Source organism: Paraburkholderia sp. DHOC27, from assembly GCF_003429005.1.
Lineage (GTDB): Bacteria > Pseudomonadota > Gammaproteobacteria > Burkholderiales > Burkholderiaceae > Paraburkholderia.
On record NZ_QVQV01000009.1, the window covers coordinates 173014 to 229190 of the forward strand.

Consider the following 56177-nt stretch of genomic DNA (forward strand, 5'->3'; position numbering starts at 1 on the left):
GCTAAAATCCGGCTGACTGAACGCCTTCGCGTCTGACGAAGTGAGCGCGTTTGCCAGCCCGCGCGTCGCCTGACTGCCCTGCTTTCTGCCCTGACCCACCGGGCTTACCTACCTCCATGCCCCCAAAAAACGACAAAGGCACCATCTCCGTCAGCCTCGTTGAAGAGACCCTCGCGCTGGCGCGGGCGCGCGGCGTCGACGTGCGGCCGCTCGTCGACGCCGCCGGCATTGTGCCTGCCATGCTGGCCGCGCCGAAGAGCCGCGTCTCGTCGGCTCAGTATGGCGCGTTGTGGGCCGGCATCGCACGCGCGCTCGATGACGAATTCTTCGGCCAGGACTCGCATCCCATGCGCTGCGGCAGTTTTATCGCCATGACGCAGATGGCGCTGACGGCCCGCACCGGCGCCCAGGCGCTCAACCGCGCGCTCGGCTTCATGCGCCTCGTGCTCGATGACCTCAGCGTGGTGCATACCGTGGAGCCGCACGGCGTGCGCCTCACCTTCACGCATCGCGAGGGCACCCCGCAGCCGACGATGTTCGCCTACGCCACCTATTTCATCCTCGTGTACGGCCTGCTCTGCTGGCTGGTGGGCCGCCGGATTCCGTTGCTGGCGGCGAACTTCAGCTGCGCCGAACCGCCCGCTGCGCACGAATACCGGCTGATGTTCTGCGACGCGCTGCGCTTCGGCGAGCCGTCGTCCTATGTGGATCTCTCGCCTGGGTTTCTCACGCTGCCGGTGGTCCAGACCACCCAGTCCGTTAAGCCGTTCCTGCGCGATGCGCCCGGCAGTTTCGTCGTCAAGTACCGCGACGCCGGTTCGCTGGCCGCGCGCGTGCGCAGGATACTGCGCGCCATGCCAATGGCCGGATGGCCCGCCGCCGATCAGATGGCGCAACGTCTGCATGTCGCGGAGGCCACCATGCGGCGCCATCTCAAGCAGGAAGGCCACACCTACCAGTCGATCAAGGACGATCTGCGGCGCGACATTGCCATTGGAGAACTGCAGGACAGCGGCCGCAGCATCGCGGACATCGCCACGCGCGTCGGCTTTGCGGAACCGAGCGCGTTTCATCGGGCCTTTCGTAAATGGACCGGCATGCGGCCGACCGACTATCGCAGTGCACGAGCCGCGTACACGCGCGCGCCGGAATCGGACTAAGCTATCAGGGTCAGGCCAGTCTTTTCCGGCCCGCGCCTAGCGATACCCGTCGCTTTGGCGCGTCGGCCGTCAGCGATGAGAACGCAACCGCTTCTCCCGTTCCGGCAGTCTGGTCCGCGCCGCCGTTTCATGCAAGCCGGCGGCCTCGCGGTCCGGTTTCTGCGCGGCATTGCCGCGCTGGGACTACTGCTGTGCCTCGTTACCCCTTTCGGCTCCGTGCGGGCTGCACCATCCGCGGCGGTCGCAGTGGCGTCCTCAGCGGCGACATCAGCGGCGCCCTCGGACGCGCGTCCCGTGATCGTGATTCCGGTCAACGGTGCGATCGGTCCGGCCAGTGCTGACTTCATCGTGCGCAGCTTGCAGCGCGCCGCGCAGGAGCACGCGCAGTTGGCCGTCCTGCAGCTGGATACCCCCGGCGGCCTCGACACCGCCATGCGACAGATCATCAAGGCGATTCTGGCCTCGCCGGTGCCTGTGGCGGCCTACGTAGCGCCGAGCGGCGCGCGGGCCGCGAGCGCCGGCACCTATATCGTCTACGCCAGCCATCTGGCGGCGATGGCGCCCGGCACCAATCTCGGCGCGGCGACACCCATCCAGATGGGCATGGGCGGCGCACTGCCCGCGGGGCAGAACGGGCCGGGGTCGCCCGACACGGCGGGCGCTCGCAAAACCGCCGCGCTCCCGCTCGACACCTCCTCCACCGAAACCCGCAAGCAGGTGCACGACGCCGCCGCGTATATCCGCGGCCTCGCGCAACTGCGCGGCCGTAACGCCGACTGGGCCGAACGGGCGGTACGCGAAGCCGTGAGCCTTTCCGTGGATGAAGCGCTCGCCCTGCATGTGATCGACCTGAGCGCGCGCGACATCCCCGACCTGCTGCATCAGCTCGATGGCCGCACGGTCAATACCGCGGCGGGCGCGCAGCCGTTGCACACCGCGCATGCCCCGGTCGTCACGCTGGAGGCCGACTGGCGCAGCCGTTTCCTCGCCGTCATCACCGACCCCAACGTGGCCTTGATCCTGCTGATGATCGGCATGTACGGGCTGTTCTTCGAATTCGCCAACCCCGGTTTCATGCTGCCCGGCGTGGTGGGCGCGATCAGCCTGCTGCTGGGTCTGTTCGCCATGCAGATGCTGCCCATCAACTACGTGGGTCTCGCACTGATTTTTCTGGGGCTGGCATTCCTGATCGGCGAAGCGTTCTTGCCCACCTTTGGCACGCTGGGCTTCGGCGGCATCGTCGCGTTCGTGGTGGGCGCGCTGATGTTGATCGACACCGACGTGCCCGGCTATGGCATTCCCCTGCCGACCATCGCAGCAGTCGCGGCGTTTAGCGCGCTGTTCATTTTCACGGTATCGAGCGTGGCGTTACGCGCCCGCCGGCGGCCGGTCGTTACCGGGTCGGAGGCGCTGATCGGCAGCCTCGGCGTGGTGCTCGACGACGGCCTGTCCACGTCCAGCGGCACCTCGGGCAGCACGTCCGGCAGCACGGAGGCGGACCCAGGCGGCGCGGTCAGCGGGTCAGGCGTGGGGATGGGCTGGGCCCGCGTGCATGGCGAGCGCTGGCAGGTCACGAGCAGCGAGCCGCTCGCGCCTGGTCACACGGTGCGCGTCACGGCACGCCGGGGCCTCACGCTGACCGTGGTCCGCGCCGATCGCACTACACCGTAACCACCCACTCGGGGAGAAGCTTCATGATGGGTTTCACATTCGGTTTTGGCAGCATCCTGATCGTACTGATCGCCGTGCTGATCGTGTCGTCGATCCGCATCTTCCGCGAGTACGAACGCGGCGTCGTATTCATGCTCGGGCGCTTCTGGAAGGTCAAGGGACCAGGCCTCGTGTTCATCCTGCCGATCGTGCAGCAGGCCGTGCGCATGGATCTGCGCACCGTCGTGTTCGACGTGCCGCCGCAGGACGTGATTACGCGCGACAACGTCTCCGTCAAGGTCAACGCCGTGGTGTATTTCCGCATTGTCGAACCGGAGCGGGCCGTGATCCAGGTAGCGAAATATTTCGAAGCCACCAGCCAGCTCGCCCAGACCACCTTGCGCGCGGTGCTCGGCAAACACGAACTGGACGATCTGCTGTCCGCCCGCGAACAGCTCAACGCGGATATCCAGAAGGTGCTCGACGCGCAGACCGATGCCTGGGGTATCAAGGTAGCGATCGTCGAAATCAAGCACGTGGATATCAATGAAACGATGATCCGCGCCATTGCGCGGCAAGCCGAAGCGGAACGCGAGCGGCGCGCCAAGGTGATTCACGCGGAAGGCGAATTGCAGGCTTCGCAGCACTTGCTGGAGGCCGCGCAAACCCTCGCGCGGCAGCCGCAGGCCATGCAGTTGCGTTATCTGCAGACCCTCACGACGATCGCCGCGGATAAAAACTCGACCATCGTGTTTCCGTTGCCCATCGATCTGCTCAACGCCGTGCTGGACCGGCTGGGCAAGCCATCGGTGTCGTGAGGTGCGCGGCGGCGCATGCGGTAGACCTCGGGGTCATGCCCGGATTGAAGTTTGCGGCGGACGGGACGTCGTCGCGCGCAACGTTGCGTTAGCAGTGTCGTCCCATACTGAGTGTGACCGTGCGAACCTCGCTGAGCGATGCTTGCACGACTTGCTCCACGGGAGCCTGACATGAAGACCTTTTCTTGCGCGCTGGCGGGCGCAGTGGTGGGCGCGTTTCTCGGCGCGGGATGCGTGACGGCGGCGTTTGCCGACGCCTCGCCGGCTGGCTGCAACGCCAACACGCCGAAGACGCGCGCCGAGGTCATGACCGACCTCACGCAATGGCGCGCCGCCGGTTACGACCCGCTCGACTGGCTCAACTATCCGCAAAATGCGCTGGACGCGTCCCGCATCGTCTGGCAACAGCGGGTGGCCGCCGGCCAGACCGGCGACTGCGGGCGGTAGCCCGGCGGGTGACGCAGGTCGTACGGGGTGCGCGTCGCCGGGCCGGCCTGCGGCGTAGCGCAACGCTCGCGCAGCCGCGCCGCGTGATCGGGTGCGCGCGTCCGCTTTCCTGAGGACGCCAGGGTCCACGGCGTCCCTGCCGTCATGTCGGTGTGATTTAGTGCGCCGCGGCGCCGGCGCGGTATCATCACGCCCCTTCGACACCACATGCCGGGCGCGGTGCGGGATCGGCCCGTTCACATGCGCTCCCGACCCGGCGGCGCACGAAAAAACGCACCGACTGTTGCATCTGCTCCACGCCGGCACTGTAATCACGCGCCTTTCATGGCGATCGTTGACTACAATCCGCCCGTAGCGTTGCGCCAGGGCGTGCCGCGATACGAAATACGCGCGCCTTTCAATCACTCACAACAAACAACGTCACTACGACCGAGACTCGCTCCATGGACTTCGTAAAACGATACTTCGGCTTCGACGAAGCCGGCACCAACCTGCGCACTGAGCTGCTGGCCGGCCTGACCACCTTCCTGACGATGGCCTACATCATCTTCGTGAATCCGGCGATTCTCGGCGACGCAGGCATCCCCAAGGACGCCGTGTTCGTTGCAACCTGCATCGTGGCCGCGCTCGGTTCGCTCATCATGGGCCTGTACGCGAACTATCCGATTGCCTGCGCGCCGGGCATGGGCCTGAACGCCTATTTCGCCTACACGGTCGTCAAAGGCATGGGCTTTACGTGGCAGGCGGCGCTCGGCGCCGTGTTCATCTCCGGGTGTCTGTTCATGATCGTCACGCTGTTCCGGGTGCGCGAGGTGATCGTCAACGGCATACCGCATTCGATCCGGATTGCCATCACCGCCGGTATCGGCCTCTTTCTCGCCATCATTTCGCTCAAGACGGCGGGCGTCGTGACCGGCAATCCGGCCACCCTGGTGACGCTCGGCAATCTGCACGACCCGCACGTGATCCTCGCGACGATCGGCTTCTTCGCCATCGTCACGCTCGACGTGCTACGCGTGCGCGGCGCGATTCTGCTTGGGATCGTGGGCGTGACCATCCTGAGCTTTTTCTTCGGCGGCAACCAGTTTCACGGCATCGTCTCGGCGCCGCCGTCCATCGACGCCACGCTGTTCCATCTGGACATCCGCGCCGCGCTGTCGGCGGGTGTGCTCAACGTGATCCTGGTGTTCTTCCTCGTCGAACTGTTCGATGCGACCGGTACGCTGATGGGCGTCGCGAATCGCGCGGGTCTGCTGGTGGAAGGCAAGATGCACCGTCTGAACAAGGCGCTGCTCGCGGACAGCACCGCCATCCTGGCCGGCTCGCTGCTAGGCACCTCGTCGACCACGGCTTACATCGAAAGCGCGTCGGGCGTGCAGGCCGGGGGCCGCACGGGGGTGACGGCCATCACCGTGGCGATCCTGTTTCTGGCGTCGTTGTTCTTCGCGCCGCTGGCAGGCGTCGTGCCGGGCTACGCGACGGCTCCGGCGCTGCTCTACGTGTCGTGTCTGATGCTGCGTGAACTGGTGGACCTGCCGTGGGACGACGCCACGGAAGTCGTGCCCGCCGCCCTCACCGCGTTGTTGATGCCGTTCACCTATTCGATCGCCAACGGTGTGGCGTTCGGCTTCATTTCGTACGCTGGACTCAAGCTGCTGACCGGCCGCGCACGTCAGGTGAAACTGGTGGTGTGGATCATCGCCGCCGTGTTCCTGTTCCGCTACTTCTACCTCGGCGCGGAATAAGATCGAAGCCAGAACCGGATGATGTGCGAGCGCGCCGGAACGTGACGGAGGATCGTCATGGCGGCGCGCTCATCGAGAGCGCACGAATGTGCCACCGCGTGCGCCCTGATTCGCCACTCCAGGCCACACGCAGTTTTACTTAGTTACCCTGAATTATCTGCGTCGTTTTCAGTTGCGCCAGTTCGCTTCATAGAAGCGCACATAGCCGCTGCGCAACACCAGACATTGCGCGCTGGTTTCCGAAAGCAGACGCCGGGTGGCCGCCTCGATGCGCGCCCGATGCGCGGCAAACGCGCCGATCATGTCTTCCAGCCGGTACGACGCCGCGCCGTAGTGGTCTTCCAGAGCCTCGGCGGTGATCATGCATTCCACCCTTTCGCCATCGACCATTGCCGGAAATGCCAGGGTGAGTTCGCGCCCCGAATAGGCGGGGGTTTCGTTCGGGAAAATGATCTGCATGGAAATCACCTTGGTTTGACGGTGGATCGATCGGGCCCGCGCACGCCTGTTTTTCAACGGCCTCCTTCCTTGTCGAGGCGCGGACTATGCCAACCACGCGAATGTGACAAACACGCTGCGCGCGGCTGATTTGATTCACTTTAGACGAGTTCGGCCACTCCGCAAGTTTTCCTTGAGCGCGCGTGAATGGCGGCACGAATGACATCGCGAATTGCACCAATCGCGGTCCTGTGGCGCGATCCTGTAAGATAAAACCAGCGTGCACACTTATGTTGCACTGCAGAATGACAACGGGCGGGCCATGCACCCACTGTGTCGAGATCCTGACGGAGACGAGCAATGACCCATCATTCGGGGCAGCCCCTTGCGTCACCCGTGGTATCGCTGACTGGCCGGCCTCTCGCCGCGCAGCCGGAACTGATCGCACAGGCGCACGCGCGCTCGCAGCAGGTCGGCTTGCGCGCCTCGGAAACGCCTGACTTCAATCCGCTGCGCGAGGCGGCGCTGCGCGATCTCGTCGACCGTAATCATTCGCTCTATACGCACGCGTTGCCGGTGATGGAAACGCTGCACGCGCAGATCGTCGATACCCAGAGCATGGTGCTGCTCACCGACAATCGCGGCGTGATCCTGCACAGCCTCGGCGACAGCGATTTCGTCGCCAAGGCCAATCGCGTGGCACTGTGCCCCGGCGTCTCGTGGGCCGAGTCGGATCGCGGCACCAACGCGATCGGCACCGCACTCGTGGACGGTCAACCCACCGTCGTGCATGCCGGCGAGCACTTTCTGCACGCCAACCGCATTCTCACCTGCTCGTGCGCACCCATTGCCGATCCGCTTGGACGCACCATCGGCGCGCTCGACGTCAGCGGCGACACGCGCGGTTTCAACCGCCATACGCTGGCGCTGGTGCGCATGTCCGCGCTGATGATCGAGAATCATCTGTTCTCCAATCATTTCGCCGAGGCGGTGCGAATCCATTTTCATGCGCGTGCCGAATTCATCGGCACCCTGTTTGAAGGACTCGCTGCTTTCGCGCCCGACGGCTCGCTGCTGTCGGCCAATCGCAGCGGTCTGTTCCAGCTCGGCCAGCCGCTTGAGGCGTTGCAGCGGCAGTCGTTTGAAGCGCTGTTTGGCGGATCGTTTGCCGCCATCCTGCAGCAGACGCTGTGCACACCCGGCGAATCCACCACCCTGACGCTGCCGAGCGGCGTGCGCGTGATTGCGCGCGGCGAATTCGCCGCGCCGCGCGAGGTGCATGCGGCGCGTCAGGTGATGCGTTCGCCCGGCGCGGGCAGCCCGTCTGTCGTCCAAAGCGCGGACCGCGCTGCCGAACCGGTCACGCTCGCCTCGCTCGACACCGGCGACGCGCAAATGGCCGCCATCCTGCGGCGGGTCGAAAAAGTGCGCGGCCGCGACATCCCGATTCTGGTGCTCGGCAAAACCGGCACCGGCAAGGAATGGCTGGCCCGTGCGATCCATCACGCTTCACCGCGTGCCACGGCGCCGTTCGTTGCCGTTAATTGCGCGTCGTTGCCCGATACGCTGATCGAAGCCGAACTGTTCGGCTACGAGGATGGCGCGTTTACCGGCGCGAAGAAACGCGGCAACGTCGGCAAGATCGTCCAGGCCGATGGCGGCACGCTGTTCCTCGATGAAATCGGCGACATGCCGCTCGCCCAGCAGGTGCGGCTCATGCGCGTGCTGCAGGAGCGCACCGTTGCGCCGCTCGGCAGCACGCGAGCGATTCCGGTGGACGTGCGGGTGGTCTGCGCGACCCACCGCAACCTGCGCGAAATGATCGAAGCGGGTACCTTCCGCGAGGATCTCTACTACCGCATCAACGGGCTCGCCGTCACCCTGCCGCCACTGGCCGAGCGGACCGATTTGCCCGAACTGGTGGCGCGGATATTGAAGCTGCACGGCGAAACGGAACGCGTGCCCGCACGTGTCTCGGCTGCGGTGCTGGCCCACTTCAGGCATTCACGCTGGCCCGGCAACCTGCGGCAACTGGCCAACGTGCTGCGGACGGCCGGCATCATGGCCGAGGGCGAAGCGGAAATCGACGTCGAACATTTGCCGGACGATTTTCTCCACGACTGCACCGAAGCGGTTGCGGTAACGCGTACGGCGTTCAGCGAACGCAAGGCGGTGACGCCCGACGCGGAGGCCTTTGACGACGGCACCACTGCTGCCCATGCAGGCCGTGTGCAAAAAACCGAAGCGCCCGCCGCGCCGGCCCGTATGGAGGAATTGCAGACCACGTTGATTGCCGAGACGCTGGATCGCCACGGCGGCAATGTGTCCGCTGCGGCCCGTGAGCTGGGCGTCGCCCGCAATACGGTGTACCGCTATCTGCGGCTGAGCCGCGTGCATTGACACCGCAGCGAGCCTCGTGTGATTGGGCGCGGTTCGGGCGCACGCCGGATCGCGCGGGACATGATCCCTGCGATCTAGTTGCGCGGCGGCGCTGGGTCTGGGTTATCGTGGCGGCCTAACGATCCATTGCCGCATGTCCAATACCACCTCTCCCTTTATGGTGCGCGTCGAACCATTGGGCCGCGATTTCGAAGCCCCCGATTCGCTCACCGTGCTCGAAGCCGCCGGCTTTGCGAATCTGCGACTGCCGCGCTCGTGCCGCAATGGTACGTGCCGTACCTGCATGTGCCGGCTGGTGAAAGGCAGCGTCACTTATACGATCGACTGGCCGGGGCTCTCACGCGAGGAAAAAGCCGAAGGCTACATCCTGCCCTGTGTGGCGGTGGCGCAGTCGGATCTGGTGATCGAGGTGCCGGACGCGCTGGAGATCGAAGCGTCGGCGAAGACGTGAAGGTCTGCTGAAGAGCGGCGCGTAAACACCTCGTGTATCTGGCGCATTTTGGGTGCGTTCAATCCAGTCGGTTCACGGCATGCTCAACACCCTTCGCGAGCGCTGAAAACTATCGGAGCGCTGAACAAAAAAAGTCCCCGGTTGCCCGAGGGCCGCCGGGGTTCAACTCTCTCTGCGTACCGGGTTCCAGCACGCCTTTTCAATGTAGCGGTTTCTCCGCGCGAGATTAACCGTCATCGTTAAAAGACTCTGTTTCATGCTGCTCCACAAGCTTCTGTTCGTCAGTTTGAAAAACCAGCAGATGTAAGGCGGCGTTTTCCTGATCGAAAGCTCGTGTATGCGCCAATTGCTTCGCGCGCCGGTCTCGGCCACCATCGAAAGCTGATGTGCTGACGCGGTGCGCGTGCACCTGACGCATCGGCCGCCCAGCATCTGCCATCACGTCGGACGCAGCCGCACACGGCGGATGCCGCGCCACGGTCAATGGAGAGCGTCATGCAACGAGAACTGAAGACTGAGCGCGAACTGTTCGCGCTCATGGTGGCTGCGCTCGACGCCAACCCCGCCACCGCGGGATGGATTCCTACGGGACTGCGCGAAGAAGTGGAGGACGAAAGCGGCTGCAACTGGAACATCAGCCACCTGCATCGAGACCGCAAAGACGCTGACGTGCGCGACGCGGCGCTGGCGGCGGCCGCGCCCATCATCAATGATTTGCGGAGCCGCTATAACCTGCGCTAGTGCTTTCGTCAGACGTTGCGTGTGAATGGAGAGCAGGCAACCCGGAAAGCAGGCAAGCGGCGTTCATTCAGGCCACATGAACAGTGTGTTGCCGTTTCGGGGGATTTTCTCTTGCCAGCAGCAGGCTAAACTCAGCTCACTCCATCATGCCGCTGCGATTATGTTGCTCGCTTTCTTTATCCTCTCGCCGATCGGCGTGCTTGCCTTGATCGGCTTCGCACGACGCGTTCATCCTCTCACGGGCCATTTCACGGACACGAAGTGAGCGGCGCGTGCCAACGCGCTCGAACTCTCGCCTGCCGGGAAATTGTAAAAGCTGCTGAGGGTGGTGCGTTTTTGCAAAGCGGTTTTGCCGGGACCCTGGCTCAGGTGCCAGGGTCAGGTGCCAGGGTCAAATTCCACGGTCCATGCGCGACGGCAATTCGTCGGTCGCTCCGGCAGACAGAAATGCTTCGAGACCAAACAGCCACGCAAAACAGAACGTGATGCGCGCAAGCGGGCGCGCCGGCGTCTGGGCGTGGCCTCCATCCACGCTCGCGTCGATGTCGAGCGTCGGCGGCGCCAGGGGTAGCAATGACGGGGAGGCGGTGTAGTCGGCAGTGTGGTCAGGGCGCATGGTCATTCTCGTTATTAGCATCAGGTAGCCTGAATTAGCAAACGCCGTGCCGTCACCCTGGTTTAGCCCGGATCAGTCTGGTTCAACGTGATCCGGGGTCGACACGAACCACTCGAGCCGCTCATGTCACCCAACCGGGTGCTACCGCCGCGAACCGAAGGCCCGTTCGATTTTCTTGTCCGTGTTGTACTGGCTCAGCGCATAGACCGACCAGATGGCGGCCGGAATCCAGCCAATCAGCGTGATCTGCAGGATCAGACAGATAATGCCTGCGAACGGGCGTCCAATTGTGAAGAACTGGAGCCACGGCAGGATGATGGCAAGCAACAAACGCATGCAGATTTCCTCCGCAAGCACGGTTTGCCTTCAAGGGGCAACGAACCGTATCAGTTGATGGGGGCGAAGCGCGGCACCTTGCGGCCTTCTACTTCGATCAGCTCGAAAAACACCGACGCCGGACGGGTCCAGATCGTACCATTGGCGGCCCGGTAGACGATCATCGTCACGCTCGGGTCCGATTCGAGCGTGGCTTCGCAAACCAGTTCGTAGATGCCGCCTTTGTAATGCTGATAACGCACGGATAACTCCTCTCGGTCCGGTCTCATTTGCTGTTCTGTTTCAACTGCTTCAGATGCTTGTAAACGGTCGCGCGACCCATGCCGAGCACGGCGGCCACGTAATCCGCCGAACTCTTGCCGCGAAACGCGCCCTCCTCGTATAACGCCTCGACCAGTTCGCGCCGATGTTCGCGCGTGAGTCCATTCAGGCCCAGTTGCCGCTCGCGCAACCACGCATGCAGAAACGTGTGAATGCGGTCCTGCCAGTCATCGCGGAACAATTCTTCCGTCTGCGCAGCGACGCCCGCGCCCTTGATGAACAGATCGAGCGCCGCACGCGCGTCCTCGAACACCGCGATGTTGAAACTGATGCACATCATGCCCGCCGGCTCGCCTGCTTCGTCGAACAGGACGTTGCTCACGCAACGCATGCGCCGGCCGTCCCAATTGAGCTTTTCGTAGGTGCCCTTGCCATGCTCGTGCGCGGCGTGATCGAGTTCGTCGGCGGTGGAAGCATCGCCAATTTCACGCTTCGACAGATTATTGGCCAGATACAGCACCGCCTGCGCGTGCAGGTCGTGAATCACCACCTCGGCGTACGGGAAGAACAGCGCGGCAATGCTATCCGCGAGCGGCGCGTAGCGGGTCAGCAGCAGATCCTTGACGGGGGAGACTCGCGATTTGCGCATCGAAAATAGCAACCTTTGAGGAGGCGGGTTTTGCCGCGGCGTCAGGCGCGAAGCTGGGATGATGGACTCGCCCAGCCGCCGCTCGACGAGCGTGCGGGCCGTATTTTATCCTCATGCCCCGTGGAATTGGCCGCGTCCGTGGCACGCGCGAGTTTCAGCGCGCAGGTTGCCTTCGGACTCGCGCAGCCCTGACAATGCGGGGGCACGAGTGAGGGTATGAAGCGGGTTCATGGGTGGGCGCGTAATCGCTGCATGCTCGCGGGCCTCGCGCGGATTCACGCGAACTTGCAAGCGAACTTGCACGTGAACTTGCACACCCAGGCGCATGCGCCGCTGCGCGCCGTGCCGCCATAAGCACATTCGAACGCAGCGCAAACGGATCAGGGGACCATGAATTTCGACGTGATCGTTTTGGGAGCCGGCATCGTTGGCGTGTCCTGCGCGCTGCATCTACAGGATCGCGGCCGGCGGGTCGCGCTGGTCGACCGGCGCGGGCCCGGCGAGGAAACCAGTTTTGGCAACGCCGGGTTGATCGAACGCTCGTCGATCGTGCCGTACGCGTTTCCGCGCAATCTCGGCACCCTGCTCACCTATGCGCGCAACCAGTCGACCGCGCTCTACTGGGACTACAAGGCGTTGCCGTCGTTTGCCGGATGGCTCGCGCGCTACTGGTGGGAGTCGTCGCCGCAACGGCTCGCCGCGGCCTCGCGCGACATGCTGCCGTTGATCGGCCGCAGCGTGAGCGAGCACGACGCGCTCATCGCGCGTGCCGGGCTCGGCGATCTGGTGCACGACGGCGGCTGGATCGAGGGCTTCCACGATCCAGCCGCGTTTGCACGCGCCGCCGCCGCGGCGCAAGTCACCGCGCGTCAGCATGGTCTGCGCATGGACCCGCTGGATGGCGCCGCGCTGCGCGCGCAGCAACCAGGGTTGGCGGACGGCTTCTGCGGCGGTCTGCACTGGCGCGATCCCAAAGCCGTGTCGAATCCTGGCGCCTTGACACAAGGCTATGCGCGCCTCTTCGAAGCGGACGGCGGCACGCTGCTGCGCGGCGACGCCACCACCGTGCGGCACGAGCACGGCGTCTGGAGCGTCGATACCGCCGTGGGGCGGATCAGCGCAAAGGAGGTCGTGGTCGCAATGGGCGTGTGGTCCGACACGGTCTTCGGCCCGCTCGGCTACCGCATCCCGTTGCGCGGCAAACGCGGCTATCACATGCACTACCGGCCGGAGCGCACGCTGCTGAGCGTGCCGATCGTCGATATCGAACAGGGCTACGTGATCGCGCCGATGCAGGGCGGCCGGCTGCGCCTGACCACCGGCGTCGAGCTGGCCCGACGCGGCGCGCCGCCCACCGGCGTGCAGCTCGAACGGGCGGAGCGGCTGGCGCGGCCGCTCTTTGGCCTTGGCGAACGTCTCGATCCCGCGCCGTGGCTCGGCATGCGTCCGTGCACGCCGGATATGCGGCCGGTGATCGGGCCCGCGTCGCGCCACCCCGGTCTGTGGTTCGCGTTCGGCCACAATCATCACGGACTCACGCTCGGACCGGTGACGGGCCGTCTGCTCGCTGAACTGATGACGGGCGCGACGCCCTTCACGGACGCGCATCCCTACCGCCCGGGCCGTTTTGATTGACTGGAGCGGGCCGGGGCAGACGGGTGCGGACCAACGCGGGCCAGAGTGAGCCGCGGCGAACCTGGCGAACTAAGACGAACCAGCGCGCACCCGCGCAAGCTCAAACGCCATGCCCGCACACCGTTGCATTTTTGTTCGCGTGGCGAGCAGAATTTTTTCGTGCGATAACGGGAGCTTCTTTATCCCGGAGCAACAGATGGCCACGCTTGAAGCATTTCGCGCCGTGCTGGACGACAGCGGCACGCCCGAAATCATCCGCAACCACATCATCGATTCGTTGCAGTACACGTTGCGCAACTACGGCCAGGTCTTCACGGCGAAAGAAGTCGAATGGCTGACCAGGTGGGACGATGCACGGATTCCGCTCGCCGCCTCGCGCGAACTGCAAAAACGCACCGCGGAAGTCAGCCGTTCGTCGTAAGCAGGCTGCGCTGACCGGGCAGCGTCCCGACAATACCCACGCGGCATCCGCGCAAAATAAGAATTCCGCCACAAGCGCCGTATTGCGGGCCTCTCCGGCTCATGGGGCAGTTTTTGCTATCCAATCTGGCCCATTTAGTGCATCATATTGAAATAGCTGTGTTTTGCCGCATCTAGCATTTACGCAGCCAACCCCGGCATCACCCGCAGTATCTGGTATCTCCCGCACCGCCCCCGACTGTTCGACCGCCGCCCGTCGGCGATCCCGTCACTCCGGTAATGCGCAGCACGCATTCGCCGTCGCGAGTTGTGCAGCTTTTCAGCGCCCGATGTCCGCGCGACATTAGCGCGTTTCTTCTCCTTTGAATCCGCGATTCTGCGCGGCCGCGCTCAAGCCCCTGCCATCGGGCCTGTGCCACTCTTTTTTCATGGCGGCGCGCCCCAAGGTGCTGCGCTGCCGGGCCTGCCGTGCCGCGCGTAACACGCGTGACACGGCAGCCACGTATTACAGGACCAGTGCTTCATGAATTCAGTTGTCAAGACCTACAAGGGTTACGAAATCCATCCGCTCGTTTATCCGCGCCGCCCCGCTGACGGCACGACCAGCCGCAATCCGGACGCCGGTTACGAAGCGTCGGTGCGCATCTGCCGTGTCGGCGCCAACCCGTCGGCCGATGGCCGCGTGTTCCGTCTGCCGTATCTGTGGCCGTTCGAAGGCACGGGCAAGGCCCGTATCGCGTGCATGGCGCACGCCGAACAATTGATCGACGGCCGGGTTGACGGCCAGTCGGTCGCCGATCTTTGATCGGCAAGCCGATCTCCGCAAGGCGCGCCTCGCGCGCCGCATCGTCCCATTTTTCGTGGGTGCGCCGCGCGGCTAGCCGCGCTGACGCATTCCATGCTTTGCCGCTGGGCAAAGCCCCCTTATCCCATCGACCAGGAGTTATGCATGGCGAAAGAAGAACTGCTTGAACTTGACGGTATTGTCGACGAAGTCCTTCCGGATAGCCGTTACCGCGTGACGCTCGATAACGGCGTCGTGGTCGGCGCTTATGCGTCCGGACGCATGCGCAAGAACCATATCCGTATTCTCGCGGGTGACCGCGTGACGCTCGAACTGTCGGTCTACGATCTGACCAAAGGCCGGATCAACTTCCGTCACAAGGACGAGCGCGCCTCCGGTGGCGGCGGTGCCCGCAACACGCAATTCCGTCGCCGCTGATTCGAGCCCGACGTTCGCCGTCCAATGACGGCCGCTACCCGCTAGCGTAGATTTTCGCGCGCCTTCTCCGGCTGAAATATCGCCAGAGCGGCGCGCAGCGGGATTTCTTCACCCTGCTGTTTTGCCCTCTGCCCTCTGCGGGCTTGCGTAGCGGGTTTTTTCTTGCACGCTTTCTTTGCCACGCTTCGTTTGACACGCGTTCGCTTTCAACGCCTGCTGATGCGTTGCCAAGGCTCGTTCCTCCCGCCTCCCTTCCGCTAGTCCCCAAACACCGCACCGAGATCGCGTCCGCTATTGACACGCACTTGCCGGATCACGCGCTCTTCGAGTTCCGTCAGATGCTCGCGCATGACGCCCAGCGCGCGCGTCAGGTCGCCAGCCTCAAGTGCTTCGATGATCGCGCCATGCTCGTCCGCAGAACACGTCGATCCTTTCGACGGATCGAAGAGCGCCTTATACAACTCCGTCTTGCCGACCAGCTGCACCACCAGGCCGTGCAGTTCCGACCCGCCGCCGTCCCTGCCCGCGGCCAGTTCGGTCAGCAACACGTGGAACTGGCCGGCTAGCCGCACCGCGTCGTCGATCCGGCCGTCACGCTGGGCCTTTTGCTCGTCGCGCACATGCGCGCGCAAGCGGCGCTTGTGTTGCGCACCCAGCGCGCCGCACAGCGCGACGATGATGCCGCCCTCCACGATCTGCCTCGCCCGATAGACCTCGCGGATATCGTCCTCGGAAGGCGACGGCACGAACGCGCCGCGATTGGCCTGCAATACCAGCTTGCCTTCGAAACCGAGACGCGCCAGCACCTTGCGCAGCGCGCCGCGCGTACAGCCGAAAGTGGCAGCAAGATCGCGCTCGACCAGTTGCGCGCCGGGCCGCAAGCGACCCTGCAACAGCGCCGAAGTAATCGTTGCGTAAATGCGCTCCTCGACGCTGGCGGCGCCGTCGTCCGGGGACGAGTGCTCGGGCGCATCCGGGGCGGTGGCCGGCGCGATGCGCGTGCTGCGGCGACGGGAACCTGCATTTCGGGTGGGCATGAGTGCTTGTTCAAAGAAGCCTGGGATCGAATCCCGGGACTTGGACTTGGACTTGGACTTGGACTTGGACTTGGACTTGGACTTGGACTTGGACTTGGACTTGGACTTGGACTTGGACTTGGACTTGGACGTGGACGTGGCCGCGCAGCATGGCTGACGTGCGGGCGCCTTTCCAGCGCGCAAGCTGCACCAAATCCCGGAGTTAACGAAAATGGTTAACCATAAAGCGTTATTATGGTTAACCAAAATACTGACGACAAGCACTTTGAGACTGCCTTTGAGACTGCTTTCGGGTCTCGCCGACGCGTGCCGAAGCGCCTGCTGCCCGGCGTTGCGCCAAGCCAATGCCGCCTGTTGTCGCGATCTATCGAACCATCCACCATGACCCCGTCTTCTTCCCGTACCGCCCAGCCACCCGTCCGCGCCGCCCAGCCGGCCAAAGCCGGCCTTGGCTGGCCGGATCTCGTCTGGCTCGGCGTGATCGTCGCGATCGGCATCAACCTGCGGCCGCTCCTCACCTCGATCAGCCCGCTGATGGCCACCGTCCGTGCCGCCACAGGCTTGAGCTTTTACGGCGCATCGCTGCTGACGAGTCTGCCGGTCGTCGTCATGGGCGTCGGGGCTTTCGTGGCGGGCGCCCTGACGCGCTGGCCTGGGCAGATGCGTGGCATCGCCCTTGGGCTGCTCGCCATCGCGCTGGCCTGCGGGGCGCGCTGGGTGGCAGGGAGCGGCGCCGCGTTGCTGTTGACCGCCGCGCTCGCCGGCGTGGGCGTCGCGGCGATCCAGGCGCTGTTGCCGGGCGTGCTGAAGCAGCGCTTCCACGCCCGCGTGCCACTGGCGATGGGCGTGTTTTCGGCGTCCATCATGGGCGGCGGCGGTCTCGGCGCGAGTCTCAGCCCGTGGATCGCGAAGCTCAGCGGCAACTGGCACACGGCGCTGGCGATGTGGGCGCTGCCCGCGCTGCTGGCATTCACGGCATGGCTGGCGTTGCATCGTCGCACGCCCACGAACACCGCCGACGCCGGCAGCGCCGCGCATGTCAGCGCAGGCGGTCCCATGTGGCGGAAGCGCCGCGCGTGGGCGCTGGGCGTGCATTTCGGTCTCGTCAACGGCGGCTATACGAGTCTCGTGGCCTGGCTGCCCGCGTACTACCAGCAGCACGGCGCGAGCATTGCCCAGAGCGGGTCGCTGCTCGCCGCCATGACGGTATTTCAGGCGGCAGCGGCATTGCTGCTGCCGCTGGCTGCGGCGTCGTTTCGCGACCGCCGGCCGTGGCTCGTGCTGGGACTGAGCGCGCAACTGGTCGGCGTGGTGGGCCTGACGGCATGGCCGCTGGCCGCGCCGTTGCTGTGGGTGGCGTGCGCCGGCGCGGGACTGGGTGGCACCTTCTCGGTGACGCTCGTGACCGCGCTCGATCACGCCGAACACCCCGGCGTCGCGGCTCGACTCGCTGCGTTCACCCAGGGCGTCGGCTTCATCATCGCGGCCATTGCGCCCATCGTCGCGGGACTCGTCCGCGACGCCACCGGCACCTTCACCGCTGCGTGGATCATGCTGGCCGTGAGCATCTCGGCGATGATCGCGCTGACCGGCGTGTTTTCGCCGCGCAGCTATGCGCGCGCGATGGGGGTGTCGGGCCGGTAGCGGCAACGGGGCGCCGCGGGGCGGGCGCCGAAGCGCCCGCCTTGCGAACAGCATCCGTCGTGACACTCGTCTGCCCCACCGCCCGCGCCAGTTCAGTGCCCCCACGATGCACCGCCCTTTCGCGCACCGTCGAGGTGCATGGCCCGCGCCGCATACCGGCGCGAAAAGCCTTTGCAGACAACGCCTTACGCGCGATTGGCTCAAATGGCATACAGGTTGCTTAACATCCCGCATGCGCTATTCCACGGCGCATTGCGTCGTCACGCATCCGTGCCGCCTGTCAAGGTCCCAACCTGCCCGGTCAAACCCACAACGGACCCTTCACGCCGTCGACACGGCCCAACCATGCTGCGCGTTTTACTCGTCACCGACACCGACAAGCCCATAGGCGATCTGCGCGACGCGCTCGCGCGGCTCGGCTACGACACGCTGACCGGCACGGCCACGTCGCAGGCGCTGCATCAGATGGTCCAAAGCGAGCGGCCCGATGTCATCATCATCGACACTGAATCGCCGTCTCGCGATACGCTCGAACAACTGGCGGTGATGAACGCCACCGCGCCGCGCCCGGTCCTGATGTTCAGCAACGACGCCAACCAGCAACTGATTCGTGACGCGGTCGGCGCGGGCGTGACGGCGTATCTGGTCGAAGGACTCGACACCGGACGGCTCGCGCCGATTCTCGAGGTGGCGCTCGCGCGCTTTGCGCAGGAGGCGCAACTGCGCGAACGGCTTGCCCAGGTGGAGAACGAACTGGCCGAGCGCAAACTGATCGACCGGGCCAAGCGGCTGCTGATGGACCAGCAGAACATGCCCGAACACACCGCGTATGCGACGCTGCGCAAGCGGGCGATGAACCAGGGCGTCAAGCTCGCCGAGGTCGCGCGCCAGCTCGTCGCTCACGCGGACCAGCCAAAATGAAGCGTGGCCCATGAACCAACCTGCCCCCCTCGACCCGTCCGCGACGCCCATGCCTTTGGAGAAAACGCATTTGCGCTTGGGCTTCGTGTCGCTCTCCGACGCGGCGCCGCTGGTGGTCGCGAAGCTGCTCGAATTCGGTCATGCGCACGGCCTGACGCTGGAGTTATCTCGCGAGCCCTCGTGGGCGGCGTTGCGCGACAAGCTGCTATCCGGCCAGCTCGACGCCGCGCACGCGCTGTATGGGCTTGCCTATGGCGTGCAGCTTGGCATCGGCGGTCCGCAAACGGATATGGCCGTGTTGATGGTGCTCAACCGCAACGGCCAGGCCATCACGCTATCGAACCGCCTCGCCGACGCCCTCGCCGAGCATCGCACGCTGCCGCAGGCGCTCGCCACGCTCGGTCGCAAGCCGGTGTTTGCGCAGACCTTCCCAACCGGCACGCACGCCATGTGGTTGTACTACTGGCTGGCCGCGCAAGGCGTGCATCCGCTGCGTGATGTAGAAAGCGTGGTGATACCGCCGCCGCAGATGGTGGCGGCGCTGGCCGAAAACCAGCTGGATGGACTGTGCGTGGGCGAGCCGTGGAACGCTGCCGCCGAAGCGCGCGGCGTGGGCCGCACGATTGCCTACAGCAGCGAAATCTGGCCCGATCATCCCGAGAAAGTGCTCGCCTGCCGGCGCGATTTCGCGCGCAGTCATCCACACACCGCGCAGGCGCTGGTGCAGACCCTGCTCGAAGCGTGTCGCTGGCTGGACGGCCCGGGGCATCGCAAGGAAATTGCTCACTGGCTCGTGCGGCCCGAGTACATCGGCATCGACGAAACGTTGATCGCGCGGCGGCTCGGCAGTGGCAACGAACCTGACGCCACCGCGTCCGTGCCGAATCGCCTGCCGGTGCGTTTTTTCGAGCGCGGCACGGTGAATTATCCGCGGCCGGACGACGGCGTGTGGTTCCTCACGCAATACGAGCGCTGGCGCATGATTGCGCATCGCGACGACTATCGCGAGATCGCGGCGGCGATCAATCAGACTGAGTTGTACCGTGCGGCCGCGAAAAACGTGGACGTGCCGATTCCGGCTGAACAGGTCTCGCAGGTGTTGATGGACGGACGGGTTTGGGACGGCAGCGATCCCGATGCGTATGTCAAAGGCTTCGACATCCACGCCTAGGCGGCTGAAAGCCCCTCAGGCTTCAGCGCTTCGTCATTGCTGCGTGAACGAACGGATCACGCCACTAATTCGCCGCCGCGCGCCGCTCGACGCTCGGCGCGTGTCCGAACTGCGCGCGATACGCCTTGCTGAAGTGACACGGTGAATGGAACCCGCACACGGCTGTCACGCGGGCAATGGAGGTATCCGTCGTGCGCAGCAGATCGCGCGCACGGCGCAGTCGCAGCGTCAGGTAATAATGCGTCGGAGAGACGCTTAGATATACCTTGAACATGCGCTGCAAATGACGCTGCGAAAGTTGCACGAGCCGCGCGAGTTCTTCCAGTGACAGCGGCTCTTCGATATTCGCTTCCATCAACCGCACCACTTCGATCAATTCCGCGCGGGAAAATCCGACGCGTGCATCCACAGGAATGGGCTGCGGATCATTGGCGCCGCGAATGCGCTCCAGAATGAATTGTTCGGAGACCTGAGCAGCCAGTTTCTGACCGAGCCGCTTTTCCACCAGGTTGAGCATCAGATCGAGCGGCGCGGTGCCGCCGGTGCAGGTCAGGCGATCACGGTCGATCGTAAACAGTTCGTCCGCAAACCGCACGCGCGGAAATTCCTTATGCAAAACCGACAGGTCTTCCCAGTGCACCGTGCAGCGATAATCGTCGAGCAAGCCGGCCGCCATCAGTGCGTATGCGCCGGTGCAAATGCCGCCGAGCGGCACGCCCTGCTGCGCGACATCACGCAACAAGGTCTTGATGCCGCCATCTACCGCGCTGCGAATCTGCGTGCCGCCGCACACGATCAGCACATCCGGCATGCCCGCCTCTTCCAGCGTGCGGGTCGGCTTGACCGTCATGCCGTTGCTGGCGCGCGCCGGCATGCCGTCCGGCGTCAGGACGGACCAGCGGTAATGCGGCTCGCGCGCCACATAGTTCGCCATCCGTAATACTTCGATCGCGCTGGTGAAGGCGATCATCGAAAAACTCGGCAGCGTCAGAAACCCGAAATGCGCGAGGTTCGGCAACGGCGCGTCGAGACGGACCGGTTCGCTCATATCAGCTTTGTGCGACGGGCTGCTCGCGCCGCACGCGCATCACGCTGCGCAGACCCGCGAAGCGCGGCGCCGTGGCGGCGCCCGGCGAACGGCCGAAGCTCTCGGTGATACGGTCCAGAATGATGGCCAGCAGCACCACGGAAAGGCCGCTCTCGAAGCCTAGGCCGATATCCAGCCGCTGGATGCTCGCGAGCACGTCGTTGCCGAGACCGCCCGCGCCGACCATCGACGCGATGATGACCATGGAGAGTGCCATCATGATGGTCTGGTTGACGCCCTGCATGATGGACGGCAGCGCGTTCGGAAACTGCACCTTGTAGAGCAGTTGCCACGGCGTGCAGCCAAAGGCCTGCCCCGCCTCGACGATCTCGCGGTTCACGTGCCGGATGCCGAGGCTCGTCAGACGCACGGCAGGCGGCATGGCGAAGATCACCGTGGAGAGAATGCCGGGCACGCGGCCAAGACCAAACAGCATGGCCGCCGGAATCAGATACACGAAGGCGGGCATGGTCTGCATCAGGTCGAGAATTGGCCGCACTACCATCGCGACATGCCTGTTTTTGGCGGTCCAGATGCCCAGGGGCACGCCGAACAGCAGACTGATCAAGGTCGAAGAAAGCGTCAGGCCGAGCGTGATGACGGTCTGATCCCAGAAGCCGGTGGCGTAGATCAGCAGCAGCGCGAGCGTGGTGAAAAACGCGAAGCGCCAGCCCACCCGCCACAAGCCGATGCCGATGAAAAACGCCATCAGCGCCCACATCGGAATGGCCTGCAGGCTATGTTCGACGAGCGCGGCAAAGCTCTCGATGGCCTTGCCGATGGCGTCGAACGTACTGGCGTCGTGATCGAGCAGATAGTGAACCGAATCATCGACCCAGCGGCCGAGCGGGATGATCTCAGACATGGGAACCTCGATTGCGCGTAAGAACCTTCAAAACCGCCGCCTGGTTGACGGAGCCGCAGTAGCGCTCTTCGTCGTCCACCACCGGCAGCGCGGTCACGTTCGCGCAGACACGCGACACCACGTGCTCCAGCGACGCCCCGCGCGAAATGCATTCCACCTTGCGCAGATCCGGCGCCGAATTGCCGATCGCCTCGCGCGTGACGAAACCGCGAATGCGCCGTTCGGCATCGAGCACGAACGCATATTCGGCACTGCCATTCAACGACTCCGCGACGCTCGATTGATCGAGGTTGCGCACCAGCGGGATATCGTTGGTCTGCATCAGATCGCCGGCGGTCAGATAGCGGCTGGTATCGACGCCCTCGAAGAACGCGCGCACGTAGTCGTCGGCCGGGTTGCTGATGATTTCCTGCGGCGTACCGATCTGCACCACGCGGCCGCCCGCCATGATCGCGATGCGGTTGCCGATGCGCAGCGCCTCTTCCAGATCGTGCGAAACGAACATGATGGTGCGGCGCTGGCTCTTTTGCAGCTCCAGCAGCACGTTCTGCATTTCCTTGCGCTTGAGCGGATCGAGCGCGGAAAACGCCTCGTCCATGATCATCAGCGAAGGATTGACCGCCAGCGCACGCGCAAGCCCGACCCGCTGCTGCATGCCGCCGGACAGCTCCGCGGGCAGCTTTTGCGCGAAGGTGGCGAGACCGACCTGTTCGAGCACTTCCAGGGCGCGCTTTTCGCGCTGCTTGCGACGCATGCCGCCCACTTCCAGCCCAAACGCCGCGTTCGACAACACGGTGCGCTGCGGCATCAAGGCAAACGACTGGAACACCATGCTCATGTCGGTGCGGCGCAGCGAGGTCAGCTCGGAGCGGCGCACCGCCGCGATATCGCGGCCATCCACCAGCACCTTGCCTGCCGTCGGTTCGACGAGACGGTTGATCAGACGAATGAGCGTCGATTTGCCGGAGCCCGACAGGCCCATCAGCACGAAAATCTCGCCTTCCTGGACGTCGAAGGAGACGTTGTGCACGCCCACCACATGACCGGTCTTTGCATGCACCTCGTCCTTGGTGGAACCGCTTGCCAGCATATCCAGCGCCAGCTTCGGATTCGCGCCGAACACCTTGGATAAACCTTCGACCACGACCTTTGGGGAATTCATCGAATCCTTCTCCTCGTAGTGCAGGCGCCGGCCCGCACAGTGTCCCTACATGGTTGCCAGAAAAAACCCCGACATGCCGACTAATTGCGACAGACGCTTGCGCAAATACGACACGGCCTGAAAAGCACGAGCGTGAGCTTTTCGGCGGGCGCCTGATGGGGTGGCCTTGCGGGAGGAAAGAAACGCATTGGGCGGCGTGCGCCGTGTCGCGTTCTGGCAAGTCGAAGAGGAATGGGAACGGGCCAATGCCCGCTACGGGAAAGACGACGAAGGACGGCGAAGAACGCTGAAGGAGATAGCGTTCCGCGCTTTGCGCCTGGTCAAACCGGCGGCATGATGATTCTGATGGTCAGGGAAAAAGATGGGTGAAAAGGAAACGCCTGGCGCGGCGCAACTGCAGCATGCAATAGACGCAGGCAGACCCACACAGGTCCGAAGCTGTGTGATCTGCATTCCTGATTAGCCAGCCAGCAGCTCAATGGGTGGAATGCCGCCCGGGCGAACCCCGGCGGCACTGTCACCGTCAGCCTTTAGCCATTCCCACCGTGGAATAGCGACAGTTTGTTGGTCACGGAGGTCACGCCCGACACGCCTTGTGCCACCTGGCCGGCCTGCTGGATCTGGTCGCCGGACTTCACGGTACCGGACAAGGTCACGGCGCCACTACGCGCCTTGACGAACACACCCGAAACGTCGAACCCCTGGGTTTTGCCCAAGGCGCGCCGCACAGACCGCGCCAGTGCGCGGTCCGCCTTGGTGGCGGCCTTCTTGCTGGTGGGCGCCCCGGAAGCGTCGCCGGACATGGCGTCGCTCGCCTGAGCGTAGGAATACATCGGAATCGCCATGGCGGCGGTCAGGCATAAAGCGCTCAACACTTTGACGGTTTTCATGTCTCTCTCCTCTTCGCCGATACGCAACGCAACGCAAATGGGCCCGGCATGCGATATGCCGGGCCCATTCAATCTAATTCATCGAACCGTAAAGAGCAAAGCTAAAACCGGGCAGACAGCCAGATAGGGCCCGAAAAATCCGCTCAAACCGCCAGTTCGACCTCGCCAACAGCGGGCGTGGCGCTACGCCGGATAACCGGTGCAGCCTCTTCAGGCGCGATGGTGGGCAGGCAATGCGACTCGGCTGCTTCCTGGCCGGAAAACAACGGGCAGCGGCCGAACAGCTCCGCAGCCCAGTCCACGAACACGCGCACCGTGGGCGAAAGATGGCGGTTGTGCGGGTACACAGCGGAGATGGGCAACGGCTGCGGCTGCCATTCCGACAGCACCTCGACCAGTTCGCCCGAGCGCAGATGCGGCAGCGCCATGAAGCGCGGCACCTGCGCCAGGCCCACGCCTTTCAGCGCGCTCGCCACGTACGCTTCGGCGTCGTTGACAGCAATCTTGCCGCGCATTTTGACTTCCACCGTCTGCCCGTCCACCACGAAGGTCCAGTCCATCACCCGTGCCGTACGGCCGAGGAAGTAGTTGACCGCGACATGGTCACGCAGATCGTCGATGCGTGTAGGCGTGCCGTGCTGTTCGAGATACAGCGGGCTGGCCACCGTGACCCGCTGGAACAGGCCGATGCGCCGCGCGACGAGGCTGGAGTCCTGCAAGGTGCCGATGCGGATCACGCAGTCGACGCCATCCTGGATCAGGTCCACTGGGCGATCGCCGAAGCCGACCATCAGGTCGATGTCCGGGTAGCGCTCATGGAATTCATCGATTTTCGGCATCACCACCAGCTTGCCGAGGCCGCTCGGCATATCCACCCGCAGCTTGCCACGTGGCGTGCGCTGCGCCTGGGAGAGCGAGCTTTCCGTCTCCTCGATATCCGCCAGGATACGCAGGCAGCGCTCGTAGTAAGCCGCGCCGTCGGGCGTGAGGCTCAGGCGGCGCGTCGTGCGTTGCAGCAGCCGTACCTTCAGATGCGCTTCGAGATTCTGGATGATGGTCGTGACCGACGCGCGCGGCAGATCCAGCGTTTCCGCGGCGCGCGTAAAACTGTTCGTCTCCACGACCCGCGTGAACACTTTCATTGCCTGCAGCCGATCCATATGCCGTTTTCCCTTGATGACCTGCTCCCGTGCGGTGTCGATCTACGCCCGCGCGGTGTATATACCCAAACCAATACGACTGTCCGTATTAAAATGTAACGAATGATATAAGTCAAGGATTACCCTGACGCCGAGCACGGTCTTCGCCGCGGATTCCGGTATAAGCCCGCGCTGCCAGATTGACCCCGGAATACGGACGACCGTACAATTTAGCCACTATGCCCAGACCCTCCCACCGCGGAAAAATCCTCGCTGAAGGCCTCAAGGTCGTTCATGCGCAGGGTTTTGCCGGCGCCAGCGTGCGCGACATCGTGCATGCCGCCGGCGTGCCGCAAGGCTCGTTCACCAACCACTTCGCCTCCAAGGAAGCGTTCGGGCTGGAGATTCTCGACCTGTATTTTTCCAACGGCATGGCCGTGCTGGGCGAGACGCTGCGCAACGACGGCGTCGCGCCGCTCAGGCGGCTGGGCGACTATCTGGACTGGAACATCGAGCGCATTGGCCAGAACGACACCCGCAACGGCTGTCTGCTCGGCAAATTCGCGCTCGAGGCGAGCGACCATAGCGAGTTGATCCGCCAGCGCATCGTCGAGATTTTTGCGGAAATCCAGAAGAGCCTCGAGTACTGCCTGAATGCCGCGGTCAAGGCGGGCGAGTTGCCGCCGGACTTCGACTGCAACGACATTGCCGGTTTCATCGTCGCCTCCATGCAGGGCGCGTTCCTGCTGGCCAAGACGCAACGCAACGTGCAACCCGTGGTGCGGCTCAAGCATCTGCTGTTCTCGCGAATCCTGCGGTAACGGGTTGACGAAGCTTGGCATGGCGGTTGCGCAGTCACGGCGGTGCGGCGTTTTCATTCGCACGTCTAACCGGCTATTGAGCCAGCCACAGCGCCACACATCGCGCTACTGACGGCACCCCACACCAGGCGATTGTTGGCGTGGTCGAAATTGTGTAACCAGCGTCCACGGGTTTATCGGCAACGTGGCGCGGGCTAGGATCCAGACATAGCTTCAGGTAACTCGTCGGGTAAGGTCAGGTCGGTCCAGTGGTGCATGACTGGCGGCTGACCGTCTTGCCCCTAAACGCGTAGTCCCTATACACAGGAGTGGCTCAAATGGGCGATCTGGCAACGCCGTCGGCGAAGGCATCGGGTACATTCAAACTGGGTGGCGAAGTCGAGATTCATCGGCTCGGTTATGGCGCCATGCGCATCACCGGACCCGGCATCTGGGGTCCGCCGGACGATCCGTCGGAATCGTTGCGCACGCTGCAAAGCCTGCCGGAGCTGGACGTCAACTTCATCGACACCGCCGATTCCTACGGCCCGGACGTCTCCGAACAGTTGATCCGCGAGGCGCTGCACCCCTACTCCAACGTGCTGATCGCGACCAAGGCCGGCCTGCGTCGCGCCGGCCCGGACCGCTGGCAACCGGACGGCAATCCTGATTACCTGCGGCAGCGCGCGCAAAAGAGCCTGCAAAACCTCGGCGTCGAGCAGATCACGTTGTGGCAACTGCATCGTGTGGATCCGAACGTGCCGCGCGACGAGCAGTTCGACGCCGTGCGTTCGTTGCAGAACGACGGCGTGATCCGCTTTGCGGGCTTGAGCGAAGTGTCGGTCGAGGACATCGAGGCGGCCTCGAAGTACTTCAAGGTCGCCACGGTGCAGAACCGCTACAACCTCACCGATCGCGCCGCCGACGACGTGCTGGCCTATTGCGAGCAGCACGGCATCGGCTTTATTCCGTGGTATCCGCTAGCCGCCGGCAGCCTGACCCGCGAGGGCTCACCGCTCGTCAAGATGGCCACTGCGCGCGGGGTGAGCGCGAGCCAGATCGCGCTGGCGTGGCTGCTCAGGCGCAGCCCGGTGATGCTGCCCATCCCCGGCACCTCGAAGCGCACCCACCTGCGCGAAAACGTGGCGGCTGCGTCGATCGAACTGAGCGACGCGGAGTTTGCCGAGTTGCAGGCGCTCGGTTGATGCGGCCCGTGCAGTCAATGCGGCTCAGGCCACTCACGCCACTCGCGCGCTAGGGACGGCCGTTCATGTTGCGGATCGGCATCGTGGTGTATCGCGGCTTCCAGGTACTCAACCTGGCGGTCACGACGGTGTTCGAGATCGCCAACTCGTCGACGGCCAGCCCTCGCTACGAAGTTACGCTGCTCTCCGAGCACGGCGGCCCGGTGCAAACCTCGGGCGGCTTTGCCGTCGAGACCCAGCCGTTCGACGACACTGCCTACGACACGGTGCTGGTGGTGGGCGACAACGAACTCATCGACGCCACGGAGGGCATGGTCGCCTTCCTGCAGCGTACCTCGCGAACCACACGACGCATCGGCGCCACCTGCACGGGCGCCTTCAACCTCGCGCAGGCCGGCTTGCTCGATGGACGCCGCGCCACTACGCACTGGCTGTTCGCGCCGCGTCTGCGCCAGACCTACCCGGCAGTGAAAGTGGACGAGGACCGCATCTTTATCGTCGACGGACCTGTGTGGACCTCGGCCGGCATGACGGCGTGCATCGACCTCGCACTGGCGCTGGTCGAAAAGGATGTCGGCGTCGAGATTGCGCGAGCGGTCGCGAAGAAGCTGGTGATGTATCACCGGCGCGCGGGCGGCCAATCGCAGTTTTCGGCGCTGCTCGAACTGGAGCCGCGCTCGGACCGCATCCAGTCGGCGCTGGCCTTCGCCAAGCAGAACCTCGCCGCGGAGTTGTCCGTGGAGCAACTGGCCGAGGCGGCGCATTTGAGTCCGCGCCAGTTCAGCCGCGCGTTTCGCGCCGAGACGGGGCAGTCGCCGGCCAAGGCGGTCGAGCATCTGCGTCTGGAGGCGGCGCGTCTGATGCTCGAATCGGGACTGCATCCCATTGAAATCGTCGCGCGCGATACGGGCTTTGGCGATCGGGAAAGAATGCGGCGGGCCTTTTTGCGAGCCTTCGGGCAACCGCCGCAGATGATCCGGCGCGCCTCGCGTGGCGAGGCGGTGGCTTAGAGGCGGGTTTGCGTGGGGGTGCGGGTGTGCTCGCAGTGCGGCTACCCGTGTGCTTCTAGTCCGGCCTTCCGTACGGGCTTTGATGCACGCTTGTTGACCTGAAGTTGTAGCGTCTTTTGTATTACAACCGCACGTGATTGCCTGACCTCAGCCACCCGCATTCACTGCACAAAACCCCTCAAGCGCGTGACGACTGCGGCAAGCCCACCACGAACATCCCACCCTGAAACCGCTGCGCGGGGTCGTCGAGATCAGCGGTGGGCGCCTGCGCCGGGAAGCGCGTTTCGAACTCCGCCGAGCTATCCTGCGGGTGATAACCCAGGAACGCCGCCTTGGCGTTGTCCCACCAAAGCACGCGATTATTCGACACGCCATACACGATGGCATGACCCACGCGGTTGGCGAACAGCGAGCAGCGCACCAGTTCGATAAAGTCGCGGTAGCTCAGATAGGTCACGAGCATGCGCGGATTCTTTGGTTCTGCGAACGAAGAGCCGATCCGCATGCACACCGTCTCCAGACCAAAGCGATCGAAGTAGTAACGCGACAGCGATTCGCCAAAGCACTTCGTCACGCCGTACAGGCTGTCGGGACGCAACGGCGAATCCGCGTCGAGCACGCTGGTGGTGGGATGAAAACCGATGGCGTGATTCGAGCTGGCGAACAGAATGCGTTTGACACCGTGTTTCTGCGCCGCGGCATACAGGTTGTAGACGCCGAGGATATTCGCTTGCAGCAGATCGTCGAAGGGGGCGTCGACGGAAATGCCGCCCAGGTGCACCACCGCGTCGACGCCTTCGAGCAGCGCATCCACACCGGCGCGATCCGCGAGGTCCAGCACCACCTGCTCCTCGTGCGCGGCAACGTCCTCTAACGGCGTGATGTCGGACAGACGTACATGATCGGCCCATTGCGCCAGCGCGCCGCGCAACTGCCGGCCCAGATTGCCGGCCGCGCCCGTCAGCAGGAGCCGCCGGAACGGTTTGCCCGAAGCCTGCGCCGCTGCTGCTGTGTTCGAGCCTGGTTGCGCCCCTGCTTGCACGCCTGGTTGCGCGCCGCTTTGCGCCCCTGCCTGTCCCGCCGTTTGCTGTTCACTGCTCATCCATTTCTCCCTTGCTTGCTACCGCGCCAGGCCGGCCAGATGCTGCGCCCGGCGCTATCCAAACCTCACCCGCTTCAGGCCCGCGCGGTGTCGGCCACGCGCGTGACGGCATCCGCGGTGCGCTGTTGCGGCTCGGCCGGCTCCTTGAGCACGCACCACACCACGACTGCGCCGATCAGATCGAAGCACGCCAGCGCAACGAACAGCGGATCATAACCGACCAACGCGACCACCACGCCCACCGCCAGCGAGAACAGCGTCGCCCCCGCATAACCCGCCATGCCGGTGAGGCCGGTGGCCGTCGCCACGTCGTTCTTGCCGAACACATCGGAGGCCAGTGTATACAGCGCGCCGGACAGCGTCTGATGCGCGAAGCCGCCAATGCAAAAGAGCGCGATGGCCACGTAGGGACTCGTCGCCAGTCCGATGCATGCCGGTCCGATCATGCACAGCGAACCCGTGACGACCACCAGCTTGCGCGAGGTAATCAGCGAGGTCTTGAAGCGCTTTTGATACCACGGTGCGAGATAGCCGCCGAGCACGCAGCCGATGTCCGCCGCGAGAAACGGCAGCCACGCGAACATGGCGATTTCCTTCAGATTCATATGGCGCACGGTGACCATATAAAGTGGAATCCAGAAGTTGAAGGTCTGCCACGCGGGTTCGGCGAGAAAACGCGGAATGGCGATACCCCAGAAGGCGCGACGCTTGACGATGGCGCGCCACGACGGACGGCTGACCGTGGCCGTCTTGTGCTGCGCTTCCTGGCCTTGCAGGATGTAGTCGCGTTCGACGTCAGACAGACGCGGCTGATCTTTCGGCGCGCGGTACAGCAGCAGCCACAGCACGCTCCAGATCAGCCCGAGCACGCCGATCGACACAAAGGCCATGCGCCAGTTGCCATGCAGCACCCACCAGACCACCAGCGGCGGTGCGATCACGGCGCCGATCGACGAGCCGATGTTGAACCAGCCCGTGGCAATCGAACGCTCTTTGGCGGGAAACCATTCGGAGGTTGCCTTCAGCCCCGACGGGATGCCGGCGGCTTCGGTCACGCCGAGCATGCCGCGGAACACCGCCAGCGAAATCCAGCCGTTCGCGGTGCCATGCAGCATGCAGGCGCCCGACCAGGCAATCGCGAACAGCGCAAAGCCGATCTTGGTGCCGACCACGTCGAGCACATAGCCGGCAATGGGCTGCATCACCATGTAGGCAGCCTGAAACGACGCGACGATATAGGAGTACTGCGCCGTGGAGATGCTGAGCAGCCGGTTCATTTCCGGCGCCGCGACGGCGAGCGAATTGCGCGCGATGTAGTTGACGATCAGACCCGAGGTGACCAGTCCGATCATCCACCAGCGCATGCCTCTTACCTTGCCCATTTGCTCCTCCAGTGTGCCGCCATGTCCTGACGTGCGATGTCGTGTGGTGCGCATCGCGCCCGTCGTCACGCGGACAGCCGGAGTGGATCACACCATGCATGCCAAGATAATCAACGGGTTGAATAGTTGTCAAGCAACATTGGAGGAGTTCGTAACACGCGCTCTGTGCGAAGGTGTATTTTTGATGCTGTAAAGCGAAAATGGTCGACTTTAAAGGCTATAGCCGTAATTATGCGCGAATAAGTGTTTACCCTTTCGGTGACTTTGCCATACAACTTGTATGACATTGACCAGGCGAGGATTTTGGCGGGTTGAAAGCTCATTGTGGCGCCTGGCAAGGGGCGAAAACTTGAACCTGCTGCGCTCAATGCGGCCGGTTGGCGTCAATCCAGGCCTGTGTGGCGTTCAGCGTCAGCCGGTACCGCGCGCAATTGAAGATTTCCAGTTTCTTCAACTCCTCAAGCAACATTGCCTGGAAGCCCGGCGCCTGGTCCTCGGTAAGTCCCAGCTCCGCCACTACTGCCTGTGAAGATTTTCTGTCACGAACCACGAGGCCAATGGCTTCGGTCAAATGTTCCCGATACCGCAGTCTCATAGGATTCGGGGCGCCCATCGACTCCAGCACGACGACATACTTCTTCATGGAGCGCCGATAGGTCCACGCGAACAGATCCACCGCGCGCGAGACATCCAGAAATTCGTACACGCCCAGCATCGCCTCGGCATAGTCTTGCGGCTGGACGTCGAGAAAGGACAATGGCGAGCAGTTGTAGAGCATCAGGGGGATGTTGGCTGCCAGGCGACTGGTGCGCTTGTTGCCATCCTCGAATGGCTGCAGGTACGCCAGATTGACCCACAGGAAGAATGCAGCCTCGACCGGATTCTTGATGAGCCTGGCCTTGCTAAGGATAGTCTCCAGCATCTCTTCGAGCACGGATGGCACTTGAGACGGCACGTAGACCGTGTCACTGATGTTGACCAGTTTCTTGCGGATGACGCCCAGCGCATAGGTATCGACAAGAAGGTCCTGCATGAGAACGGCATGCAGGTTGCGAATGAGCGCAGTCGAGAGGCCCTGCAACGGTACCGCCTCGACCAGAAACTCGATGGCTGCCTTGTGATTGAGTAGCATCACTGCATCGGCGTCGCTGCCGGCAGTCCCCAGCTTGAACAACTCCTCGGTTGCCAACAAGGTGTAGCGGTTGCCCTCCAGACGAGAAGACGACCAGGACAGGTCGATGAGCAACTGCTCCAGCACCTTGCGGGCGTAGGTCCCTGCCGGCTGCTGTTCGCGGAGCCGACCGTTGCGATAGAGTTCTTCGGCCAGGTCTCGTGGCATTAGCCAGCTTTCATTCGGCGTGTAGTCTTCGACAAATTTGCGCCTGTAAGTAACCGGGTCGCGCGCCGTCAAGGGCATATCGAGTTTCCGGCCGAGTTCAACGGCGGCAGGTGACCAGACTGGACCTGGACCGGCGAGCGGCTCATCCCGAGCGGCGCTCCCAACGGCAGCGGTCTTGTTAGCTAGCTGATAACGCGTCGCTCGCGCCTGTCCGCTGCGCGAAAGCCGCCCACTGACGCATAGCGCATCCAGGTGGCGCCGGACAGTAGCAGAACTGCCGCCCGTCGCGTTAATGACGTCGGTAGAGGACACCTCCGGCTGACCCGCTTGGGCCAAGCGTTGAATGGCGTCGAGAACCGCTGCGGGGGTCAATCTGCTCATTTATCTGCTCAATTCTTCGCTTTGATTTGAGCACATACTATCCACAATGGGCAGATACGTCAAATTATGAGCAGATTTTGAGCGCATAATGAGCAAATTCAAGAATGTGAGCTGATTTGAGCAGATCGTCATACCTGCCTCTTCGCGCATTACTCGAACCCGTTGGAAAGGACCTGAGTTTGCTTTACGCCCTTCAATCCGTCTGATCCAACATAGCCCGCGCCAACAAAAAAGACGCCCCGCAGGGCGTCTTTCCAATCCCACCTCACCCGCGCCAAACGCGCGGCCAGCCACTTAGAAATTGAAGTTGTCGATATTGCTCGAATCGAACGTCGTCGGCGGTCCGAGGATGATTTCGCCCTTCGGCCCGATCGTGCGCTTGCCGAGCTTGCCAGCATCGAACGACTCGCCTTCCTTGCCCGTGATCGTGCCCGAGGCCAGCGCGGCCGCCGCATACGCCGCCAGATAGCCGAGCTGGTTCGGATCCCACAACTGGAATGCCTTCACCGTGCCGTTCTTGACGAAAGCGCGCATCTGGTTCGGCGTGCCCAGACCCGTCACGTCCACCTTGCCCTTGCTCGACGACGAGGAGATATAACGCGCAGCAGCGGCGATACCCACCGTGGTCGGCGCAATGATCGCCTTCAGGTTCGGATAGGCCTGCAGCAAGCCCTGCGTTTCGACAAACGACTTCTGGTCATCGTCATTGCCGTAGGCAATTTTCACCAGCTTCATCTTCGAATACTCGGGCTTCTTCAGCTCTTCCTGCATCCACTTGATCCAGGTGTTCTGGTTGGTGGCGTTCGGGGTCGCCGACAGAATCGCAAACTCGCCCTCGCCGCCCATCAGCTTGGCGACCAGCTGGATCTGGCCACGGCCAATGCCTTCTGCGTTGGCCTGATTGACGAACAGCTGTCGCCCATCGGGTGCCGTATCCGAGTCGAAGGTCACCACCTTGATGTTCTGCGACATGGCCTTTTTCAGGTAAGGCACGACCGCATTGGCATCGTTGGCGGCAATCACGATAGCGTCCTGGTGCTGCGTGATCATCGTGTTGATGTACTGCACCTGCGACGACGCGCCCGCATCCGACGGGCCCACCACCTTGCCGACGCCACCAAACTCCTTGATCGCTGCCATGCCGCCGTCGTCGGCAATCACCTCATACGGGTTGTTGATCTGCTTCGGGATGAAGGCGATTTTCAGGCCGCTTTTGATATCGGCTGCACTGGCGGCGCAGCTGATGCCGAGTAGCGCAACGCAGAGCGCGGCGGCTCCGGCCTGGCGTAGAGGTTTGAACATGAAGTGTCTCCTGGGTTAATAGTCGGACGTTCGAACGTCCGGGTTGTTGATATCAGGAACGGCACACCGTACGGAGTCCGTACGGTTCTCGCACAGCTATGGATCAGGATGCAGCGGACTTCGCAATAAAGCGCCGGTCACGCATGGCGCGCCAGCGGGCCACCAGATTCGGAATCAGCACCGAGGCCAGCAACAGCACACCGGTGACGATGGTGAGCGTTTCGCTCGACACGTCATCCAGCGTCAACGCGTTCTTCAGCACGCCAATGATGAGCAGCGAGAGCAGCACGCCGACCATCGAGCCGCGTCCACCGAAGATGCTCACGCCGCCGAACAGCACCGCCGCGATCACCGACAGTTCGAAACCTTCGCCATTGTCGCCACGTGCGCTGGTGAAGCGCAGCGTATAGACGACACCGGCCAGCGCGCTGACGAAGCCGGACATCACGAAGAGGCGCAGGCGGATCTTCGCCACTTCGATACCGGAGAAAGTGGCGGCGGTCGGGTTCGCGCCGATCGCGTAAAGACTGCGGCCAAACGCGGTAGCTTGCAGGAGCACCGTGAAAATCACCGCGCCCACGATCACGATGACGAACGGCAGCGGGATAAACGTCGGCCCGAGGTTGTTCATGCCAAACGCGGTGTATCCGGCCGGAAAATCGGCCACCGCCTGATCGCCGAGCAGCACATATGCGAGGCCACGGAACAGCGCCAGCGTGCCGATCGTCACTGCCAAAGAAGGCAGGTTCAGCTTGACGATCACGAGGCCGTTCAGCAGACCTGCAAGCGCGCCCACCACCAGCACGATGGCGATCACGAGCGGCAACGGCAGACCCATATGCCAGAGCACGCCCATCAAGGCACTCGATGCACCGAGCACCGACGCCACCGACAGATCGATCTCCGCCGCCACGATGATCAGTGTCATGGGCAGCGCCATTAGCGCGATCTCGGTGAGATCGGCCAGCACGTTGCTGATATTCGGGCCGGTCAGGAATTGCGGCGACAGCACGCGTCCCAGCACCAGCGACAACACCAGTACGATGACCAGCAACAGTTCCCAGCGCAGCGGCGTTTCGCGCTTGCGGGTCAGCAAACCGGAATCGGGTTTAGCCATGATCGCGTTTCCTCATCATGCGTTTAGCGACGGAGCGGGCCAGCAGCGTATCGGCCGCAATCGCGACCACGATCAACGCGCCCTGAATGGCCTGCTCCCAGAACGGCGACACGCGCAGCACGACGAGCGCAATGCTGATCACCCCCAACACGAGCGCACCGAGCGTCGCGCCGAGAATCGTGCCGACGCCGCCGGTAATCGCCACGCTGCCCACCACCGCGGCAGCTACCACCTGCAATTCGATACCTTTGGCCGTGCTGGCATCCACGGTGCCGAAGCGTGCCAGCCACAACGCGCCGGCAAAGCCCGCAATCGCGCCAGACAACAGGAAGCCCGACATCACGCGGCGCTCCACGTTGACGCCCGCGAGGCGCGCGGCCTCGGGATTCGAGCCGATCGCGTAATGCTCGCGGCCGGCGCGGAACTGCTTCAGATACACCGCCAGCCCGAGCAGCACCACGAGTGCGATCAAGGCCAGATTCGGCACGCCGAGAATCACGCCGGTGGCGAGCTTCGAATAGGCGTCCGGCAAACTGGTGGCGTTGATCTGTCCGCCATGCACCCACGCGTAATCCGCACCACGAAAGATGTACAGCGTGGAGAGCGTGGCGACCAGCGACGGCACTCGTCCGACCGCCACCAGCACCGCATTGATGCCGCCCGCCACGAGGCCGATGGCGATCCCCGCGAGCAAGGCGACGACGACGGGCATATGCGGAAACGCGACATACAGGCTGCCCACCGCATAGGCGCTGATGCCGACCGTCGAGCCCACCGAGAGATCGATATGACGCATCAGGATCACGACCGTCATGCCGGCCGTCAGCAAGCCGATGATCGACACGTTCAGCAGCACGTCGCGCAGATTCTGCAGGTTCAGGAAGGCAGGTCTCGCGAGACCAGTGCCCACCACCAGCAGGATCAGCACGACGAACAGCGTGGTTTCGCGGCTTTTGGCAATGGTCGCAATCAGACCGCCGGACTTCGCGGCCGAACCACCGGCCACGGGAGGCTGCACCGGCGCGGGATGAGGGTGAGTGTGAGATTGGCGCATCATGCGGCATACCCTGGTGAGGTCACGGGCTGGCCGAGCGCGGCGCCCATGATGCGTTCTTCGTTGGCGTCCGCGCGGGGGATGTCGGCACTGATGCGGCCTTCGTGCATCACCAGCACGCGGTCTGCCATGCCCAGCACTTCCGGCAGTTCGCTCGAAATCATCAGCACGGCCATGCCCTGCGTGACGAGCTCGGCCAGCGCGCTATACACCTCGGCCTTGGCGCCGACGTCGATACCGCGCGTGGGTTCGTCGATGATCAGCACTTTCGGATCGGTGGCGAGCCATTTACCCAGCACCACCTTTTGCTGATTGCCACCGGAAAGCGTGCCCACCGGCGCATTCGGATCACCGGCTTTCAGACGTAGACGCGTGCCCCACTGCGAAGCCAGTTGCGTCTCGCTGCGCGCGGAAATCAGGCCGTGTTTGACGAGGCGGCCCAGCACCGTCATCGACGCATTGCGGGCAATGCTCAGTTCCAGCGCGAGTCCCTGCTGACGGCGATCTTCCGGCACCAGCGCGAGACCGGCCCGCACCGCCACCGCCGGCTTGCCCAGCGCCAGCGGCTTGCCGTTGATCACCACTTCGCCTTCATCCAGCGGGTCGATGCCGAAGATGGCACGTGCCACTTCGCTGCGCCCCGCGCCCACCAGACCCGCCAGCGCGACGATTTCACCGGCGCGCACTTCGAAGGAAATGTCCTTGAACACGCCGACGCGCGTGAGACCGCGCACCGCCAGCCGCACTTCGCCCGGCTTGACGTCGGCCTTCGGGTAGAAGGTCTCCAGATCGCGCCCGACCATCTTCGCCACGATCGAGGCGGTGGTCATCTCCGAGGTTGGCGCATCGAACACCTTCGCGCCGTCACGCATGATGGTGACGTGCTGCGTCAGCGCGAACACTTCATCCAGACGGTGCGTGATGAAAAGAATCGCCACGTCGCGCTCCCGCAGCTTGCGTACGATCGCAAAGAGCCGCTCCACTTCGGTGAGCGAGAGCGCCGCGGTGGGTTCGTCCATGATCAGCACGTTCGCGTTGAGCGAGAGCGCCTTGGCGATTTCAATGACCTGCTGGTCGGCGATGGACAGCCCGCGCACCAGTTGATCCGCGTGCAGGTCGACGCCGAGCGAGGCCAGCAGGCCGTCCACTTCGCTGCGCATCGCGTCGTAGCGAATGCGCCCGACGCGATCCACCGGCTGCCGTCCCATGAAAATGTTTTCGGCAATCGACAGATCGAAGAACAGCGTGGGTTCCTGATAGATCACCGCGAGGCCGGCGTCGCGCGCTTCGGCGGGCGTCGCGAAGCGGCGCGCCACACCGTCGACCAGAAGCTCGCCGCCATCCGGCTGATGCACGCCGGCGAGAATCTTCACGAGCGTCGATTTGCCCGCGCCATTTTCGCCGAGCAATGCGTGCACCTCGCCCGGCCGCAACGTGAGATCGCCGTCCGATAACGCGCGAACCCTGCCAAACGATTTGCTCGCATGCCGCAGTTCCAGCCGGGGCGCAGCGGTTGTCTGTTCCTGCACTGCCTGTCTCCTCCATCGTGCGGCGTCGCATGCGCGCCGCGATTCATCGGGGGTGCTGCTCAGGTGCTGCTGATGTTTCTTTTCGTGCGTTGCCTTGCTGCTCGTGCCTCGACGGCGTCACCGGCGTCCTCAGATCCGGTAGACCCGCTCTGCGTTGCGGCGAAACAGTGCGTCTTTCTCGGCCGCGCTCGCACCGTCGACGATGGCCGCGTAGGCCAGCCACAGCTTTTCGTACGAGCCGAACTGCCGGTCGACCGGGAAGTTGGATGCGAACATCGCGCGCTCCACGCCGAACGCGTCGATCGTCTCCAGCACATACGGGCGCAGGCTTTCCACGGTCCATTGATGATCGAACATCGCAAGGCCGCTGATCTTCACCGAAACGTTCGGGCAATCCGCCAGCATGCGCAGCCCGTCGCGCCATGCACGATAGCCGGCCACGCTGTTGCGGTCCACGAACATGCCTGCGTGATTGAGAATGAACGGTGTGTCGGCATGGGCGCGCGCGAGCGCCGCGGCTTCTTCCATCTGCGACGGATACAGCTGCATGTCGAACGACATGTCGTACTGGCGCAGCAGCGCAAAATGCTTGCGCCACGTCGCGTCACGCATCAGATGACGGCCAATGTAGTCGTACAGCTTGTTCTCGTGCACGTTGAGGATTTGCCGCACGCCCCGCGTATTGGCAAACGCTGCATGTCCTTCGAGCACTTCGGCGGCGTTTGGCGCGGCGAGGTCCACGCCGGCCACGATGCCATTCGGCATGCCGCGCGCGGCTGCCTGCTCCGAGACGCCCTGCAGCCAGCGCGTCTCTTCCACGGGGTCGGCCGGATCGTGATTCGCCTCCACATGCACGACCTTGAGAATCTCGATCTTGCCCGCCTCACCCAACAGATCGCCAATCAGATAGTCGTGCTTCAGATCGCGCGCATCACCCACGAACGACACGCCAGGGTTGGCGAGCCACGGATAGTGGTGAGTCTTCAGGTCCCACAGATGAATGTGCGGGTCGACAACTTGCATGGAACTGTCTCCGTCCATTGAATGCCGCTCAGCTCAGCGAATGCAGATGAAAGACCGGTTCGAGCGCCTGTTGAAGCGGCGTGTGATCCGGTGCCGTTTGCATGATGTCGGCCATGTAATCCCACCATTTGCGCATGATCTCGAGTTCAGGCAAACGGTCCATGGTGTGGTCGCTGGTGCGCGACAGTATGGCGAAGAGATGGTCGGTGGCGGGATCGAAAAAGATCCGGTAATCGCGCACGCCCGCGTTGTGCAATGCATCAACGAGCTCGGGCCAGATTTCCGTATGCCGGCGTTCGTACTCTTCGCGCATGCCGGGGTTGAGTACCATCCGGAAAGCGATTGTCTCCATTGCGGCCTGTCTCCAGTCAAAGCCAGTATTCGCCGGGCGCTTTCTCAAGGAAGCGTTTGAAGCGACTATAATTCCTCGATTGATAGCATCTCAATCCGTTGTTGGGATTGGGCGATCCAGAAACCGGATCGCACCGTACTCCATCAAGGCCGCCTCGTCACCACTGCATCCGTTATCACCGCCTCGTTGCCATGAGCCAGAACGCTGCTACTGTCGCCCTCGTCAACCGGCTCAAGTTCAAGCACCTTGCGCTGCTCGTCGCGCTCGACGACGCACGCAATCTTCATCAGGCCGCCGACGCCGTCAACGTGGCCCAGCCAAGCGCCTCGCGCATGCTGGGCGACATCGAAGAAGCCTTCGGCTTCCTGCTGTTCGAGCGCAACGCGCGCGGCATGACGCCCACGCCGCTCGGTGTCGTCACGCTCGCCTACGCGCGCCGCGCGCTGGCCGAGTTGACGCGCTTTGCCGCCGATCTCGACGTCAAACGCCGCGGCGGGCACGGCCAGTTGACCGTGGGCGCCATCATGGGCGCGGCGCCCGACCTGCTGGCCATGGCGGTGGCCGCGCTGAAAACCGAGCGGCCGCTGCTCAACGTGCGCATTCTCGGCGAGACCAGTGACCAGGTGGTGCAGTTGCTGCATCGCCGCGAAGTGGATCTGGCACTGGGCCGGCTCACCGATCCGCTGCAACACAACGACTTCAGCTTCGAGCCGCTCGCCCGCGAGACCTTGCTGCTGGTCGTGCGCAGCGCGCATCCGCTGGCGCGGCGTGGCGCGATCACGTTGCGCGAACTGATCGACTGGCCGTGGGTGGCGCAGCCCGTGACGAGTCCTGCGCGCGTGCTGTTCGAAGAGGAACTGGCCCGCGCCGGTCTTGCCACGCCGGTCAATCTCACCGAATGCGCGTCGATCTTCGCCACGCTGCAACTGCTCGAAAACTACGACGCCGTGGCGATGCTGCCCGAGTCCGTGGTGCGCGACCATGTGCGCGGCAAACTGCTGGTTGCGTTGCCGGTGGAAATCGGCAAGAGCCTCGCCGGCTTCGGCATTCTCACCCGCAAGGAAGAAGCGCTCGCCGAACCGGCTCTGCACTTCATCGACCTGCTGCGTAACGTCTCGCGTCAGCTCACGCCCCAGGCCGAAGGCGCTGGCAGTGCGGAAAGCGCGGCGAGTGGTGATAGCGGCAAAAGCGGTGATAGCGGCGAAGCCAATGGCCCCGCGCCGCTCGCCGCTTCGTTGCCGCTGCCCCTGCACTGACGCTGACACGGACGCGCTCCGCTTCACTGCAGATTGACGAACATGCCGCCGTCCACCAGCAGCGCAGCGCCGGTCACGTAGCGGGCCAGATCGGAGGCGAGAAACACCACGCAGTCCGCCACGTCTTCCGGACGACCGAGCCGGCCCAGCGGAATGCGCTTTTCGAAGTACGCTTTCTTGGCTTCGTCAGCAAGATCTTCGGCGTTCAGGTCGGTGGCGATCGTGCCGGGCATCACCGAATTGCAGCGAATCCCGTACGGTCCCAACGCAATCGCGCACGACTGCATCAGCGAATGCACGCCGGCCTTGGTCGGCGTGTAATGCGTCTGCATGCCGCCGCCCACCAGCGCGCTGATCGAACTGGTGGCGACGATCGCGCCGCCCGTGCCCTGCTCTTTCATTTGCCGCGCCGCGGCCTGCGTGACGAAATACGCGCCGTTCAGATTCACGCCTACCGTGGTCTCCAGCACCTCGGGCGGCATGTCGAGAAAGGCGTGAAACGGACAGATGCCCGCGTTGCTGGCCAGCACATCCACCTTGCCGAACGCCTGCACCGTGCGCTTGACCAGTTCCGTGCCGGTTTCGGGCAAGGCGACATTGCCTTCCACCGCAATCGCGCGGCGGCCCAGCGCCTCGATTTCGCCCAGCACTTCTTCGACGGCGGAACGGCGTCCATACGACGCGTCGTTATCGCCCCAGTAGTTGATGGCCACGTCCGCGCCTTCGCGGGCGCTCGCCACGGCGATGGCCCGGCCGATGCCGCGCGACCCACCCGTGACGATCACGACCTTGTCCTTGAGCAGCACTTTTCTCTCCTTCGTGAACCACGCACTCGTTGCTTGCGCGGCGATGACACCTGTATTTGACGTGGGTACGAGCCGCGCTTATCGCGGATACGGCCGCACCAAAGCGCAATCCGGATTCAGCCGCACGCCGAAGCCCGGCGTGTCCGGCACCTTCATGCGGCCATTCACCGGCACCGGCTCGTCGAGCAGCAGCGGCGTGAACATCGGCACCACTTCGTCGGCCTTCGGCGCCATCATCAGAAACTCGGCGAACGGCGAGTTGTGACGCGTCACCACGAAGTGATAGCTGTACACCGACGAGCCGTGCGGCACCACCAGCACGTTGTGCGCATCAGCGAGCGCGGAAATCTTGATCAGTTCGGTCATGCCGCCGCACCAGCCCACGTCCGGCTGGATCAGATCGCAACACTGCATCTCCAGCAGCATGCGGAAACCCCAGCGGGTCGCTTCGTGCTCGCCCGTGGAGACCATCATGCCGCGCGGCACGTTGCGGCGCAGTTCGGCGTAACCCCAGTAGTCATCCGGCGGCAGGCATTCTTCGATCCATTTCAGGCCGTACTCGTGCGCGGCCTGGGCGAGACGCGTGGCGTACGGCACGTCGAGGCTCATCCAGCAGTCGTACATCAGCCAGAAGTCATCGCCCACGCGGCTGCGCATCTCCGCGAGCTTCTCGATGTTCTTCTTGAGGCCTTCGTTGCCTTCAGCCGGCCCGTGCTGCAACGGCAGCTTGCCGCCTATGAAGCCCATTTCCTTGGCCAGATCCGGCCGCGCACCCGTGGCGTAGAACTGCAGTTCGTCGCGCACCGGGCCGCCCAGCAGTTGATACACGGGCTCCTTGCGCACCTTGGCGAGCAGGTCCCACAAGGCCAGATCGACGCCCGAAATCGTATTGAGCACCACGCCCTTGCGGCCGTAGTAGAGCGTCGCGAAGTACATCTGATCCCACATCTTTTCGATGTCGGTCACCACCTGGCCTTCGAGGAAACGCGCCAGATGCTTCTCGACGATGAAGGCGCCGATCTCGCCGCCCGTCGTCACCGCAAAGCCGACCGTGCCGTCGCTCGCCTCGATCTCGACCACCAGCGTGCCCAGCACGTTGATGCCGAACGACTGGCGGCTTTCGCGATATTCCGGATAACGCGCCATGGGCGTCGAGATGTGATCGTCGATCCAGTGGCCGTCAGGCTGGTCGTGGTAGTCGGCACCGCCGCCGCGAACAATGAAGGCGCGCACGTGCTTGATGGTAGGCATGGCCATGAGAGGGGCTCCCGTATCTAATGCGATGAGTGATGCAATGAGTTGTGCGATGAGTAGTGCTATGAAAAATGCAATAAAGCGTGCAGTGCAGCGCGGCGGTTCAGTGGCTCACCGCGCGCGGTGGACCAAAGGGGTGATCGATTCCGCGGTAAGCGCGCCACTGTCGCGACGAAACAGCGTGCCGATCAACAGGGCCGCCAGCAGACTCGCCGCCCCAAGTGCCAGCAAGCCCGCGGAGGTCGAAGCAAACGCGTGTTCCGCCGCCGTGCGCAGGCTCGGCGCGATGAAGCCGCCAAGCCCGCCCAGTGAGTTGATCAGCGCGATGCCACCGGCCGCCGCCGCGCCCGTCAGGTAGCGCGTGGGGAAGGTCCAGAACAGCGGCTGCGCGGCGATGAAACCACTGGCCGCGCAACACAGGGCGGCAAGGCCAAACACCGCGTTGTGCATCAGACCCGAGGCGCCAATGCCGAGCCCCGCCAGCACCAGCAGCGCCACCGCCCAGCGCCGGTGACCGCCGGTGCGGTCGGCGCGGCGCGGCACGATCCACGTGACGATCAACGCGCACAGCCAGGGCAGCGCGGCGACCAGTCCAACGTGAAAGCCCACTGTGGTGCCGAGCAAGGCCGCGACCTGCTGCGGCAGATAGAAGATGACGCCGTACACGCTCATCTGGATCAACAGATAGATCGCCGACAACGCCAGCACGCGGCGATCGCACAGCGCGGCGAGGATGTTGCGCGGACCATGCGCCGCGGCCGTGCGGGTGTTTTCATCGAGCGCCGCGCGCAGCGCACGGCGTTCGGCGGGCTCGAGCCAGCGCGCGTCTTCGGGCTGATTGTCCAGATACCAGAAGGCCCACACGCCCACCGCAGCGGCCATGCCGCCTTCGATCAGAAATAGCCACTGCCAGCCGACCAGACCGAACACGCCGTGCAGATCGAGCAACAGCCCCGACAACGGACTGCCGAAGATGAACGCGAGCGGTGCGCCGAAATAGAACAAGCCCACGGCGCGAGCGCGCGACGACTGCGGAAACCAGTTCGTGAGGTAATAGATCACACCGGGGAAGAACCCGGCTTCGGCCACGCCAAGCAGAAAACGGATGGTGTAAAACGCGGTGGGCGTGTGGGCGAAACACATGGCTGCGGAGACGAGCCCCCACGTCACCATGATCCGGCACATCCACAGACGCGCGCCCACCCGATGCAGGAGCAGATTGCTCGGCACCTCGAAGAGCGCGTAGCCGATGAAGAACACCCCCGCACCGAAAGCGAACGCCGCGTTCGAGAGCCCCGTGTCGTGCTGCAACGCTTTTTGCGCGAAGCCGATATTGGCGCGATCGAGAAAAGCCAGCACGTACATCAGCAGCAGGAACGGCAATAGCCGTCGCATGACCTTGCTGTTGATCGCCTCGATGGAGGTGGGCGAATTCTGCTTCATGGCGTCTCCTGACCCGGTCTGCAAAAACGCGCTGCGCGACACGCAGCATCAGCTTGCAGCCGGCTCGATTAGCGGCCCGTCTTCTGGCAGGCTCAACTGGCCGTGACGCGCGCGGGTGGCGCTGATGCCACACACATGCGGGCACCACGGTTTTACCGCGGACCGCGCTGCTTGCGCTTGGTCCGCCAGTGCTGGTGCGATCTAACGCGGCTGTTAGTACGTCGCGCGGCCGCCTGACAGATCGAACACCGAGCCCGTGCTGAACGCGCAGTCTTCCGACGACAACCACAGGATCAGCGAGGCCGCCTCTTCCGGCAGCAGGAAGCGGTTCATCGGAATCTTCGAGAGCATGTAGTCGATATGCTGCTGCGCCATCGAATCGAAGATTTCGGTTTTGGCGGCGGCGGGCGTCACGGCGTTGACGAGAATGTTCTTCGTGGCGAGTTCCTTGCCGAGCGATTTGGTCAGCCCGATCAAGCCCGCCTTCGAGGCGCTGTAGTGCGACGCGTTCGGATTGCCTTCCTTGCCGGCCACCGAGGAGATGTTGACGATGCGGCCATAGCCCTGCTTGAGCATGTGCGGCACGATTGCGCGGCAGGTCAGGTACGGGCCGATCAGGTTGACGTCGATCACGCGGCGCCACACATCCGGCTCCAGTTCCCACGTCGTGCCGTTGCCGCCGGTGATGCCCGCGCAATTGATCAGCACGTCGATCTTGCCGTGCGCCGTCAGCGCCTGCTCGACGGCCTGGTTGACCGAGGCTTCGTCCGTCAGTTCGACGACCGCTGTCGACACCTTGCCTTTGCCTTCGAGTTCGCCCTGGGTGCGCTTGAGCCGCTCGCCATCCACGTCCCACAGCGCGACCGCCGCACCCGAGTCCAGCGCGCGTTGCGCCACTGCATAGCCAATGCCGCGGGCGCCGCCGGTGATGACGACGACACGCCCTTCCAGATCGATTCGGTTCATTGCTTTGTCTCCAGTGCCGCCGCTGGCGCGCGCAGCACGTCTTGCTGTGGTTGTATGGTGGCCCTCAATATACGGCGCGGCCGATACCCGGACAATCCGAGTATTTGAAGGTGCGATAACAAAAGTGGATCGGGATGGGGAAGTCGCGCGCTTCGTTTTGGTTCTAGCTTCGTTTTAGCACATCGGGCCCGAGCCACGCGCCGCGCGATCCAGCGCCGCGACGCAGTGCCCTAGGCGCGCACCACGCTCACGCCCGCCGCTTCCAGCGCCTTGATCGAAGCGGCGTCCGTAGCGCGTTCAACCACGATGGTCTGCGCGAGCGTCAGCTCGCCGATCGCATAGGCCGACGCCGAGTTGAGCTTGTCCAGCGAAGCCAGCACCACCGTTTCGGCGGCACGCGCCGCCAGCGCGCGTTTGACGTAAGCCTCTTCGAGATCGCCGGTACTGAGTCCCGCGCCCGGATGGACACCGGTCACGCCCATGAAGTAGAGGTCGGCGTGGATATGCGACATCGCTTCGATGGCAGCGGCCCCCACGTTGACGATGGAGTGCTTGTACAGCCGCCCGCCAATCATGATGACCTCGATGGACGGATGCTCCACAAGCGCGACGGCCACCGTCGGGCTATGTGTGACCACCGTCGCCGCCAGCGAATGCGGAATCTGCCTGACCAGCTCAGCCGAAGTCGTGCCGCCGTCGATGATGACGATCTGGCCGGGCTCGATCATCGCCGCCGCCGCCGCGCCAATTGCACGCTTGCCGCTCGATTCCAGCGCGCGCCGCTGCGCGAACGGCGCCACCGCCGACGAGGCCGGCAACGCGCCGCCATGCACCCGTTGCAACGAGCCTTCGGCAGCCAGCTCGCGCAGGTCGCGGCGAATCGTGTCTTCCGACACGCCAAAGCGTTCGGCGAGCGGTGCCGCCAGCACCTGGCCTTCCTTACCGAGCAGTTCGAGGATGGTTTTCTTGCGTTGACTCGTCAGCATGGGATCTGAAATCTCCTCGACCCGGTTTGCACGAATTTTCTTGATATTGCATGAAATTGCACGATATCATGAATCCACCTTTTTGCGCGAGACCCGCCATGATCGCTACCCAAGACCGCGTGCGCATCGTCGACACCACGCTGCTGTCCGACGACTGGTATGTCCTCAAAAAGACGACCTTCGATTTTCTGCGGCGCGACGGCACCTGGCAGCGCCAAAGCCGGGAGACCTACGATCGCGGCAACGGCGCCACCATCCTGCTGTTCGATCGCGAGCGCAGGACCGTCATCCTGACGCGGCAGTTTCGCTTTCCTACCTTCGTGAACGGTCACGACGGCATGATGGTCGAGGCGGCCGGCGGCCTGCTCGACAACGCCTCGCCTGAAGAGCGGATTCGCGCCGAGGTGGAGGAAGAAACCGGCTATCGCGTGCACGACGTGCAGAAGGTGTTCGAGGCGTACATGAGCCCTGGGTCGGTCACGGAGAAGCTGTATTTCTTCGTCGCCGGCTACGACGCGGCCACGCGCGTGAGTAACGGGGGCGGTCTCGAAGCCGAAGGAGAAGACCTCGAAGTGCTCGAACTCACGCTGGACGAAGCGCTCGCGGGCATCCAGCGCGGCGAGATCGTGGATGGCAAGACCATCATGCTGTTGCAGCACGTGGCGCTGGCCGAACTGATGGAGCAACGCGGCGAGCATGCGGCGGGTCGTGCAGTGAATCATGCGGCGGGTCACGCAGCGGCGAGCGCAAACACCTAAGGGCCACACAGGCACTCAGGCTGCCGACTTTACCTGATTGCGTCCAGCGGACTTTGCTTCGTACAACTGTTGATCGGCGGCGGCCATCAATTCGAGCGCGCTGCCACCCTTCGACGGCAGACGCGTCGCGCATCCCACGCTCACCGTGACGGTGCCGTGATCGCTCGCGCCGTGGTCGAACTGCATGCCCTGCACTTTCTTGCGGATTTTCTCCGCCACCAGCGACGCGCCCGCCTCCGCGGTATCGGGCAGCACCACGGCGAATTCCTCGCCGCCATAGCGCGCCACCAGATCGACCGAACGCCGCACCACCGAGTCGATGCACTCGGACACGGCCGCGAGCACCTCGTCGCCCGCCGCGTGGCCGTAGGTGTCGTTAAAGCGCTTGAAATGATCGACGTCGACGAACAGCACCGACATCGGACTGCCGTTGCGGCGCGCGCGGCGCCATTCCTCGTCGAGCCGGGCATCGAGCACGCGCCGGTTGCTCAGGCCCGTGAGCGGATCCGTGGCAGCGAGACGGACCAGTTCGGCCTGCGCCCTGACCTTGTCCTGCAAGGTGAACGCGAGCAGCCACGACAGCACGATGAAAAGGCCGCCCAGAGCGAGCGTCAGGCCGCCCGCGATCAGGCTGCGGCGGCGCCATGCGGCCAGCACGTCTTTCACCGCTGGCGCGACCACGACGATCATCGAGGTGCCCGGCACGCGCGCGAAGGTGAACATGCGCCGCACGCCATCCACGACGGACGCCGCCACGTACTCGCCCTGTTCGTGCTCGGCCATTCGCACGAACATATCCGAGCGCGCAATGCTGGTGCCGATGTCGTGTTCGTTGAACGGTTTACGCGCCAGCAGCGTGCCGTCGTCGAGCACGATGAACACCGAACCCCTCTGCCCCGTATCTATCTTGTCGAGCAGACGCTGGAAGTACTCGATCCGGATGGCCAGCAGCGCGACGCCGGCAAACGACCCATCCGGCGCATTGAAGCGCCGCGTGAGACCGATGGACAGATTGCCGCCGCGCAGGCGCGAATGGAACGGGTGGGAGATGAACAGGCCGACGGCGGGATTGCGCTGCTGGATGGTGAAGTAATCGCGATCGTCGAGCCGCACGGAAGCGGACAGGTCGCCGTTTTGCGACGCCAGCACATGGCCGTTGGCATCCACCAGATACGCGCCACCGAGGTAGGCGGCGGTGGTGGCCCGATCGAACAGCACGGCCTGGCGCAGGCGACCGGTGAGCCGCCAGGTGAAGGGATCCTGCGCGCCATCCACCATCGACTCGAGCGAGAGGTCGTAGATTTCGACGTTGCGCGCGACGTCGCTGGAGATGATCGCCACCAGGTTCTGCGCGGTCTGATGCGCGTGATCCAGCGCGTCGGCACGGCCATCGTAGAGCGTCAGGAACGTCATGCAGGCCATTGCCGCGGCCAGCAACGTGCCCACGATGCCCGCATGGAACGGGTGACTGCCCACGCTGCGCATGGTGGCTGCGCTCTGGAGGCGAATGGTTCTGCGCCACCGCCGACGCACGGAAAGAACCCGGTGCGGCACGCTCCCTCCGTTGTGGAAAGTTCAGATACACCACGAACTCTGCAATGGTGCAGGCGTTTGAACCATTCTCGCACGCGCAGACGGGTCGCGCCAGGCGGGGCGGCGTGGAGCTGGGGTGTTGGAACCTGGGGTCGGAAGGATGGGTTACGATGAAGCGGCGGCTACTGTGGTGGAGCCTGAGCGGCAGGTGACTCTTCGACCCGCTTGCCTTCCCGGCGCAGTGTCGAGCAAATGCGGCGGACGCGCAACGCGTAGTCCTGCGGGTCGCTTGCCCGCAACGACTGGAACTGCAGCAGAACCGGCGCGGCGCGCTTCCATCCGTAGTTCCATGCGTCGTCGAAGTCGGCGGGGTTGCCGACCGCCCGCCGCAGGCTCGTCTTGAAGCGCGCCAGCCCGGCCGGTGTGAAATCGCACAGTTCGATGCCAAGGTGCGCAGCCCGACCCGCTGATTGAACCCGCTCGCTGACAGCCTGATCGTCGGCGGCACCCGCGGCACTGCTGGCCGCGATGGCGCCACCATACATCGCACCCACGCAGAATGCGCGCAGCAACAGGGCAACGAGGCCTGCACGTGTCTTCATGATTGGCTCCCGCTTCAGCCAGCCTCCGCATCAGGTTCACCAACGTTGCCTCGCGCACACGGCTTGCTCAGGCTGCCGGGCCTACCGCGGCGGAGTGACGACCACGTACTGCACCGTGGCCCCCACGTACTGCGGCTGATACCAGTTCGGCCCGCACTGCTGATAGACCACACCGGCCACCATGACACTGCTGCAACTCGGCGGCAGCGCCGCGACCGTCGTGCCGACCACGACCGCCGTCGTCACGCCCACCGCCACCCCGACGGCAACCGGATCGACATACCAGCCGTCGTCATGGTGATGGTGATCGTCGTCGTGATGATCGTCGTCATGGTGGTCGTCGTCATGGTGTCCATCATCGTGATGATCGTCGCTGTGATGGCCGTCATCGTGATGATCGCCGCCGCCGTTGTTGTTGCCGCCGTTGTTGCCACCGTTGTTACCACCATTGCCGCCGTGCGAATTCGAATTGCCGCCACCACCATTGCCACCGTTACCACCGTTATTACCATTACCACCGTTGCTGCCGCCATGCGAATTCGAATTGCCTCCGCCGCCGCCATTGCCGCCGCCGTGCGAATCCGAATTGCCGCCTCCGCCATGCGAGTTCGAGTTGCCTACATTGCCGCCACCGCCGCCATTGCCATGCGAGCCCTGGCCACCGCCGCCCCCACCTCCGCCCCCGCCGGACGGTTGGCCGCCGGCGTGCTGCGACTGCGCGCCGAAATTGTGCGCCTGTCCACCGCCGCCTCCACCACCACCATTTCCCCCACCACCGGGGCTGCCGCCGTGAAACCCACCCCCGCCGCCGCCTCCACCCTGAAAGCCACCGCCGCCTCCGCCACCGCCGTGGAAGCCACCACCACCGCCTCCGCCGCCATGAAAACCGCCGCCCCCACCGCCGTGGACGCTGGTGCGCGCGCCACCGCGCACCCCAAACGCGAACGTGCTAACGGATGTCGCCGAAAACGTGAGGGCGAGCGCAATGCCGGTCAACCGCATCAGTGGTTTCATTGCGCGTCTCCCTGTTGGGCTTCGTCCGGCGCACTGGCAGGCCGCATCGGGATCTGGTGCGCGCCCGGCCCCGGATGGAACTCGAAGGTGCCCGCCGCAAACGACGGATCGAGCGTCCATTGATAATTCACCGCATGCTGCGGCCGCGACGGCTGCGTCGTGTCCGTCACCACAAAGCGGCACGGCAGTGGACGCGGACCGGTCTGAATCCACAGTTCCCAGTCGAGCCCCGGCTGTTGATAGGCGTAGTGGTTGCACCACTTGCCCTGCACCTTGTCGAGACCGATGAAGATCGCGGTGGTAAGCGCCTTCTCGTCATCGGATTGCTCGCCCCAGTAGAACAGATCGACGAGCGGCAATTGCACGCCGTACTTCTGGTCGGCATCGGTGATCAGTTCACGGATGGTGGGCGGCGCCGGCACCTTGCTGTAGTAGTTGTGCGTGTCGTTGTACAGCACGACGGTGTGTCCGTCGTAGATCAAACCCTTGGGCGCGCGGCTACCGGTGACCACCACCCTGAGCTTGTTGGGCCGCTCCACCGACATCTCCGTGCGATGCAGGAAGCCGACGTTTTGCCCCGTGGTCAACACCGCGTCCGTCACGCTGTCCGCCTCGATACGAAAGCGCTTTAGCGTGCGCAAATAGCTGCCAAGCCGGTTGAGCGCATCCACGGCCTGTTGCTGCATTTCCGGCTGCCCGGCAGAGGGCTCGTCGCTGCCTGAAGCGGGCGCCTGGGCGAGCGCAGCCGGCACGCCCCACACGGCGGCCAGCACGCTGGCGGCGAGGACCATGCGTCTGACGCCCACAGCCTGACGTTTGCCACAACGCAAAATTGACAGGTTCACTATGTTCTCCTGAATCACTAAAACGTTGTGCAGAGCAGAAATCCGTGCAATCGACTTTCCGGTATTCGCTCACATTCCGATTGCCGAGCCGCTATGCCGATGCCAGAGGCGCATTTGCTCATTCATTACGAAATTCCGTCGGCCATGCTTTGGCTTTGAGAAGCCACCTTCGGCGTAAATCATCTTGCCCAGCAAATCAAAACGCGATTTTATTTCGTTTAAGCGAGACACCGAAGCAAATTTTTGGGACAACACACCATGAATAGCAGATTGCAGCGGTACTTTATAGTTTTTTAATCCCGGCGCCTGACAAAAGACGTCACGCGCATGCGGGGCAAAGCTCGCAGTCCACCGTCAGGCACCACGTACTATGCGTGGATTTATCCTTCACATCAATAATCAGACCTTTTTCAGGACTGTGCGTGGATGCTAGCAAACGTTTTAGGCAACAGCAAGGACGGGTTAGCGCAATTCTTAAACCGAAATACTCACGCAGATTGTTTCATGCCTGTTCCGGCGTGAATTAGCTTTAATCGGACCATCCGAACCGGAATTAGCGCGTCCTCGCGATTATTTTTATTCCGGACCGACACAAGCAATAAGAAATGATTTATTAATATCGACGTTGCGCATCTCCGTCTGCAACACCGGTCCGGCGCTCGAGGGCGGTGTCTGTCACGGACCGCCATCCTGTACCACCCGCAATCCAGTCGTACTACATCGTAAGTGAGACGCCGCATCACGCCCGGCAGGCTGGCGCCATGCCGGCAGCGGGATGCAGCCCATGCCTCGCCGTTAGCCGGACTTTCATGGACGGTCACTCCGATGCCAATGCGAACCGAAGCGCTTCCCACTGTTGCCCGCAGAATCAGCGCGGGTCAGATGTTGATGGATGGCTCATCGATCAGCGCGGTCGCCGAGGCGCTGCACCTGTCCACTGCCACCGTCAAACGCTATAAGGCCATTCTCGAAGACGGCGGGCTCGCCGCACTCAAGCAGATGAGTGTGGGCGGACGCGCATCGGCGCTCGATGCGGCCGCGCTCGAATGGATCGCGGCCGCGCTGCGCGGCTCGGCCCGCGAACACGGCTTTCCCAGCGACGCATGGACCAACGCGCGTCTGCGCGAGTTGATCGAAGCGCGCTACGGGGTGCGCTATTCGCGGGTCTACGCGTGGCAGATCGCCACCAACCTGGGCCTCGGCGACCGGCTCTCGAAATCGAGCCGCTGAGTCAGGGCGCTGAGTCAGGGCGCTGAGTCAGTCTGCTGAGTCAGGCCGCTGAGTCAGGCTGCTAGTTCATGCAGCTCATTCACGCGCGCCACACCTCCTTCAATCTGCCGAACTCCGCCGGCCGTGTGTACGAGCGGTACAGTTCGCCCACCGTGCCGATCGCGAGCGCCGGCTTGAGGGTGGCGCCGGGAAGTGCCTGAGTGATCCAGTCATACGCGTTCATGTCTCGTTGCGCGGCGTGGATGGCATGGGTGAGCGCGGTTAGCGCCGCATCGGCCGAATGGTTGCCCAGATCCGTAAAACATTGCTCGAAGGGATGTCTTGCCACGAGCGTGGCGCGCAAATCGGACGGTCTTTGGTTCACAGGGTGCTCCTGCACGGTTGGTCCCCTCTCGTTTACCAGCCGCATATGACAGCACGCGGAATGGCCGCAAAAAATCGCTGCGGCAAAAAATTCCGCCCTGGCCGCATCCGGCAGCGTGAACCGGCCAGATTCTCCCTCACACATGACCTCAGCCGCACAACGCCAGTGCTGGACGCCTCAAAACGCTCCCGTCAACCCAGCCCCAACCGTAGCCTTCAACCTCGTGAAGCAAAAAAAATGGCCCCGCCATCTTGCGATAACGGGGCCGAGTCCCATGTCAAGGAGTGAGTCATGGAGGAGACGGGCCCATCTTAGCCGCGCCCCTCCAGCGCGCCAACGAAGCGTTTTTGCTTTGCTTATCCCTGCCCGGATTCGGTGCAATTCAGGCGAAGCGGTCTGGATCATGCTTCAGGCGTATATGGTTAGAACGAAAAGTCGCTTCGTACCGCTGTCACCGGTCTCTAAGATAGCGGTATTGAACAATCCCGGTCCGGCCTGCGCGCAGCCCCGCGCCATGCCCCGGAGGCCCTCGTGGCCGCTATAGAAGGAGTTTTTCTTGACCAGTCTGGATCAGCAACGCCGGCCGCTCGTGATCGGCATTGGCGGCACGACCCGCGCGGCTTCGTCGACCGAGCGCGCGCTCGGCTTTGCGCTGCGCGGCGCGGAAGCCGCGGGCGCGCGTACCCGTCTGTTCGGCGGCACGTTTCTGCATAGCCTGCCGCATTACGCGCCTGAAAGCCCGGAGCGTACCGACGCGCAGATCGAACTGATCGAAGCCGTCCGCCACGCGGATGCGCTGATCATCGCCACACCCGGCTATCACGGCGGCGTGTCCGGTCTGGTGAAAAACGCGCTCGACACGCTGGAAGAACTGCGTGCCGACGAGCGTCCGTACCTCGATGGCCGCGCCGTGGGCTGTATCGTCACCGCCTACGGCTGGCAGGCCGCCGGTTCGGTGCTGACCTCGCTGCGCTCGATCGTCCACGCGTTGCGCGGCTGGCCCACGCCGTTCGGCGCGGGCATCAACACGCTCGAAACCCGCTTCGAGAGCGTCGATACCTGTTCCGATCCGAAGGTGGTCGAGCAGCTCGCCACCGTCGGTCAGCAGGCCGCGCAATTCGCGCTGGCCTTCAACACGCAGCAGCCGCAGGCGGTGCGCAAGCCGGTCGCGAGCGGCGCGCCGGAAGTGCGCAACGGCAAAGTCCTGACCCTGGCGCGCTGAAGCTGGCGAATTAAAGCTGGCGCGCTGCACTCGCCCGCGCTGCAACTCGCCCGTTAACGCTCGCAAAAGGGCTCGCAAAAGAGCTAGCAAAACGAACCTCCACGTCACACGCATGACACGCGTGACATCTACAAAGCCCATTGCCGGATCACCCCGGCAGTGGGCTTTCTGACGTTTGGCGGGCTGCCCATCGCAGCGCGTGAGCCTGCGTGTGCCACACCACAGACAACGCATATTGCGCGCCGGATAGTGATCGCAACGCATCGGGGATCGCCAGCTTCCACAAGCCAATTCATGCAGACCGTTTCAGGTCCGCCCTGATTTGCTTGCGACGAAAGATTGGTTCACTCGCAAGGCCAGCCAACCTACGCTTGACCCTGCCTGTTCATATATCGCTCGGCCCGCTGCGTCGGTATTCCTTGCAACACACGCGGGCAGGACCATCGTCATCATCATGAATCGACAACATCTCCAATACAAAGGCTACGAGGTCGCTCCGGCAGCACAGCCGTTGCCCAACGGCCTGTACGCCGCCAATCTGACCATCGAAAAAGCCAACGCCACGCCGCAGCACGCTTACTCGTTCGACGCGCTCGACTATTTCTTCGACGAGGAACACGCGCTGGCTTACGCGTTCCGCTGGGGACGGCTATGGATCGACAATCAGCAGTGAAACCGTAATCGGGCACGCGCGTCGCCTCGCGACGTGTTTTAACCGGCTGTGACAGAATAGGCGGCACCACGCCTGTCCTTTTTTCGCCGCCATGTCCGATACCCTGACTGACGCAGCCGAAGATCGCGCCCTGCGTCACTGGAATTTCAGCGATCCCACGCCCCGTGTGGCGCCTGGTTCGGAAGCACACAAGCAAATGTTTTGCCGCATGCTTCTCGAAACCCACAACCCCTACAAGCCGGCCGTGATCGACTGGCCGCCCTTGCCCGCCGACGTGCTCGCCCGCCTGACGGCGCTGCCTATCTGGGACATGGCGGTGCAGACCGAGGGACGCGCGACGATCCGCGTCGAAACCTACGCGGCGGGCATCACCGATCCGCTGCTGCGCGCCGCGCTCGACATGGACGCCGCCGAGGAAGCGCGCCACAAGCTGGTGCTGTCGAAACTGGTGGCAGCGTACGGCATCGACCTCGCCCCCGAGCCCGACTACCTCGCACCACGCGACGCCGAATGGGCGTGGATGGTGACCGGCTATAGCGAATGCATCGACAGCTTCTTTGCCTTCGGGCTGTTCCGCTCGGCGCAGCTATCCGGCTATTTCCCCGAGGAACTGGTGCAGACCTTCGAGCCGGTGATCCAGGAAGAGGCCCGTCACATTCTGTTTTTCGCCAACTGGGTGGCGTGGTACAAGCGCACCATGCCGTGGTGGCGGCGCCCCTGGCATTCGGTGCGGGTGTTCGCCATCTGGATCTATCTGGTGTGGGAACGCATGAGTATCGCCAAGGGCATGGACGCCGACGGCGGCAGTCACGATTCGAATTTCCTGCCCGCCAGCAGCGAGACCTTCGGCGACGCGCTTGAGCCGCGCGCGCTGTTCGAGCTGTGTCTCGCGGAAAACGAACGGCGCATGAGCGGCTACGATGCGCGGCTTCTGCGGCCCACGCTGGTCCCGTCACTGGTACGCTTCGCCTTGCGCTTCATGAAACGGCGCGCCCCCTGAACTGCTTTCGCTGGAGACCTGACGCATGACATGGACCGTCGACGAACAGCTGGCCCTCACGGCAACCGAAGCCGTATCTGCAATCCAGACCGGCCGGCTGAAAGCCACGGACTATGTCGCCACGCTGCTCGCCCGCGCAGCCGCACTGCAAACGCTCAACGCGCTCACTGCGTTGAACATGGAAGGCGCGCTCGCTGCCGCACGGCGCATCGACGCGTTGAGTGACGAGGCGCGCAGCGCGCTGCCGCTCGCCGGACTGCCGGTGGTCGTGAAGGACAACATCAATACGGCGGGCCTGTTGACCTCGGCGGGCACGCCGGCGCTGGAAGGTTTCGTGCCGGACAGCAACGCGCCCTCGGTGCAGCGCCTGCTCGATGCGGGCGCCATCGTGCTCGGCAAGGCCAACATGCACGAACTCGCGTTCGGCATTACCAGTACCAATCTGGCGCCGCATGCAGGCGCCGTGCGCAATCCGTACGATCCTGGGCTGATTCCGGGCGGCTCGTCGGGCGGCACCGCGGCGGCGATCGCCGCGCGCATCGTGCCCGCCGGTCTCGGCACGGATACGGGCGGCTCCACGCGCATCCCCGCTGCGTTGACGGGCACCGTGGGCTTTCGGCCGTCGGTGGGCGACGGCGGCGCCGAGCGTCGCTATCACGACCCAGATGCGGTATTGCCGATCAGTCATACGCGCGACACCGTCGGCCCGATGGCACGCACGGTCGCCGATATCGTGCTGCTGGACGGCGTCATCAGCGGCGATGGCGCGTTGCCCACCGTGGCGCTGCAAGGTCTGCGCATCGGTTTGCCCGCGCCGCTCTGGGACGACCTCGACCACGCCGTGGAAAACGTCGCGCAGGTCGCCCTGAAACGGCTCGAAGCCGCCGGCGTGATCTTCGTGCCGGTGACCATGCCGCGACTGCTCCCGCTGAACGAGCAGGTCGGCTCGGTGATCGCGATTTACGAGGCGCGTGAGGACGTGCCCGCCTGGCTCGTCGCCAACGACGCGCCGGTCAAGACGTTGACGGAAATCGCCGCGCGCATCGCGAGTCCCGATGTCCGCGACGCCTACGACGCGATCCTCGCCAACCCGTTTGCGCAGCAGTACCAGAACGCGCTCACCGTATTGCGGCCGCAGCTTCAGCAGCACTACGCGGATACCTTCGCGGCAGAGCAGCTCGATGCGTTGCTGTTTCCGACGACGCGTCTGTGCGCCGTGCCGATCGACGAACTGGCCGGTTCGTCAACCGTCTCGATCAACGGCGGTGCGCCGATCAATGAAATGGGCGCCTATCTGCGCAACACCGATCCGGCCAGCAACGCAGGTATTCCTGGGCTCTCGCTACCCGCCGGACTCAGCGCGGAAGGCTTGCCGGTGGGCTTTGAAATCGACGGCCCGCTCGGCAGTGACCGGCGTCTGCTGGCGATAGGCGCGGCGTTCGAGCAGGTGCTCGACGTGTTACCCGCGCCGACGCTCTGATGCGGGCGCGCGAGATTTTGCGGCGGACCACGCCGGAAGCTGCACGCACGTCGCATGCTGAGGGCAGTCATCCGTGGCACCAACGCTGGCCGCGCACATGGGCGCGCTTCCTGATGCAGCGCGCGCTCGGGATTGTCGCCGTCACGCTTGCCGCGACGAGTTGCGCGCACATCGCCGCGCTCGACCCCGACGCGCTGTGGAAAATCGTCGGCGGACAATGCGTGCCGCAGGAAGAGGCGATGGG

At 63.9% G+C, this 56177-nt stretch carries 56 protein-coding genes (1 of these 56 running past the window's edge); 26 read left to right on the top strand and 30 right to left on the bottom strand.

Annotation, left to right across the window (positions count from 1 at the left end; translation table 11 throughout):
• The first annotated feature begins 116 nt into the window (after window positions 1–116).
• The 5 genes from D0B32_RS26690 to D0B32_RS26710 all read left to right on the top strand — a co-directional run bounded on the left by D0B32_RS26690 (window position 117) and on the right by D0B32_RS26710 (window position 5820).
• Entirely contained in the window at window positions 117–1160 is a 1044-nt protein-coding gene (locus tag D0B32_RS26690) for an AraC family transcriptional regulator (protein ID WP_117337324.1), read from the top strand.
• Between the two features lie 75 nt (window positions 1161–1235).
• Window positions 1236–2831 carry a nodulation protein NfeD gene (locus D0B32_RS26695; RefSeq protein ID WP_117337325.1) on the top strand — a complete coding sequence of 532 codons (1596 nt, stop codon included), beginning with the start codon at window positions 1236–1238 and terminating at the stop codon, window positions 2829–2831.
• A gap of 23 nt (window positions 2832–2854) precedes the next feature.
• Window positions 2855–3628, top strand: a complete 774-nt coding sequence (locus D0B32_RS26700) for a slipin family protein (RefSeq protein WP_117337326.1) — start codon at window positions 2855–2857, stop codon at window positions 3626–3628.
• A gap of 171 nt (window positions 3629–3799) precedes the next feature.
• Window positions 3800–4075 (top strand): DUF4148 domain-containing protein, encoded by a 276-nt coding sequence (locus D0B32_RS26705; protein ID WP_117337327.1) that lies wholly within the window; start codon window positions 3800–3802, stop codon window positions 4073–4075.
• 443 nt (window positions 4076–4518) lie between these two features.
• Window positions 4519–5820, top strand: a complete 1302-nt coding sequence (locus D0B32_RS26710) for an NCS2 family permease (protein ID WP_117337328.1) — start codon at window positions 4519–4521, stop codon at window positions 5818–5820.
• A 168-nt stretch (window positions 5821–5988) separates the two neighbouring features.
• On the opposite strand, the gene D0B32_RS26715 is transcribed toward D0B32_RS26710, so the two are convergent.
• Window positions 5989–6279: a DUF1488 domain-containing protein gene (locus D0B32_RS26715; RefSeq protein ID WP_117337476.1), complete on the bottom strand. Its 291-nt coding sequence runs from the start codon at window positions 6277–6279 to the stop codon at window positions 5989–5991.
• Between the two features lie 339 nt (window positions 6280–6618).
• On the opposite strand from D0B32_RS26715, the gene D0B32_RS26720 reads away from it, so the two are divergent.
• The 3 genes from D0B32_RS26720 to D0B32_RS26735 all read left to right on the top strand — a co-directional run bounded on the left by D0B32_RS26720 (window position 6619) and on the right by D0B32_RS26735 (window position 9850).
• On the top strand, window positions 6619–8658 hold the full coding sequence (locus D0B32_RS26720) for a sigma-54-dependent Fis family transcriptional regulator (RefSeq protein WP_117337329.1): 2040 nt from the start codon (window positions 6619–6621) through the stop codon (window positions 8656–8658).
• Between the two features lie 133 nt (window positions 8659–8791).
• Entirely contained in the window at window positions 8792–9109 is a 318-nt protein-coding gene (locus D0B32_RS26725; protein WP_117337330.1) for a 2Fe-2S iron-sulfur cluster-binding protein, read from the top strand.
• A gap of 495 nt (window positions 9110–9604) precedes the next feature.
• Window positions 9605–9850, top strand: a complete 246-nt coding sequence (locus D0B32_RS26735) for a hypothetical protein (protein WP_117337332.1) — start codon at window positions 9605–9607, stop codon at window positions 9848–9850.
• Window positions 9851–10241: 391 nt separating this feature from the next.
• Here D0B32_RS26735 and D0B32_RS26745 read toward each other — a convergent pair whose 3' ends face one another.
• The 4 genes from D0B32_RS26745 to D0B32_RS26760 all read right to left on the bottom strand — a co-directional run bounded on the left by D0B32_RS26745 (window position 10242) and on the right by D0B32_RS26760 (window position 11775).
• Window positions 10242–10466, bottom strand: a complete 225-nt coding sequence (locus tag D0B32_RS26745) for a hypothetical protein (protein ID WP_259295161.1) — start codon at window positions 10464–10466, stop codon at window positions 10242–10244.
• Between the two features lie 141 nt (window positions 10467–10607).
• Window positions 10608–10802: a YqaE/Pmp3 family membrane protein gene (locus tag D0B32_RS26750; RefSeq protein WP_117337335.1), complete on the bottom strand. Its 195-nt coding sequence runs from the start codon at window positions 10800–10802 to the stop codon at window positions 10608–10610.
• Between the two features lie 50 nt (window positions 10803–10852).
• Window positions 10853–11071, bottom strand: coding sequence for a DUF1653 domain-containing protein (locus D0B32_RS26755; RefSeq protein WP_117337336.1), 219 nt, complete (start codon window positions 11069–11071; stop codon window positions 10853–10855).
• Window positions 11068–11775, bottom strand: a complete 708-nt coding sequence (locus tag D0B32_RS26760; protein WP_404935608.1) for a transcriptional regulator — start codon at window positions 11773–11775, stop codon at window positions 11068–11070. The genes D0B32_RS26755 and D0B32_RS26760 overlap by 4 nt, the downstream gene beginning before the upstream one ends.
• Window positions 11776–12102: 327 nt before the next feature.
• Here D0B32_RS26760 and D0B32_RS26765 point away from each other — a divergent pair, with 327 nt between their 5' ends.
• The 4 genes from D0B32_RS26765 to infA all read left to right on the top strand — a co-directional run bounded on the left by D0B32_RS26765 (window position 12103) and on the right by infA (window position 14989).
• Window positions 12103–13347, top strand: coding sequence for an FAD-binding oxidoreductase (locus D0B32_RS26765; protein ID WP_117337338.1), 1245 nt, complete (start codon window positions 12103–12105; stop codon window positions 13345–13347).
• Between the two features lie 196 nt (window positions 13348–13543).
• A complete protein-coding gene (locus tag D0B32_RS26770) occupies window positions 13544–13768 on the top strand; it encodes a hypothetical protein (protein ID WP_117337339.1) in 225 nt (74 codons plus the stop codon).
• A 522-nt stretch (window positions 13769–14290) separates the two neighbouring features.
• On the top strand, window positions 14291–14572 hold the full coding sequence (locus D0B32_RS26775; RefSeq protein ID WP_117337340.1) for a hypothetical protein: 282 nt from the start codon (window positions 14291–14293) through the stop codon (window positions 14570–14572).
• A gap of 144 nt (window positions 14573–14716) precedes the next feature.
• Window positions 14717–14989: a translation initiation factor IF-1 gene (infA, locus tag D0B32_RS26780; RefSeq protein WP_042325066.1), complete on the top strand. Its 273-nt coding sequence runs from the start codon at window positions 14717–14719 to the stop codon at window positions 14987–14989.
• Between the two features lie 257 nt (window positions 14990–15246).
• On the opposite strand, the gene D0B32_RS26785 is transcribed toward infA, so the two are convergent.
• The gene (locus tag D0B32_RS26785; RefSeq protein ID WP_117337341.1) at window positions 15247–16026 is read right to left on the bottom strand and encodes a GntR family transcriptional regulator; all 780 of its coding nucleotides are present in this window, start codon (window positions 16024–16026) and stop codon (window positions 15247–15249) included.
• A 381-nt stretch (window positions 16027–16407) separates the two neighbouring features.
• Between D0B32_RS26785 and D0B32_RS26790 the strand changes: the two genes are divergently transcribed.
• The 3 genes from D0B32_RS26790 to D0B32_RS26800 all read left to right on the top strand — a co-directional run bounded on the left by D0B32_RS26790 (window position 16408) and on the right by D0B32_RS26800 (window position 19762).
• Window positions 16408–17670: a cyanate transporter gene (locus tag D0B32_RS26790; RefSeq protein ID WP_117337342.1), complete on the top strand. Its 1263-nt coding sequence runs from the start codon at window positions 16408–16410 to the stop codon at window positions 17668–17670.
• A gap of 345 nt (window positions 17671–18015) precedes the next feature.
• Window positions 18016–18591, top strand: coding sequence for an ANTAR domain-containing response regulator (locus tag D0B32_RS26795; protein ID WP_117337343.1), 576 nt, complete (start codon window positions 18016–18018; stop codon window positions 18589–18591).
• A gap of 10 nt (window positions 18592–18601) precedes the next feature.
• Complete coding sequence (locus D0B32_RS26800) at window positions 18602–19762, top strand: CmpA/NrtA family ABC transporter substrate-binding protein (protein WP_117337344.1); 1161 nt, start codon at window positions 18602–18604, stop codon at window positions 19760–19762.
• Between the two features lie 64 nt (window positions 19763–19826).
• Here the strand turns inward: D0B32_RS26800 and D0B32_RS26805 are convergent, their stop codons facing one another.
• From D0B32_RS26805 to D0B32_RS26825, 5 genes are all read right to left on the bottom strand, one after another.
• The gene (locus D0B32_RS26805; protein ID WP_117337345.1) at window positions 19827–20810 is read right to left on the bottom strand and encodes a GlxA family transcriptional regulator; all 984 of its coding nucleotides are present in this window, start codon (window positions 20808–20810) and stop codon (window positions 19827–19829) included.
• 1 nt (window position 20811) lies between these two features.
• Window positions 20812–21714, bottom strand: coding sequence for a choline ABC transporter permease subunit (choW, locus tag D0B32_RS26810; RefSeq protein ID WP_117337346.1), 903 nt, complete (start codon window positions 21712–21714; stop codon window positions 20812–20814).
• Window positions 21707–22876, bottom strand: a complete 1170-nt coding sequence (locus D0B32_RS26815; RefSeq protein WP_117337347.1) for a glycine betaine/L-proline ABC transporter ATP-binding protein — start codon at window positions 22874–22876, stop codon at window positions 21707–21709. The genes choW and D0B32_RS26815 overlap by 8 nt, the downstream gene beginning before the upstream one ends.
• 530 nt (window positions 22877–23406) lie before the next feature.
• The gene (locus D0B32_RS26820) at window positions 23407–23766 is read right to left on the bottom strand and encodes a BON domain-containing protein (protein ID WP_117337348.1); all 360 of its coding nucleotides are present in this window, start codon (window positions 23764–23766) and stop codon (window positions 23407–23409) included.
• 143 nt (window positions 23767–23909) lie between these two features.
• Window positions 23910–24926, bottom strand: coding sequence for a LysR family transcriptional regulator (locus D0B32_RS26825; RefSeq protein WP_117337349.1), 1017 nt, complete (start codon window positions 24924–24926; stop codon window positions 23910–23912).
• A 218-nt stretch (window positions 24927–25144) separates the two neighbouring features.
• On the opposite strand from D0B32_RS26825, the gene D0B32_RS26830 reads away from it, so the two are divergent.
• The 3 genes from D0B32_RS26830 to D0B32_RS26840 all read left to right on the top strand — a co-directional run bounded on the left by D0B32_RS26830 (window position 25145) and on the right by D0B32_RS26840 (window position 27920).
• Window positions 25145–25726, top strand: coding sequence for a TetR/AcrR family transcriptional regulator (locus D0B32_RS26830; RefSeq protein WP_117337350.1), 582 nt, complete (start codon window positions 25145–25147; stop codon window positions 25724–25726).
• Between the two features lie 317 nt (window positions 25727–26043).
• Entirely contained in the window at window positions 26044–26910 is an 867-nt protein-coding gene (locus D0B32_RS26835; protein WP_220444966.1) for an aldo/keto reductase, read from the top strand.
• Between the two features lie 65 nt (window positions 26911–26975).
• The gene (locus tag D0B32_RS26840; protein ID WP_117337351.1) at window positions 26976–27920 is read left to right on the top strand and encodes a GlxA family transcriptional regulator; all 945 of its coding nucleotides are present in this window, start codon (window positions 26976–26978) and stop codon (window positions 27918–27920) included.
• Between the two features lie 178 nt (window positions 27921–28098).
• Here D0B32_RS26840 and D0B32_RS26845 read toward each other — a convergent pair whose 3' ends face one another.
• The 9 genes from D0B32_RS26845 to rhaM form a co-directional block, all read right to left on the bottom strand.
• Window positions 28099–29022, bottom strand: a complete 924-nt coding sequence (locus tag D0B32_RS26845; RefSeq protein ID WP_117337352.1) for an NAD(P)-dependent oxidoreductase — start codon at window positions 29020–29022, stop codon at window positions 28099–28101.
• Between the two features lie 74 nt (window positions 29023–29096).
• Window positions 29097–30404: an MFS transporter gene (locus D0B32_RS26850; protein WP_117337353.1), complete on the bottom strand. Its 1308-nt coding sequence runs from the start codon at window positions 30402–30404 to the stop codon at window positions 29097–29099.
• Between the two features lie 364 nt (window positions 30405–30768).
• Window positions 30769–32124 (bottom strand): Fic family protein, encoded by a 1356-nt coding sequence (locus D0B32_RS26855; RefSeq protein WP_181969914.1) that lies wholly within the window; start codon window positions 32122–32124, stop codon window positions 30769–30771.
• Between the two features lie 294 nt (window positions 32125–32418).
• Window positions 32419–33426: a rhamnose ABC transporter substrate-binding protein gene (rhaS, locus tag D0B32_RS26860; RefSeq protein ID WP_117337355.1), complete on the bottom strand. Its 1008-nt coding sequence runs from the start codon at window positions 33424–33426 to the stop codon at window positions 32419–32421.
• A 103-nt stretch (window positions 33427–33529) separates the two neighbouring features.
• Window positions 33530–34543: an ABC transporter permease gene (locus D0B32_RS26865; RefSeq protein WP_117337356.1), complete on the bottom strand. Its 1014-nt coding sequence runs from the start codon at window positions 34541–34543 to the stop codon at window positions 33530–33532.
• Window positions 34536–35600 (bottom strand): ABC transporter permease, encoded by a 1065-nt coding sequence (locus D0B32_RS26870; RefSeq protein WP_117337357.1) that lies wholly within the window; start codon window positions 35598–35600, stop codon window positions 34536–34538. The genes D0B32_RS26865 and D0B32_RS26870 overlap by 8 nt, the downstream gene beginning before the upstream one ends.
• Window positions 35597–37126, bottom strand: coding sequence for a sugar ABC transporter ATP-binding protein (locus tag D0B32_RS26875; RefSeq protein WP_117337358.1), 1530 nt, complete (start codon window positions 37124–37126; stop codon window positions 35597–35599). Before D0B32_RS26875 ends, D0B32_RS26870 begins: the two co-directional genes overlap by 4 nt.
• Before the next feature lie 129 nt (window positions 37127–37255).
• Window positions 37256–38149 carry an amidohydrolase gene (locus D0B32_RS26880; protein WP_117337359.1) on the bottom strand — a complete coding sequence of 298 codons (894 nt, stop codon included), beginning with the start codon at window positions 38147–38149 and terminating at the stop codon, window positions 37256–37258.
• Window positions 38150–38177: 28 nt separating this feature from the next.
• The gene (rhaM, locus tag D0B32_RS26885; RefSeq protein ID WP_117337360.1) at window positions 38178–38501 is read right to left on the bottom strand and encodes an L-rhamnose mutarotase; all 324 of its coding nucleotides are present in this window, start codon (window positions 38499–38501) and stop codon (window positions 38178–38180) included.
• A 191-nt stretch (window positions 38502–38692) separates the two neighbouring features.
• Between rhaM and D0B32_RS26890 the strand changes: the two genes are divergently transcribed.
• Window positions 38693–39757 (top strand): LysR family transcriptional regulator, encoded by a 1065-nt coding sequence (locus tag D0B32_RS26890; protein ID WP_259295162.1) that lies wholly within the window; start codon window positions 38693–38695, stop codon window positions 39755–39757.
• A 23-nt stretch (window positions 39758–39780) separates the two neighbouring features.
• Here the strand turns inward: D0B32_RS26890 and D0B32_RS26895 are convergent, their stop codons facing one another.
• From D0B32_RS26895 to D0B32_RS26915, 5 genes are all read right to left on the bottom strand, one after another.
• Window positions 39781–40563, bottom strand: coding sequence for an SDR family NAD(P)-dependent oxidoreductase (locus tag D0B32_RS26895; RefSeq protein WP_117337361.1), 783 nt, complete (start codon window positions 40561–40563; stop codon window positions 39781–39783).
• A gap of 78 nt (window positions 40564–40641) precedes the next feature.
• Window positions 40642–41820, bottom strand: a complete 1179-nt coding sequence (gene rhmD, locus D0B32_RS26900; protein WP_117337362.1) for an L-rhamnonate dehydratase — start codon at window positions 41818–41820, stop codon at window positions 40642–40644.
• Window positions 41821–41928: 108 nt separating this feature from the next.
• A complete protein-coding gene (locus D0B32_RS26905) occupies window positions 41929–43260 on the bottom strand; it encodes an MFS transporter (RefSeq protein WP_117337363.1) in 1332 nt (443 codons plus the stop codon).
• Between the two features lie 213 nt (window positions 43261–43473).
• Entirely contained in the window at window positions 43474–44226 is a 753-nt protein-coding gene (locus D0B32_RS26910) for an SDR family NAD(P)-dependent oxidoreductase (RefSeq protein WP_117337364.1), read from the bottom strand.
• A 230-nt stretch (window positions 44227–44456) separates the two neighbouring features.
• On the bottom strand, window positions 44457–45212 hold the full coding sequence (locus D0B32_RS26915; protein ID WP_117337365.1) for a DeoR/GlpR family DNA-binding transcription regulator: 756 nt from the start codon (window positions 45210–45212) through the stop codon (window positions 44457–44459).
• A gap of 98 nt (window positions 45213–45310) precedes the next feature.
• Between D0B32_RS26915 and D0B32_RS26920 the strand changes: the two genes are divergently transcribed.
• Window positions 45311–45970 (top strand): NUDIX domain-containing protein, encoded by a 660-nt coding sequence (locus tag D0B32_RS26920; RefSeq protein WP_117337366.1) that lies wholly within the window; start codon window positions 45311–45313, stop codon window positions 45968–45970.
• A gap of 15 nt (window positions 45971–45985) precedes the next feature.
• On the opposite strand, the gene D0B32_RS26925 is transcribed toward D0B32_RS26920, so the two are convergent.
• From D0B32_RS26925 to D0B32_RS26940, 4 genes are all read right to left on the bottom strand, one after another.
• On the bottom strand, window positions 45986–47524 hold the full coding sequence (locus D0B32_RS26925; RefSeq protein ID WP_404935602.1) for a diguanylate cyclase: 1539 nt from the start codon (window positions 47522–47524) through the stop codon (window positions 45986–45988).
• Window positions 47525–47685: 161 nt separating this feature from the next.
• A complete protein-coding gene (locus D0B32_RS26930) occupies window positions 47686–48105 on the bottom strand; it encodes a hypothetical protein (RefSeq protein ID WP_117337368.1) in 420 nt (139 codons plus the stop codon).
• Window positions 48106–48186: 81 nt separating this feature from the next.
• On the bottom strand, window positions 48187–49119 hold the full coding sequence (locus tag D0B32_RS33130) for a hypothetical protein (protein ID WP_310591211.1): 933 nt from the start codon (window positions 49117–49119) through the stop codon (window positions 48187–48189).
• Window positions 49116–49964, bottom strand: coding sequence for a DUF2092 domain-containing protein (locus tag D0B32_RS26940; RefSeq protein WP_117337369.1), 849 nt, complete (start codon window positions 49962–49964; stop codon window positions 49116–49118). The genes D0B32_RS33130 and D0B32_RS26940 overlap by 4 nt, the downstream gene beginning before the upstream one ends.
• Before the next feature lie 825 nt (window positions 49965–50789).
• Between D0B32_RS26940 and D0B32_RS26945 the strand changes: the two genes are divergently transcribed.
• A complete protein-coding gene (locus D0B32_RS26945; RefSeq protein ID WP_117337370.1) occupies window positions 50790–51194 on the top strand; it encodes a helix-turn-helix domain-containing protein in 405 nt (134 codons plus the stop codon).
• 79 nt (window positions 51195–51273) lie between these two features.
• Here D0B32_RS26945 and D0B32_RS26950 read toward each other — a convergent pair whose 3' ends face one another.
• Window positions 51274–51558, bottom strand: coding sequence for a hypothetical protein (locus D0B32_RS26950; protein WP_117337371.1), 285 nt, complete (start codon window positions 51556–51558; stop codon window positions 51274–51276).
• A gap of 556 nt (window positions 51559–52114) precedes the next feature.
• Between D0B32_RS26950 and D0B32_RS26955 the strand changes: the two genes are divergently transcribed.
• The 5 genes from D0B32_RS26955 to D0B32_RS26975 form a co-directional block, all read left to right on the top strand.
• Window positions 52115–52780: an NADPH-dependent FMN reductase gene (locus D0B32_RS26955; protein WP_117337372.1), complete on the top strand. Its 666-nt coding sequence runs from the start codon at window positions 52115–52117 to the stop codon at window positions 52778–52780.
• 454 nt (window positions 52781–53234) lie between these two features.
• Complete coding sequence (locus tag D0B32_RS26960; RefSeq protein ID WP_117337373.1) at window positions 53235–53453, top strand: transcriptional regulator; 219 nt, start codon at window positions 53235–53237, stop codon at window positions 53451–53453.
• A 91-nt stretch (window positions 53454–53544) separates the two neighbouring features.
• The gene (locus tag D0B32_RS26965; protein ID WP_117337374.1) at window positions 53545–54453 is read left to right on the top strand and encodes a ferritin-like domain-containing protein; all 909 of its coding nucleotides are present in this window, start codon (window positions 53545–53547) and stop codon (window positions 54451–54453) included.
• A 25-nt stretch (window positions 54454–54478) separates the two neighbouring features.
• Window positions 54479–55933: an indoleacetamide hydrolase gene (iaaH, locus tag D0B32_RS26970; protein ID WP_117337375.1), complete on the top strand. Its 1455-nt coding sequence runs from the start codon at window positions 54479–54481 to the stop codon at window positions 55931–55933.
• A 113-nt stretch (window positions 55934–56046) separates the two neighbouring features.
• Window positions 56047–56177, top strand: partial view of a CDP-diacylglycerol diphosphatase gene (locus tag D0B32_RS26975; RefSeq protein WP_117337478.1) — the beginning only. 610 nt of this gene lie beyond the right edge of the window; only the first 131 of its 741 coding nucleotides appear in the window; it begins with the start codon at window positions 56047–56049; the stop codon falls past the right edge of the window.

Coding starts and splice junctions, on each gene's coding strand:
- D0B32_RS26690 (WP_117337324.1), top strand. CDS start 117: ATGCCCCCAAAAAACGACAAAGGCACCATCTCCGTCAGCCTCGTTGAA.
- D0B32_RS26695 (WP_117337325.1), top strand. CDS start 1,236: ATGAGAACGCAACCGCTTCTCCCGTTCCGGCAGTCTGGTCCGCGCCGC.
- D0B32_RS26700 (WP_117337326.1), top strand. CDS start 2,855: ATGATGGGTTTCACATTCGGTTTTGGCAGCATCCTGATCGTACTGATC.
- D0B32_RS26705 (WP_117337327.1), top strand. CDS start 3,800: ATGAAGACCTTTTCTTGCGCGCTGGCGGGCGCAGTGGTGGGCGCGTTT.
- D0B32_RS26710 (WP_117337328.1), top strand. CDS start 4,519: ATGGACTTCGTAAAACGATACTTCGGCTTCGACGAAGCCGGCACCAAC.
- D0B32_RS26715 (WP_117337476.1), bottom strand. CDS start 6,279: ATGCAGATCATTTTCCCGAACGAAACCCCCGCCTATTCGGGGCGCGAA.
- D0B32_RS26720 (WP_117337329.1), top strand. CDS start 6,619: ATGACCCATCATTCGGGGCAGCCCCTTGCGTCACCCGTGGTATCGCTG.
- D0B32_RS26725 (WP_117337330.1), top strand. CDS start 8,792: ATGTCCAATACCACCTCTCCCTTTATGGTGCGCGTCGAACCATTGGGC.
- D0B32_RS26735 (WP_117337332.1), top strand. CDS start 9,605: ATGCAACGAGAACTGAAGACTGAGCGCGAACTGTTCGCGCTCATGGTG.
- D0B32_RS26745 (WP_259295161.1), bottom strand. CDS start 10,466: ATGCGCCCTGACCACACTGCCGACTACACCGCCTCCCCGTCATTGCTA.
- D0B32_RS26750 (WP_117337335.1), bottom strand. CDS start 10,802: ATGCGTTTGTTGCTTGCCATCATCCTGCCGTGGCTCCAGTTCTTCACA.
- D0B32_RS26755 (WP_117337336.1), bottom strand. CDS start 11,071: ATGAGACCGGACCGAGAGGAGTTATCCGTGCGTTATCAGCATTACAAA.
- D0B32_RS26765 (WP_117337338.1), top strand. CDS start 12,103: ATGAATTTCGACGTGATCGTTTTGGGAGCCGGCATCGTTGGCGTGTCC.
- D0B32_RS26770 (WP_117337339.1), top strand. CDS start 13,544: ATGGCCACGCTTGAAGCATTTCGCGCCGTGCTGGACGACAGCGGCACG.
- D0B32_RS26775 (WP_117337340.1), top strand. CDS start 14,291: ATGAATTCAGTTGTCAAGACCTACAAGGGTTACGAAATCCATCCGCTC.
- infA (WP_042325066.1), top strand. CDS start 14,717: ATGGCGAAAGAAGAACTGCTTGAACTTGACGGTATTGTCGACGAAGTC.
- D0B32_RS26785 (WP_117337341.1), bottom strand. CDS start 16,026: ATGCCCACCCGAAATGCAGGTTCCCGTCGCCGCAGCACGCGCATCGCG.
- D0B32_RS26790 (WP_117337342.1), top strand. CDS start 16,408: ATGACCCCGTCTTCTTCCCGTACCGCCCAGCCACCCGTCCGCGCCGCC.
- D0B32_RS26795 (WP_117337343.1), top strand. CDS start 18,016: ATGCTGCGCGTTTTACTCGTCACCGACACCGACAAGCCCATAGGCGAT.
- D0B32_RS26800 (WP_117337344.1), top strand. CDS start 18,602: ATGAACCAACCTGCCCCCCTCGACCCGTCCGCGACGCCCATGCCTTTG.
- D0B32_RS26805 (WP_117337345.1), bottom strand. CDS start 20,810: ATGAGCGAACCGGTCCGTCTCGACGCGCCGTTGCCGAACCTCGCGCAT.
- choW (WP_117337346.1), bottom strand. CDS start 21,714: ATGTCTGAGATCATCCCGCTCGGCCGCTGGGTCGATGATTCGGTTCAC.
- D0B32_RS26815 (WP_117337347.1), bottom strand. CDS start 22,876: ATGAATTCCCCAAAGGTCGTGGTCGAAGGTTTATCCAAGGTGTTCGGC.
- D0B32_RS26820 (WP_117337348.1), bottom strand. CDS start 23,766: ATGAAAACCGTCAAAGTGTTGAGCGCTTTATGCCTGACCGCCGCCATG.
- D0B32_RS26825 (WP_117337349.1), bottom strand. CDS start 24,926: ATGGATCGGCTGCAGGCAATGAAAGTGTTCACGCGGGTCGTGGAGACG.
- D0B32_RS26830 (WP_117337350.1), top strand. CDS start 25,145: ATGCCCAGACCCTCCCACCGCGGAAAAATCCTCGCTGAAGGCCTCAAG.
- D0B32_RS26835 (WP_220444966.1), top strand. CDS start 26,044: ATGGGCGATCTGGCAACGCCGTCGGCGAAGGCATCGGGTACATTCAAA.
- D0B32_RS26840 (WP_117337351.1), top strand. CDS start 26,976: ATGTTGCGGATCGGCATCGTGGTGTATCGCGGCTTCCAGGTACTCAAC.
- D0B32_RS26845 (WP_117337352.1), bottom strand. CDS start 29,022: ATGAGCAGTGAACAGCAAACGGCGGGACAGGCAGGGGCGCAAAGCGGC.
- D0B32_RS26850 (WP_117337353.1), bottom strand. CDS start 30,404: ATGGGCAAGGTAAGAGGCATGCGCTGGTGGATGATCGGACTGGTCACC.
- D0B32_RS26855 (WP_181969914.1), bottom strand. CDS start 32,124: ATGAGCAGATTGACCCCCGCAGCGGTTCTCGACGCCATTCAACGCTTG.
- rhaS (WP_117337355.1), bottom strand. CDS start 33,426: ATGTTCAAACCTCTACGCCAGGCCGGAGCCGCCGCGCTCTGCGTTGCG.
- D0B32_RS26865 (WP_117337356.1), bottom strand. CDS start 34,543: ATGGCTAAACCCGATTCCGGTTTGCTGACCCGCAAGCGCGAAACGCCG.
- D0B32_RS26870 (WP_117337357.1), bottom strand. CDS start 35,600: ATGATGCGCCAATCTCACACTCACCCTCATCCCGCGCCGGTGCAGCCT.
- D0B32_RS26880 (WP_117337359.1), bottom strand. CDS start 38,149: ATGCAAGTTGTCGACCCGCACATTCATCTGTGGGACCTGAAGACTCAC.
- rhaM (WP_117337360.1), bottom strand. CDS start 38,501: ATGGAGACAATCGCTTTCCGGATGGTACTCAACCCCGGCATGCGCGAA.
- D0B32_RS26890 (WP_259295162.1), top strand. CDS start 38,693: ATGAGCCAGAACGCTGCTACTGTCGCCCTCGTCAACCGGCTCAAGTTC.
- rhmD (WP_117337362.1), bottom strand. CDS start 41,820: ATGGCCATGCCTACCATCAAGCACGTGCGCGCCTTCATTGTTCGCGGC.
- D0B32_RS26905 (WP_117337363.1), bottom strand. CDS start 43,260: ATGAAGCAGAATTCGCCCACCTCCATCGAGGCGATCAACAGCAAGGTC.
- D0B32_RS26910 (WP_117337364.1), bottom strand. CDS start 44,226: ATGAACCGAATCGATCTGGAAGGGCGTGTCGTCGTCATCACCGGCGGC.
- D0B32_RS26915 (WP_117337365.1), bottom strand. CDS start 45,212: ATGCTGACGAGTCAACGCAAGAAAACCATCCTCGAACTGCTCGGTAAG.
- D0B32_RS26920 (WP_117337366.1), top strand. CDS start 45,311: ATGATCGCTACCCAAGACCGCGTGCGCATCGTCGACACCACGCTGCTG.
- D0B32_RS26930 (WP_117337368.1), bottom strand. CDS start 48,105: ATGAAGACACGTGCAGGCCTCGTTGCCCTGTTGCTGCGCGCATTCTGC.
- D0B32_RS33130 (WP_310591211.1), bottom strand. CDS start 49,119: ATGAAACCACTGATGCGGTTGACCGGCATTGCGCTCGCCCTCACGTTT.
- D0B32_RS26945 (WP_117337370.1), top strand. CDS start 50,790: ATGCCAATGCGAACCGAAGCGCTTCCCACTGTTGCCCGCAGAATCAGC.
- D0B32_RS26960 (WP_117337373.1), top strand. CDS start 53,235: ATGAATCGACAACATCTCCAATACAAAGGCTACGAGGTCGCTCCGGCA.
- D0B32_RS26965 (WP_117337374.1), top strand. CDS start 53,545: ATGTCCGATACCCTGACTGACGCAGCCGAAGATCGCGCCCTGCGTCAC.
- iaaH (WP_117337375.1), top strand. CDS start 54,479: ATGACATGGACCGTCGACGAACAGCTGGCCCTCACGGCAACCGAAGCC.